58 protein-coding genes, 1 pseudogene and 1 riboswitch (1 of these 60 running past the window's edge) are annotated in these 57,671 nt (G+C 27.4%); of the genes and pseudogenes, 9 read left to right on the top strand and 50 right to left on the bottom strand.

What is annotated here, in order from left to right; genetic code table 11:
• From I2A75_RS13580 to I2A75_RS13570, 3 genes are all read right to left on the bottom strand, one after another.
• Position 1: a 1-nt sliver of a DUF3867 domain-containing protein gene (locus I2A75_RS13580; RefSeq protein ID WP_195265422.1), read on the bottom strand. 560 nt of this gene lie to the left of the window's left edge; just 1 of its 561 coding nucleotides falls inside the window; the start codon is cut by the window's left edge — 1 of its three bases falls inside, at position 1; its stop codon lies beyond the left edge, outside the window.
• Between the two features lie 166 nt (positions 2–167).
• Entirely contained in the window at positions 168–1,220 is a 1,053-nt protein-coding gene (locus I2A75_RS13575; RefSeq protein WP_195265389.1) for a spermidine/putrescine ABC transporter substrate-binding protein, read from the bottom strand.
• A 201-nt stretch (positions 1,221–1,421) separates the two neighbouring features.
• Positions 1,422–1,670: a hypothetical protein gene (locus tag I2A75_RS13570; protein ID WP_195265388.1), complete on the bottom strand. Its 249-nt coding sequence runs from the start codon at positions 1,668–1,670 to the stop codon at positions 1,422–1,424.
• Between the two features lie 149 nt (positions 1,671–1,819).
• On the opposite strand from I2A75_RS13570, the gene I2A75_RS13565 reads away from it, so the two are divergent.
• Complete coding sequence (locus I2A75_RS13565) at positions 1,820–3,169, top strand: putative DNA modification/repair radical SAM protein (RefSeq protein WP_195265387.1); 1,350 nt, start codon at positions 1,820–1,822, stop codon at positions 3,167–3,169.
• A 14-nt stretch (positions 3,170–3,183) separates the two neighbouring features.
• A complete protein-coding gene (locus I2A75_RS13560) occupies positions 3,184–3,921 on the top strand; it encodes a TIGR03915 family putative DNA repair protein (RefSeq protein WP_195265386.1) in 738 nt (245 codons plus the stop codon).
• A gap of 374 nt (positions 3,922–4,295) precedes the next feature.
• Here the strand turns inward: I2A75_RS13560 and I2A75_RS13555 are convergent, their stop codons facing one another.
• Positions 4,296–4,673, bottom strand: a complete 378-nt coding sequence (locus I2A75_RS13555; protein ID WP_195265385.1) for a RidA family protein — start codon at positions 4,671–4,673, stop codon at positions 4,296–4,298.
• Positions 4,674–4,944: 271 nt separating this feature from the next.
• Here I2A75_RS13555 and I2A75_RS13550 point away from each other — a divergent pair, with 271 nt between their 5' ends.
• Complete coding sequence (locus I2A75_RS13550) at positions 4,945–5,967, top strand: branched-chain amino acid aminotransferase (RefSeq protein ID WP_195265384.1); 1,023 nt, start codon at positions 4,945–4,947, stop codon at positions 5,965–5,967.
• Between the two features lie 59 nt (positions 5,968–6,026).
• Here the strand turns inward: I2A75_RS13550 and I2A75_RS13545 are convergent, their stop codons facing one another.
• The 20 genes from I2A75_RS13545 to metA form a co-directional block, all read right to left on the bottom strand.
• The gene (locus tag I2A75_RS13545; protein WP_195265383.1) at positions 6,027–7,457 is read right to left on the bottom strand and encodes a HAMP domain-containing sensor histidine kinase; all 1,431 of its coding nucleotides are present in this window, start codon (positions 7,455–7,457) and stop codon (positions 6,027–6,029) included.
• On the bottom strand, positions 7,448–8,533 hold the full coding sequence (locus I2A75_RS13540) for a sensor histidine kinase (protein ID WP_195265382.1): 1,086 nt from the start codon (positions 8,531–8,533) through the stop codon (positions 7,448–7,450). The genes I2A75_RS13545 and I2A75_RS13540 overlap by 10 nt, the downstream gene beginning before the upstream one ends.
• On the bottom strand, positions 8,523–9,218 hold the full coding sequence (locus I2A75_RS13535) for a response regulator transcription factor (protein ID WP_195265381.1): 696 nt from the start codon (positions 9,216–9,218) through the stop codon (positions 8,523–8,525). The genes I2A75_RS13540 and I2A75_RS13535 overlap by 11 nt, the downstream gene beginning before the upstream one ends.
• 1,170 nt (positions 9,219–10,388) lie before the next feature.
• On the bottom strand, positions 10,389–10,544 hold the full coding sequence (locus tag I2A75_RS18015) for a helix-turn-helix transcriptional regulator (RefSeq protein ID WP_243242175.1): 156 nt from the start codon (positions 10,542–10,544) through the stop codon (positions 10,389–10,391).
• A gap of 481 nt (positions 10,545–11,025) precedes the next feature.
• Positions 11,026–11,811 carry a formate/nitrite transporter family protein gene (locus I2A75_RS13525; RefSeq protein ID WP_195265379.1) on the bottom strand — a complete coding sequence of 262 codons (786 nt, stop codon included), beginning with the start codon at positions 11,809–11,811 and terminating at the stop codon, positions 11,026–11,028.
• Between the two features lie 134 nt (positions 11,812–11,945).
• The gene (locus I2A75_RS13520) at positions 11,946–12,725 is read right to left on the bottom strand and encodes a sirohydrochlorin cobaltochelatase (protein ID WP_195265377.1); all 780 of its coding nucleotides are present in this window, start codon (positions 12,723–12,725) and stop codon (positions 11,946–11,948) included.
• Positions 12,726–12,735: 10 nt separating this feature from the next.
• Positions 12,736–14,016, bottom strand: coding sequence for a glutamate-1-semialdehyde 2,1-aminomutase (gene hemL, locus I2A75_RS13515; protein ID WP_195265375.1), 1,281 nt, complete (start codon positions 14,014–14,016; stop codon positions 12,736–12,738).
• A 4-nt stretch (positions 14,017–14,020) separates the two neighbouring features.
• Positions 14,021–14,989 carry a porphobilinogen synthase gene (gene hemB / locus I2A75_RS13510; protein WP_195265373.1) on the bottom strand — a complete coding sequence of 323 codons (969 nt, stop codon included), beginning with the start codon at positions 14,987–14,989 and terminating at the stop codon, positions 14,021–14,023.
• A 1-nt stretch (position 14,990) separates the two neighbouring features.
• Positions 14,991–16,478, bottom strand: a complete 1,488-nt coding sequence (gene cobA, locus I2A75_RS13505) for a uroporphyrinogen-III C-methyltransferase (protein WP_195265371.1) — start codon at positions 16,476–16,478, stop codon at positions 14,991–14,993.
• A gap of 5 nt (positions 16,479–16,483) precedes the next feature.
• On the bottom strand, positions 16,484–17,356 hold the full coding sequence (gene hemC / locus I2A75_RS13500) for a hydroxymethylbilane synthase (protein WP_195265369.1): 873 nt from the start codon (positions 17,354–17,356) through the stop codon (positions 16,484–16,486).
• A 10-nt stretch (positions 17,357–17,366) separates the two neighbouring features.
• Positions 17,367–18,035 carry an NAD(P)-dependent oxidoreductase gene (locus I2A75_RS13495; RefSeq protein ID WP_195265367.1) on the bottom strand — a complete coding sequence of 223 codons (669 nt, stop codon included), beginning with the start codon at positions 18,033–18,035 and terminating at the stop codon, positions 17,367–17,369.
• On the bottom strand, positions 17,993–19,198 hold the full coding sequence (hemA, locus tag I2A75_RS13490) for a glutamyl-tRNA reductase (RefSeq protein ID WP_195265365.1): 1,206 nt from the start codon (positions 19,196–19,198) through the stop codon (positions 17,993–17,995). The genes I2A75_RS13495 and hemA overlap by 43 nt, the downstream gene beginning before the upstream one ends.
• A 225-nt stretch (positions 19,199–19,423) precedes the next feature.
• Positions 19,424–20,386 carry a sulfite reductase subunit C gene (asrC, locus tag I2A75_RS13485; protein WP_195265364.1) on the bottom strand — a complete coding sequence of 321 codons (963 nt, stop codon included), beginning with the start codon at positions 20,384–20,386 and terminating at the stop codon, positions 19,424–19,426.
• 11 nt (positions 20,387–20,397) lie between these two features.
• Positions 20,398–21,192, bottom strand: coding sequence for an anaerobic sulfite reductase subunit AsrB (gene asrB / locus I2A75_RS13480; RefSeq protein WP_195265362.1), 795 nt, complete (start codon positions 21,190–21,192; stop codon positions 20,398–20,400).
• A gap of 1 nt (position 21,193) precedes the next feature.
• Entirely contained in the window at positions 21,194–22,201 is a 1,008-nt protein-coding gene (asrA, locus tag I2A75_RS13475) for an anaerobic sulfite reductase subunit AsrA (protein WP_195265361.1), read from the bottom strand.
• A gap of 12 nt (positions 22,202–22,213) precedes the next feature.
• Positions 22,214–22,990: a formate/nitrite transporter family protein gene (locus I2A75_RS13470; RefSeq protein ID WP_195265420.1), complete on the bottom strand. Its 777-nt coding sequence runs from the start codon at positions 22,988–22,990 to the stop codon at positions 22,214–22,216.
• Between the two features lie 109 nt (positions 22,991–23,099).
• Positions 23,100–23,789, bottom strand: coding sequence for a Crp/Fnr family transcriptional regulator (locus I2A75_RS13465; RefSeq protein ID WP_195265360.1), 690 nt, complete (start codon positions 23,787–23,789; stop codon positions 23,100–23,102).
• A gap of 133 nt (positions 23,790–23,922) precedes the next feature.
• The gene (locus I2A75_RS13460; RefSeq protein ID WP_195265359.1) at positions 23,923–24,321 is read right to left on the bottom strand and encodes a DUF2871 domain-containing protein; all 399 of its coding nucleotides are present in this window, start codon (positions 24,319–24,321) and stop codon (positions 23,923–23,925) included.
• A gap of 141 nt (positions 24,322–24,462) precedes the next feature.
• Entirely contained in the window at positions 24,463–24,984 is a 522-nt protein-coding gene (locus tag I2A75_RS13455) for an NAD-dependent dehydratase (protein ID WP_195265358.1), read from the bottom strand.
• A 121-nt stretch (positions 24,985–25,105) separates the two neighbouring features.
• Positions 25,106–26,023 (bottom strand): homoserine O-succinyltransferase, encoded by a 918-nt coding sequence (metA, locus tag I2A75_RS13450; RefSeq protein ID WP_195265357.1) that lies wholly within the window; start codon positions 26,021–26,023, stop codon positions 25,106–25,108.
• A gap of 131 nt (positions 26,024–26,154) precedes the next feature.
• Positions 26,155–26,256, top strand: a riboswitch (purine riboswitch).
• Positions 26,257–26,298: 42 nt separating this feature from the next.
• On the opposite strand from metA, the gene ade reads away from it, so the two are divergent.
• Positions 26,299–28,035, top strand: a complete 1,737-nt coding sequence (gene ade, locus I2A75_RS13445) for an adenine deaminase (RefSeq protein WP_195265355.1) — start codon at positions 26,299–26,301, stop codon at positions 28,033–28,035.
• An 80-nt stretch (positions 28,036–28,115) separates the two neighbouring features.
• Here ade and I2A75_RS13440 read toward each other — a convergent pair whose 3' ends face one another.
• Together I2A75_RS13440 and I2A75_RS13435 are read right to left on the bottom strand one after the other, a co-directional pair.
• A complete protein-coding gene (locus I2A75_RS13440; protein ID WP_195265353.1) occupies positions 28,116–28,460 on the bottom strand; it encodes a DUF4362 domain-containing protein in 345 nt (114 codons plus the stop codon).
• A 92-nt stretch (positions 28,461–28,552) separates the two neighbouring features.
• Positions 28,553–29,428, bottom strand: coding sequence for a LysR family transcriptional regulator (locus I2A75_RS13435; RefSeq protein ID WP_195265351.1), 876 nt, complete (start codon positions 29,426–29,428; stop codon positions 28,553–28,555).
• Between the two features lie 119 nt (positions 29,429–29,547).
• Here I2A75_RS13435 and I2A75_RS13430 point away from each other — a divergent pair, with 119 nt between their 5' ends.
• Both I2A75_RS13430 and I2A75_RS13425 read left to right on the top strand, forming a co-directional pair.
• On the top strand, positions 29,548–30,129 hold the full coding sequence (locus tag I2A75_RS13430; protein WP_195265349.1) for a chromate transporter: 582 nt from the start codon (positions 29,548–29,550) through the stop codon (positions 30,127–30,129).
• Positions 30,122–30,685 carry a chromate transporter gene (locus tag I2A75_RS13425; RefSeq protein WP_195265347.1) on the top strand — a complete coding sequence of 188 codons (564 nt, stop codon included), beginning with the start codon at positions 30,122–30,124 and terminating at the stop codon, positions 30,683–30,685. Before I2A75_RS13430 ends, I2A75_RS13425 begins: the two co-directional genes overlap by 8 nt.
• A 115-nt stretch (positions 30,686–30,800) precedes the next feature.
• On the opposite strand, the gene I2A75_RS13420 is transcribed toward I2A75_RS13425, so the two are convergent.
• From I2A75_RS13420 to I2A75_RS13375, 10 genes are all read right to left on the bottom strand, one after another.
• The gene (locus tag I2A75_RS13420; protein ID WP_195265346.1) at positions 30,801–31,709 is read right to left on the bottom strand and encodes a helix-turn-helix domain-containing protein; all 909 of its coding nucleotides are present in this window, start codon (positions 31,707–31,709) and stop codon (positions 30,801–30,803) included.
• Positions 31,710–31,943: 234 nt separating this feature from the next.
• Positions 31,944–33,179: an NAD(P)-dependent oxidoreductase gene (locus tag I2A75_RS13415; protein ID WP_195265344.1), complete on the bottom strand. Its 1,236-nt coding sequence runs from the start codon at positions 33,177–33,179 to the stop codon at positions 31,944–31,946.
• Positions 33,180–33,217: 38 nt separating this feature from the next.
• Positions 33,218–34,426, bottom strand: a complete 1,209-nt coding sequence (gene hydF, locus I2A75_RS13410) for a [FeFe] hydrogenase H-cluster maturation GTPase HydF (RefSeq protein WP_195265342.1) — start codon at positions 34,424–34,426, stop codon at positions 33,218–33,220.
• Between the two features lie 12 nt (positions 34,427–34,438).
• Positions 34,439–35,815 (bottom strand): [FeFe] hydrogenase H-cluster radical SAM maturase HydG, encoded by a 1,377-nt coding sequence (gene hydG / locus I2A75_RS13405; RefSeq protein ID WP_195265340.1) that lies wholly within the window; start codon positions 35,813–35,815, stop codon positions 34,439–34,441.
• A gap of 25 nt (positions 35,816–35,840) precedes the next feature.
• Positions 35,841–36,968 (bottom strand): [FeFe] hydrogenase H-cluster radical SAM maturase HydE, encoded by a 1,128-nt coding sequence (gene hydE / locus I2A75_RS13400; protein ID WP_195265338.1) that lies wholly within the window; start codon positions 36,966–36,968, stop codon positions 35,841–35,843.
• Between the two features lie 80 nt (positions 36,969–37,048).
• Positions 37,049–37,294 carry a TM1266 family iron-only hydrogenase system putative regulator gene (locus I2A75_RS13395; RefSeq protein WP_195265336.1) on the bottom strand — a complete coding sequence of 82 codons (246 nt, stop codon included), beginning with the start codon at positions 37,292–37,294 and terminating at the stop codon, positions 37,049–37,051.
• Positions 37,295–37,855: 561 nt separating this feature from the next.
• The gene (locus tag I2A75_RS13390; RefSeq protein ID WP_195265334.1) at positions 37,856–38,239 is read right to left on the bottom strand and encodes an NUDIX domain-containing protein; all 384 of its coding nucleotides are present in this window, start codon (positions 38,237–38,239) and stop codon (positions 37,856–37,858) included.
• A 147-nt stretch (positions 38,240–38,386) separates the two neighbouring features.
• Positions 38,387–39,160: a YdcF family protein gene (locus I2A75_RS13385; RefSeq protein ID WP_195265332.1), complete on the bottom strand. Its 774-nt coding sequence runs from the start codon at positions 39,158–39,160 to the stop codon at positions 38,387–38,389.
• A gap of 282 nt (positions 39,161–39,442) precedes the next feature.
• A complete protein-coding gene (locus I2A75_RS13380) occupies positions 39,443–39,580 on the bottom strand; it encodes a clostri-philic family protein (protein WP_195265330.1) in 138 nt (45 codons plus the stop codon).
• Positions 39,581–39,653: 73 nt separating this feature from the next.
• A complete protein-coding gene (locus I2A75_RS13375) occupies positions 39,654–40,070 on the bottom strand; it encodes a DUF3785 family protein (protein ID WP_195265328.1) in 417 nt (138 codons plus the stop codon).
• Between the two features lie 163 nt (positions 40,071–40,233).
• On the opposite strand from I2A75_RS13375, the gene I2A75_RS13370 reads away from it, so the two are divergent.
• Complete coding sequence (locus I2A75_RS13370; protein WP_195265326.1) at positions 40,234–41,550, top strand: MATE family efflux transporter; 1,317 nt, start codon at positions 40,234–40,236, stop codon at positions 41,548–41,550.
• An 84-nt stretch (positions 41,551–41,634) separates the two neighbouring features.
• On the opposite strand, the gene I2A75_RS13365 is transcribed toward I2A75_RS13370, so the two are convergent.
• Entirely contained in the window at positions 41,635–43,392 is a 1,758-nt protein-coding gene (locus I2A75_RS13365) for a DEAD/DEAH box helicase (RefSeq protein WP_195265324.1), read from the bottom strand.
• Between the two features lie 338 nt (positions 43,393–43,730).
• Between I2A75_RS13365 and I2A75_RS13360 the strand changes: the two genes are divergently transcribed.
• Complete coding sequence (locus tag I2A75_RS13360) at positions 43,731–44,285, top strand: hypothetical protein (protein WP_195265322.1); 555 nt, start codon at positions 43,731–43,733, stop codon at positions 44,283–44,285.
• Positions 44,286–44,319: 34 nt separating this feature from the next.
• Here I2A75_RS13360 and I2A75_RS13355 read toward each other — a convergent pair whose 3' ends face one another.
• The 7 genes from I2A75_RS13355 to I2A75_RS13325 all read right to left on the bottom strand — a co-directional run bounded on the left by I2A75_RS13355 (position 44,320) and on the right by I2A75_RS13325 (position 50,232).
• Positions 44,320–45,246 (bottom strand): patatin-like phospholipase family protein, encoded by a 927-nt coding sequence (locus I2A75_RS13355; protein WP_195265320.1) that lies wholly within the window; start codon positions 45,244–45,246, stop codon positions 44,320–44,322.
• 220 nt (positions 45,247–45,466) lie between these two features.
• Positions 45,467–45,823 carry a 50S ribosomal protein L20 gene (rplT, locus tag I2A75_RS13350; RefSeq protein ID WP_195265319.1) on the bottom strand — a complete coding sequence of 119 codons (357 nt, stop codon included), beginning with the start codon at positions 45,821–45,823 and terminating at the stop codon, positions 45,467–45,469.
• Positions 45,824–45,849: 26 nt separating this feature from the next.
• Positions 45,850–46,047, bottom strand: a complete 198-nt coding sequence (gene rpmI, locus I2A75_RS13345; protein ID WP_195265317.1) for a 50S ribosomal protein L35 — start codon at positions 46,045–46,047, stop codon at positions 45,850–45,852.
• A gap of 20 nt (positions 46,048–46,067) precedes the next feature.
• Positions 46,068–46,580: a translation initiation factor IF-3 gene (gene infC / locus I2A75_RS13340; protein WP_195265418.1), complete on the bottom strand. Its 513-nt coding sequence runs from the start codon at positions 46,578–46,580 to the stop codon at positions 46,068–46,070.
• Between the two features lie 364 nt (positions 46,581–46,944).
• Positions 46,945–47,259, bottom strand: coding sequence for a rhodanese-like domain-containing protein (locus I2A75_RS13335; RefSeq protein ID WP_195265315.1), 315 nt, complete (start codon positions 47,257–47,259; stop codon positions 46,945–46,947).
• 163 nt (positions 47,260–47,422) lie between these two features.
• A complete protein-coding gene (locus I2A75_RS13330; protein WP_195265313.1) occupies positions 47,423–48,724 on the bottom strand; it encodes a homoserine dehydrogenase in 1,302 nt (433 codons plus the stop codon).
• A 146-nt stretch (positions 48,725–48,870) separates the two neighbouring features.
• Positions 48,871–50,232 carry a PTS transporter subunit EIIC gene (locus I2A75_RS13325; RefSeq protein ID WP_195265311.1) on the bottom strand — a complete coding sequence of 454 codons (1,362 nt, stop codon included), beginning with the start codon at positions 50,230–50,232 and terminating at the stop codon, positions 48,871–48,873.
• 338 nt (positions 50,233–50,570) lie between these two features.
• Between I2A75_RS13325 and I2A75_RS13320 the strand changes: the two genes are divergently transcribed.
• Positions 50,571–51,257, top strand: a complete 687-nt coding sequence (locus tag I2A75_RS13320; protein ID WP_195265308.1) for a GntR family transcriptional regulator — start codon at positions 50,571–50,573, stop codon at positions 51,255–51,257.
• Positions 51,258–51,341: 84 nt separating this feature from the next.
• On the opposite strand, the gene uxaC is transcribed toward I2A75_RS13320, so the two are convergent.
• The 6 genes and pseudogenes from uxaC to I2A75_RS18010 form a co-directional block, all read right to left on the bottom strand.
• Positions 51,342–52,757, bottom strand: coding sequence for a glucuronate isomerase (gene uxaC / locus I2A75_RS13315; protein WP_195265306.1), 1,416 nt, complete (start codon positions 52,755–52,757; stop codon positions 51,342–51,344).
• A 96-nt stretch (positions 52,758–52,853) separates the two neighbouring features.
• Positions 52,854–54,467 carry a mannitol dehydrogenase family protein gene (locus tag I2A75_RS13310; protein WP_195265304.1) on the bottom strand — a complete coding sequence of 538 codons (1,614 nt, stop codon included), beginning with the start codon at positions 54,465–54,467 and terminating at the stop codon, positions 52,854–52,856.
• Positions 54,468–54,578: 111 nt separating this feature from the next.
• Positions 54,579–55,229 carry a bifunctional 4-hydroxy-2-oxoglutarate aldolase/2-dehydro-3-deoxy-phosphogluconate aldolase gene (gene eda / locus I2A75_RS13305; protein WP_195265302.1) on the bottom strand — a complete coding sequence of 217 codons (651 nt, stop codon included), beginning with the start codon at positions 55,227–55,229 and terminating at the stop codon, positions 54,579–54,581.
• A gap of 30 nt (positions 55,230–55,259) precedes the next feature.
• Positions 55,260–56,318, bottom strand: coding sequence for a sugar kinase (locus I2A75_RS13300; protein ID WP_207733827.1), 1,059 nt, complete (start codon positions 56,316–56,318; stop codon positions 55,260–55,262).
• Positions 56,279–57,355 (bottom strand): mannonate dehydratase, encoded by a 1,077-nt coding sequence (gene uxuA / locus I2A75_RS13295; protein WP_195265300.1) that lies wholly within the window; start codon positions 57,353–57,355, stop codon positions 56,279–56,281. The genes I2A75_RS13300 and uxuA overlap by 40 nt, the downstream gene beginning before the upstream one ends.
• Positions 57,356–57,557: 202 nt before the next feature.
• Positions 57,558–57,671: pseudogene (locus I2A75_RS18010) on the bottom strand (ABC transporter permease); the annotation flags it as partial.

Genomic DNA, 57,671 nt, shown 5'->3' with positions numbered 1-57,671 from the left:
TATACTCAACTCCTACAACTTTAATAGATGTTACTAATATTATACTATTACTATAAACTTTATTCTATTGACTTAATACAATATTAATATTTTTTTAAGAACACTTTTTTAACATTACATTTCTATTGCTTTAATTAAATTTGATTTATTAAATCGGTAAAATCTACTTACTTTGCAGCTTTAACTGCATTCCAAACATCTTCATATAGTCTTAACTTTTCTTGTGGTAAATATTTATAAACTTCGCATCTTTCCATAACTTCTTTAGTCATATATGCACCTTCGTTGTTTTTAACTTCTTCTGGTTGCTCTTCCATAGCTAATTTATTTGGAGTAGTGTATCCTATTTCTTCTGCTATTTTATATGCACTATCCTTGCCACTTACAAAGTTTATGAATTCTTCTGCAGTTTCCTTATCATTTGCATTTGCTGGAATTGCCCATGAATCCAACCAGTAGTTTGCTCCTTCCTTAGGTATTACATATTCTAAGTTCTCATTTTCATCAGCTAAAGTTAATCCTTCCCCTGACCATATCATCGCAATTGAAGCTTCTCCTGAAGTCATTAAATCTTTAACTTCATCAGCGCCATATTTTAACACTAATGGCTTTTGTTCTATTAATAAATTCTTAGCTTCTTCAAGTTCTTTTTCATTTGTTGTATTTAATGAATAACCAAGCTTTTTAAGAGCCATTCCTATAGCATCTCTTTGAGCATCTAAAACAAATATTTGCTTTTTATATTTTTCATTCCACATTATATCCCAGCTATCAACTGTTTCATTAACTAAATCTTTGTTATATATTATTCCAATTGTTCCATTCATATAAGGCACTGTATAATCATTATTAGGATCATAAGGCTGTCCCATATCACTTTCATTCATTTCTTTTAAATTTGGAATCTTATCTTTATCAATTTTTTGAAGTAATCCTTCTTGTATCATTCTATCTGCCATATAATCTGCTACTAAAATAGCATCCCACTTTGTTTTTCCTGAAGATACTTCTATATACATAGTTTCCATGTCATCAAAAGTCTTGTAATTAACCTTTACATTATATTTTTCTTCAAATTCTTCTATTATTCCTTCCGCTATATTTTCACCATAATTTAATACGTTTATAGTCTTTTTATCACTTTTTTTACATCCAGTAAATAAAGCAAAAATAAAAATCATACTGCATATTAATGCAGAAATTTTTATAGATTTTTTCATTTAATTTCATCCTTCCATTATGTAATAGTTATTATTTTGCAATAATAATTATAAAGGTAATTTTATTAATTGCAAGTTAAAAATATCCAAGTATTGTTTATATTATTATAATATTAGTATTGATACAATAATAATACTTTTATTTCAATATTTAAGCAAAAAAGTATTAACTACTTATAAGTAGCTAATACTTTAGCAGAATTATATTTCAATTAATTTTGCTGTTACACCCTGTATTCCATTTAATTCTTCTTTTAAATTATTTATTTCTTCTTTTTCATCATGAATTAAATTTAAAATTACAAGTCCTGAATTTGCGCAAGAAGTTTTACTTGCTTCATGTAAACCTAATCTAGTTTGGATAATACATCCATATTTTGTTAACACTTCTTGAACTGTTGGTGCAATAGATACCCTAGGTTCTATTTTTATTGCCATAATAGTAAACATATTTATCCCTCCGTTGAATTCATCATTTTCTATATTATCCCACTTTAGCTTTGCTTATTCATAATAAATGAAATTTTTATTATATATTGAAATAAGAACATTTGTTCGATATAATTATTAAAAATACTTTTTTAAGAAGGGTGATATTTATGAATATAGATGAAAAACTTAATATTCTTTCAGCAGCTGCAAAATATGACGTATCTTGTTCTTCTTCTGGTTCAAAAAGAAAAAACTTAAATAATGGGATAGGAAATGCTGAAAGTAGTGGGATTTGTCATAGCTTTGCTCCTGATGGCAGATGTATTTCTCTTTTAAAAATACTTTTAACAAATTACTGTATATATAATTGCAAGTATTGTGTAAATGCATCTACAAAGGATGTTCCTAGAGCTATGTTTACTCCTGATGAAGTTGTATCCCTTACAATTAACTTTTATAAAAGAAATTATATTGAAGGATTATTCTTAAGCTCAGCAATTTTTAAAACACCAAATTACACAATGGAATTATTATTAAGTGTTGTAAAGAAATTAAGAGTTGAAGAAAAGTTTAATGGCTATATTCATTTAAAAGCTATTCCTGGTGCTGATGAAGCCTTAATAAAAGAAGCTGGAAAATATGTAGATAGAATGAGTGTTAATATAGAACTTCCTTCGGCATCTAGTTTAAAACTACTTGCTCCACAAAAAAGCAAAAAAAATATATTATCTCCTATGACTACTATAAAAAATTCTATTTTAGAAAATAAAGATTTAACTAAAAATATAAAATCAACACCACTTTTTGTTCCAGGTGGTCAAAGCACTCAACTTATAGTTGGAGCAACCCCTGAAAGTGATTATAAGATATTAAACTTATCTGAGAATTTGTATAATCGTTTTAACTTAAAAAGAGTTTATTATTCTGCTTATGTTCCAGTAATAAAAAATGATAAATTACTTCCTGATATTATCCATCCCCCATTAGTTAGAGAACATAGATTATATCAAGCAGATTGGCTATTAAGATTTTATGGCTTTAAAGCTAAAGAACTTTTAAAAGATGAAAATGATAACTTTGACTTAAATTTTGATCCTAAAACTTCTTGGGCATTATCTAATATAGATAATTTTCCTGTAGAAATAAATAAAGCTTCCTATGACACCCTTCTTAGAATACCAGGAATAGGAGTTCGTTCTGCAAGAAGGATATTAATTACAAGAAAAGTTCATTCCTTAACATTCGAGGATTTAAAAAAGCTTGGAATAGTTCTAAAAAGAGCAAAGTATTTTATTACTTGCAAAGGTAAGTACTATGGAGATGTTTCTTTTGATGAAGAAAAAATAAGAACTAGGTTGCTTTATATGGATAAACCTAAATTAGAAAATGAAAATGCAGAACAACTTAATTTCTTTGATAATATTTATCCTAAAAGTTCAAGTGGAATTTTATTGCCTGAACCAAAGAAAATAATTATACCTACAGATAAAGTAACTTCTATAACTGGAGAATTTTAAGGGTGGTGGTTTTTTTGTTGAAAATAGTATATGAAGATTCTTTTGAAGGATTTTTAACTGCAATTTATGATAGCTTTTATTGTAAAACTCAAATAGCATCAATTTGTACAAAATATGAAATAGAAATAGATCTCCTTTCAGAAGTTAAATACATAAATACAAACTTAAATAAATATTCTAAAGTAAAAAATGCTATTGTATCAAAGATTGATCATTTGGCATTAAATAAAATTTATAAATTATATTTATCTAATTATAAAAACAAAGGACTTTTATGTTTTAAATATTTGAAAATTGCATTTAAAATTGGAAGTGATATTCATAAGTACTTACATTTTGATGAAGTAAGAGAACTAGATTTAATTGATAGACGAGTCACTTTAGAAGGTCATAGATTTACTGGATTTGTACGCTTTATTTCTGTAAAAAATAAATTTTTATATTCTTCAATTGAACCTGATAGCAACATTTTAGAAATTATTTCTCCACACTTTCAAGAACGATTTAGTAATGAATATTGGATAATACACGACATAAAAAGAAATATTGCTTCAGTTTATGATAAAATTTCCTGGGAAATAAAAGAAATGGATATAGAAATTTATAATAATCTTAAAAACTATAATGATAATTTTCAAGATCTTTGGAAAATCTACTTTAAATCCACTACAATAAATGAACGAATCAATCCAAAATTACAAAAAAGAATGATGCCAAAACGCTATTGGAACAATCTCACTGAAATAGAGTGAAGAGTTAATAGTTAAAAATTAAAGATGTTTTGCTCTGCAAAACTAAATTTAAATTAGTTCAAAGCACCTTATATTCAAAATACCTAAAAGATTTTTGCCTCAAATCTTTTACTTTTTTCCTTTTACCATTATTATAAATGATAAATATAAGTTGGCGAAGATAAATAGAATATGTGGAATAAGCATATAGCGAGCAATTAGAAGTAGTTGGCGTGGGAAGAACTACTAGGCCTTAGTGTTGTTGGTTTGTTTGAGCGTAGCGAGTTTAACCAAAACTCTTGGTCTAGTAGTTCTTACAAGCCTAGTACTTCTTTGCTAAGCTATTTAGCTTATGGAACATATCTAGTTATCGCAGCCTTTATGTTTACAATTTATTATACAGTTGCTACTGCTTCTATTTCTATTACACAATCTTTTGGTAATCTTGCTACTTCAACACAACTTCTAGCAGGAGGATTCTCTTTAAAATACTCTGCATAAACTTCATTTACTTGTCCAAAGTCATTCATATCTTTTATGAAAACTACAACCTTAACTACTTTTTCTAAGCTACTTCCAGCTTCCTCTAAAACTGCCTTTACATTTTCTAAAGATTGTTTAGTTGCAGCTTTTATTTCCGTTACAACTTCACCTGTTACTGGATTAACTGGAATTTGTCCTGATGTAAATACCATCTCCCCTATTTTAATACCTTGTGAGTAAGGTCCAATAGCTGAAGGTGCCTTACTAGTTGAAATAATTTCTTTTTGCATTTTACTACACGTCCTTTCTTACTATTTTGTATATAATTTTTTTAAAAACTAATAATAAATATGAGCTTATCAAATTTACATAGGATATCTAAAACAAATTTCAGCATCTCCATAAAGTTTTAGATATCCTACAATCTAAATATACCTTTTTTTTCCTACAATTTCAATATGTAATCCTTTTAATATATTTTATTAATTAATAGACATTTATTAATTTCTTAAGTAATGGTACAATTAGAATAATATAGAAACCATGAGGGAGGTAATAGATATGAGTAAAGATGTTAATATCGATTGGAGCAATCTTGGCTTTAACTATATTAAAACTGATTATAGATATGTATCAGTTTGGAAAGATGGAAAATGGGACGAAGGTAAATTAACAGAAGATAATATGTTAAACATAAGTGAGGCATCTACAGCTCTTCATTATGGGCAACAGTGCTTCGAAGGCCTAAAAGCTTACAGAAGAAAAGATGGTAAAATTCAATTATTTAGAGTCGATAGAAATGCATATAGAATGAATGAAAGCACTTCTAAATTACTTATGCCTGAAATACCAGTTGAAAAGTTCATAGATGCTTGTAAGCAAGTAGTTAAAGCTAATGAGCATTATGTTCCACCATATGGTACTGGCGCTACATTATATTTAAGACCATTTATGATAGGCGTTGGAGATAATATAGGGGTTAAGCCTGCTCCTGAATATATTTTCTGCGTATTTGCAGTACCTGTAGGTCCTTACTTTAAGGAAGGCTTAACACCATGTAACTTTATGATAGCAGATTACGATAGAGCTGCTCCTTATGGAACTGGCGGACAAAAAGTTGGTGGAAACTATGCTGCTTCATTACATCCTCATAAAATAGCTGCTGATAGAGGCTTTGCAGATTGTATTTATTTAGACCCTGCAACTCACACAAAAATTGAAGAAGTTGGTGCTGCTAATTTCTTTGGAATAACAAAAAACAATGAATTTATTACTCCAAAATCACCATCAATCCTTCCAAGCATAACTAAATATTCCCTTATGGATATAGCTAGAGAGTATTTAAAAATGCCTGTATTTGAAAGAGATGTTTATATCGATAATATTGATGAATTTAAAGAAGCTGGTGCTTGTGGTACCGCTGCTGTTATAACTCCAATAGGTGGAATAGAATACAAAGATAAACTTCATGTATTCCATAGTGAAACTGATGTTGGGCCTGTTACAAAAGAGCTTTATAGAATTCTTTGTGGAATTCAATTTGGAGATATTGAAGGACCTGAAGGATGGGTATTTGAAGTTTAATTTATAAAAAATAGCTAAGTTTCTTTGCTTAGCTATTTTTCAGTTTTATGAAAAACTCTCTATATCGATACATTTACAATAAATTTATTATCTCTTATCTCTATTTTAAACTTTCCATTTTGAGCTTCTGTTAAGCTTCTAGCTATATCTAACCCCAGCCCTGACCCCTCCGTACTTCTAGAAGCATCTCCCCTTTTAAATCTTTGAATAAGCTCCTTTTCATTAAGTTCTATTTTCTCAACATACTCATTAATAAATATTGTATTATTAATCTTATCAATTTTGTTATCATGATATTCAAATACTATAAATACTTCAGACTCTTTTGCTGAATATTTAATTATATTTGATATAACATTTTGATATATTCTAAGAGTCTTATCATAATCTGCATAAACAATAATTTTTATATATTTATTTTCCTCTACTTCTTTATCATTTAAAAATATCTTTATATTAAATTTAAGCTTAGCTTCCTTTATCTTATCTTCTAATTCAAATAGTGCATGATTTAAAACTTCTCTAAGATCAATTTCTCTAATATCTAAAACAATATTATTAGAATTAGCAATTACAGACTCTTTAAGATCATTAATTAAAATTTTGATCCTTTTAGCCTTTCTTTCTAATATGTCTATATACTCCTTCTTATCATCCTCAGTTAACTTTCTCTTACTTAAAAAATCAACATAATTTATTATAGAAGTTAATGGTGTTCTCAAATCATGAGACACATTAGTTATTAATTCAACTTTTTCAATATTTGATACTGCCTTATTATTTTCAACATATTTTGAAATAGTAACAAGCTCATCTATAGCCCTATTCATTATATTAAATTCTATACTATTAAGTAACCCATAATTGTCTTGATTTACTTTAAAGGAATGATATACCTTATCAAAGTTTCCATTTTCTAAACTTTTAATTACTTCATCTAAAGTTAAATTCAGATTTTCTACTATTAAGTAATTTTTTAATATACTTATTCCAAAATAAAATAATACTAGAATATTTAATACTATTATCCACCATAGTATTGTTGACTTTATATCTACTTCTTTCATAGTTAGCTGAAATATTATCTGATATAGAGTTATATAAAATATTATTGATATTGTTAGTTTTATAAATTTATCAAAAAGCTTTCCTCTATAAAAACTTCTTTCATAACCTTCAATGTCTTGATTTTTATATATTTTACTTTTCAATATTATTTGCAGCAATGATATTGCAACTATTACAGAAAAAACTATCCATGTTAATAAAACAATATATTTTGGTCCTTCTGTATTATAATTAGGTAAAAATTCTTCACCTGTAGTATTAACTAACTTTCTTACAACAAAATAATTTATAATAACTAATATCTTGCCAATAAAGGTTTCTATAAATACCTTCTCAGTTATCTCTTTTAATTTTATTATTTCCTCGTCCTTAATCCATCTAATTTTATAGTCCTTACTCCATAAAACTTTCTCTAACAACATTGAGTCACTCTCTTTTCTAAAGGTGCTTCCTGAATAGAATTAATACAAAAAGCTATTTCTACTTTAAACAAATCACCATCTATACTAATATTAAAATCACCCTTTTGTAATAAGATTAAGTTTTTAGCAATTTCTATACCTAACCCAGATACATCCTCTTCATTATTACTATTTATTATATATATTAAATCTTTTGGTTCTATATTTAGCTCTTTTTTTGAAGTATTTTTTATACATATATAGACCTTATCATTTTTACAATTTACATCTATATATACTCTACTATTTTCTAGAGAATGTTTTATAGCATTTTCAAGTAATATATCAAAAACTCTCCATAACTTTTCGCTACTACAAGAAATATATATAGTTTCACTTGGAAAGTTCTTTCTAAATATTAATGTGCTATTATGTATTTTATCCTCAAATTCAATTATAGCTTGTTTTAGAAATTCAATTATTTCTATTTCATTAACTTCTAAAAGCATATCTCCCGTTGCTGCTTTTGATGCTTCGAATAATTCTTCAATTAACTTATTTAGATTACTTGACTTATTCTTTAATAAGTCTACTATCTCCTTATTGTTCAAATCAATTTTTAACTTATTAATATTATCTAATATATCTTCTAATGGCTTGTTTAATTTGTTTGCTAAGTTATTTACAAGGTCTATGTTTACCATTTCATTCTTTTTAATATTATTTACTGATTTTTTCAAAGCTCTAGCTATTTCATTTATCTTTATTGTTAAATCAAAATACCTATTGTTTAAAAAATCTCCTAAGTTTTTTATATCAAAGACTTCTTTATTATTAATATCACTAGATATATTTCCTTTATCAAATTCATTTAGCCAATCTTCTATTCTTCTCCAAATCATGGCTATCCTTAGATTATTATTTATTAATTTACCAAGCATTAATGCATTTAATAATAATAATATTAAAATTATTGATATTATTATTTTATTATTAGGAACTCTATAAACAATAAAAAAGATAAACAAACTTATTAATAAAATAACTAAATACTTAAAATTTCTTTTATTTTTTAATGTAAATTTTCTACTTCTCAAACTTATATCCAACTCCCCATATTACCTTTAAATATCTTGGTTTTTTAGGATCTATTTCTATTTTTTCTCTTATTCTTCTGATATGTACCATTACTGTATCCGTGCTAAAACATGGCTCTTCCCAAACTCTCTCATATATTTCTGCCGAAGAAAAAACTCTTCCTGGATTACTTAGAAGAAGGTCTAATATTTTATACTCAGTTTTAGTTATCTTTATTTCTTTTCCATCTACTTCAATAGATTTTCTATTCTTATCTAACTTTATAATGCCATAAGTTAATATATCGTTATTTCTTTCTTTTACATAGTTACCCAAATCAACATACCTTCTAAGTTGAGATTTTACTCTTGCAATAAGCTCTAATGGATTAAATGGCTTTGTTATATAATCATCTGCTCCAATATTTAATCCTAATATTTTATCAGTATCTTGTGATTTCGCCGATAAAATTATTATCGGTATATTTTTATCCTCTCTTATATTCATAGTTGCTCTCATTCCATCCATTTTAGGCATCATTAAATCCATAATTACAAGATGAATCTCTTTATTGTTAATTATATTGAGTGCGTCTAAGCCATCATAAGCTTTAATAACATTTATATCTTTATTTTTTAAATATATTTCTATTGCATCAGTTATTTCTTTTTCATCATCTACAACTAAAACATTATATTTTCCCATAAAGTTTTTCCTTTCTTATATAAAGTACTATCTTATATTATTAATGTTAAATTTACACAAAAAAAGTTTATTAATTTTTATTCATAGGTAAATTATAACATTTATTGCTACTTTTTATAATAATAGATAAATATAAAATTATCCTATCTTATTTCTAAAAAATTTCTAACAATTTGAATATAAAGATTAGGACTATCTATATATCCAATAATTAAATAATTTTGCCTCTCTAGATTTTACTTCTAACAGCCATTTTTTGTTCATTGCTTACGATCATTTAAGTGTTTATATTTGCACATAGCTCTAATGGCCTTTTAGAGCTATGTTGCTGCCTATGCTTGTCACACAAAAAGAAAAGCGTAACTAATAATAACTAGTACGCTTTTTACTTAATTTAATTCTTATATTTTTTTAACTTCCTATATAATTTAAAAACATATTCTTAATTCAAAATTAAATACTAGATTAATCCAAAAATCTTTCTACAAAACAAGCTTAATAAGCTCTAAAGAAGATTCATGATATGAATATATCACATAGAACTATTGCTAATTAAATTACTTACTATACTTATCTATAATCTCCAAAAATTCCTTATTACCTTTTAAAAATTCCAGTTCATTATCCTTATCATTTTTAAGAGCATTTAAAAATATTGAAAGAAAAACCTCATTACTTTCACTTTTAGATTCTTTAGGTTTAATATGCTTATATAATCTAGATTTTGATATATCCCAAGGCTTTTTCAGTTCAGGTATCATTTTCTTTAAAGTAGAGATTAAGTTAGCTTCATCTTTTTGAACTGAATATAACTGAAAATATGCAGAATAAGAATTATAATCCCAAAAATCGTATAAACTTGTTGTCTTTTCTATAATCTCAGCAAAATATTTAGCATCCTCATTATTATTTTCCTTTAAGGCAATCTCTATCATATATGTTAGTGTCTTAAAGATATCAGTTGTCTTAGAAATTAATTTTTGTTCAAAAAGTTCAGATGCTTTTTCATACTCTCCTGATTTTATATAAAGATTACCTTGAAGCTGATTTTTATCATAAGTAATATTAGGAAGCTTATCAATACAATATTGAGCCTTATCATACTCTTCTCTTACTAAGTATTTGTTAATTAACCTAGAAGTTGCTTGATTAGCTATCTCTATATCATTACTATTTGAAATTTTTACATATAGTAATATCAGGATAGCTAATCCCCTTCTCCCACTTATTAACTGCAGGTGTTGATACCCCAAGAACTTCAGCAACTTGCTCCTGAGTTAATCCTTGACCTATTCTTCTTTCTTTTATAATTTCATTTATCTTCATATTAGCATATGCTCCTTTATAAATAGTAAATCAAAAGCTTTTGTTACTATTATTTTATCAAGTAAGACATATTACCACAATTGAGTTGTTGTTAATTTACTTACTAAGTAAATTAACTAACAGTTAATTTGATTGTGATATTTTTTAATTATAAAAAATAATTTATATTATATAAAGCATCATTATGAGTAAGCTGTAGGCTTATTTATCTTTAATACTATTCTTGTCATTTTTATTTTCATTAGCTAAGTCAAGTAAATTCCTCCGATTGTAAATTCCTAATATCATCACTAAGCTTTTCGTTAATATTTTCCGTCAAGTTGTTACTTATTCTTGACACAATTAAAATAAGGGTGAATATTCATCCACCCCTTACTTCTCATTATTAAATCCATTAATATTAAATATTTATAAGTAATTCTGATTTTTTTACAATAATATTAAACTGAAAAAATTAGTTTATAAAATCTAGTTTAAAATATTATTTTTCTTCTTTATTTCCACTAGTAATATAATAGTATGGCAATGCTAAAAATAACACCCCACCTATAAAGTTTCCTAGTGATACTAAAATTATGTTATATGAATATCCCGCTAAAGTTATTGTAGCTGGATCAATTAAATATCCCATAGCTAAAAATCCCATGTTAGCTACACTATGTTCAAATCCAGCTGTTATAAAGGTAAATAAGCACCAGAATATCATTAATATTTTAGCTGTTTCTTCTTTTAACTTATAACACATCCAAACTGCTAAGCAAACTAATATGTTACATAAAATACCTTTTAATATAAGCTGTCCTGCTGGTGCATTTATTTTAGTATAAGCATTATTTACAATAAACTCTCCTATGTATTCGCTTTTTCCATTAGTTAAACCAGCCTGTACAAATAATATTGCACCAAGCACCCCACCTAAAATATTTCCAATCCAACTTGCAAACCATACTTTTATGGCATCAACCCAAGTTACTGTTTTTTCTAAGGCACCCATAGTCATTATCATAGCATTACTTGTAAATAAATCTCCACCTGCCATTAATACTAAACTAAGTGCTACACCAAAAGATGCTCCCATTAGTATTTTATATGTTTCTATACCATTATGATGCATAATACCGCCAATAGTATAAATAAGCATAATTCCTAAGCTTACAAATAAGCTTCCAAGCATTGCACTAACTAAGTATCTCCCCTTACTTCTTCTTAGTAATGCACTTTTAACCTCTGCTGAATGGGCTAAATTATGAATTTCTTTACTGTACATGATACACCCCACAATATTGTTATTTTTTTAACAAGTATTAACACAATACAATACATTTTTTACTAAGATATTTTACAACGAAAAACAAAGTTTTGCAACGAAAACTTTGTTTTTCTATTACTATATTGAAGCTTTTATTTAATTTCTTTTTTAATTTTATTTATGTAATATTCTCTTATTTCTTCATACTCTAATAACGCTTTCTTACTACTGGTAACATTTATATTGTTTTCTTTTATTGAAGCTTTCCACGAGTTAATTTCTCCGAAAATGTCCTTTTTTATATGATTACCAGGTAACATAAGTATTGGAGCTAATATTACATTTTTTGTATTATCATTTAATAATTTTTTGATAACATCTTCTTTTTTTATTTCACCTTCTAATGTACCTATATATACATTTTTATATCCATTCTCTATAAAAACATCTTTCAAAGTATTATATGCATTTGTATTTATAGTTTTAGAACCATGTCCTACTAGCACTATATTATCTGTCTTTAATAAATTCTCCTCTATTGCATTAACTATTAAATTGCATGATTCTTTTAACTGCTCATCTTTGTTACTCATAAGAACATTTCCTAAAGTAATTTTAGAAAAAGAATAATGATATTCTTTAATTATTTTTTCTATATTAGAATACTCACTACCTTCAATAACATGTAACGGCTGAATATATACTTCTTTATATCTATCATTGCTTAAGTTAAATAATACTTCTTCTAGTCTTGGAACTACCTTCCCATATTTATTAAATAATATATTTGATAACACACTTGAAGTAAAAGCCTTGCAAACATGGTATTTTCCATTTACACTTTCTTTTATTTCTGCTTCAAATTCTTCTAACTCTTGCAATCCTTCTAAGTTAGCTGTTCCAAAAGAAACGATAATAATTGCTTTTGACATATGCACCTCTCTATTCTATATTAAACTCTCTAAAAACATTTAAAAATTTATTTATATGCTCTTCTGTGTGAGCAACACTTAAAAATAAAGCTTCATATTGTGATGGTGGTATATTAATTCCATTTGATATCATATGGTTAAAATACTTTTTAAACATATTTTCATTGCATGTTTTTACGTCATCATATTTTTTAACTTCTTTTAAATCTGTAAAAAATATAGTAAACATTCCGCCCTGTCTGTTAATTGTCATTGGAATACGTTTTTCTTTAGCAATTTCTAATAAACCTTTTTCTAGCATTGACCCTAGATGATTTATTTTTTCATAATACTCTTCTTTATGTTTTTTTAATTTCTTTAAAGTTGCAATTCCTGCTGCCATTACAATAGGATTTCCAGACATAGTTCCAGCTTGATATACTTCACCTACTGGAGATAAACATTCCATTATTTCCTTTTTACCTCCATATGCTCCACAAGGAAGTCCCCCTCCCATTATTTTTGCATATGTTACTAAATCAGGTTTTGCTTTAAATAATTTTTGAGCTCCTTCAAAAGATACTCTAAATCCACTCATAACTTCATCAAATATTAATAGTGCTTTATATTTATCACAAAGTTCTCTTAAAAGATTCATAAAATCTTCTTCTGCTTTTATTACTCCCATATTTCCTGCTACTGGTTCTATAATTACCCCTGCAATATCATCTCCATATTTATCGAATAGAGATTTAATACTTTCTTTATCATTATATACTGCTATAAGGGTATTTTTTATACTATCAGTAGGTACTCCTAGTGATCCTGGTATTCCATTTGTTAATACTCCTGATCCCGCCTCAACTAAAAATCCATCAAAATGTCCATGATAGCATCCAGCAAATTTTATTATCTTATTCTTTTTAGTATATCCTCTTGCTAATTTTATTGCACTCATAGTAGCTTCAGTACCTGAATTAACCATTCTTATCATATCTATGTTTTCTAAATTTTTGCATAAGAATTTAGACATTATTAGTTCTAATTCAGTTGGAGCTCCAAATGCAATTGCACTTTCTGAAGTTTCTTTTATAGCATTTACAACATCTTTATCAGAATGTCCTAATATCATAGGTCCCCATGCAAGAACAAAATCTATATATTCCTTACCTTCTTCATCTATTATTATTGCCCCTTTTCCACCTTTTATAATTGGAGGCTCCATTCCAGTATTTCTATATGATCTAACTGGAGAATTAACTCCACCTGGCATATACTTTTTTGATTCATGAAAAATAACTTGATTTCTCATAAAATTAATCCTCCTTTAACCATTTTGCTACTTCTAATGCATAATAAGTTATTATCATATCTGAACCTGCTCTTTTCATTGAAAGAAGCATTTCTAAAACTACTCCTTTTTCATTAATAAGTCCTGCTTCAGCTGCAGATTTTACCATCGCAAATTCTCCACTAACATTATAAGCACAAATTGGTACATTTATTTTATCCTTTGCTCTTCTTATTATATCTAAGTATGACATTGCTGGTTTGACAATGACTATATCTGCACCTTCGTTTATGTCCCACTCTATTTCCCTTATTGCTTCATCTGAATTTGCAGGGTCCATTTGATACGTTTTTCTATCTCCAAACTGCGGTGCAGAATGAGCAGCTTCTCTAAATGGTCCATAGAAAAATGATGAATATTTAGCAGCATAACTCATTATAGCTACATTTTCATATCCATTTTCATCTAATACTTTTCTTATATGCGCAATTCTTCCATCCATCATATCTGATGGTGCAACCATGTGAGCTCCAGCCTTTGCATGGGATAAAGCTATTTTACCTAGTACTTCTAATGTTTTATCATTATCTACTTCACTTCCATTTAATATTCCACAATGTCCATGACTTGTATATTGACACATACAAACATCTGTAATTACATATAAGTTTTTTGAAAGTTCTCTTACTTTTCTTACAGCTTGTTGTACTATTCCATTGTCATTAAAGCTCTCTGATCCACATTCATCTTTTTCATTTGGTAATCCAAATATAATTACACCTTTTATGTTAAGGCTTTCTACTTCATCTATTACTTCATGTAATCTATCTATTGACCAATGATAGTTACCTTTCATTGACGAAATTTCTTCTTTTTTATTTTCTCCTTCAACAACAAAAATAGGGAGAATTAAATCATTCGTACTTAATGTATTTTCTCTTACTAAATCTCTTATTGCTGCATTTGCTCTTAATCTTCTTCCCCTGTTTATCATTTTATTCACCTTTACTTTCTCTATATTTACTATATATTTCTACTATTTCATCTATAAATCCATCTTCAGAATGCTTTTTACACATATGTCCTTCTATAGAATTTGATTTTAAAGTCTTATATGTTTGAGGCCCTATAGCTATATTAAACTTACATTTAATTTCTTCTATACTAAACATATTTATCATATTATTTACAGTACTAGGACTAGTGTATAATATAAAATCTACTTCTTCAAATGCTCTTTTATTTCTTACGTCACCACAAACTGTGTCATATGTATGTACCCTATCGACATATAAACCTAACTTTTCAATTTCTTCTTTTAAATATTCTCTACTACTAGAGGAACAAGGGATTAATACCTTTTCTCCTTTAATTAAATGTGGCTCTAAAGCCTTAAATAAACCTTCACCAACAAATTCTCTTCCCATTATAAAGGCTTGAACTCCTCTTGCTTCCAAAGCTTTTCTCGTTGCTTTGCCGACTACTGAAAATTTTGCTTTAATATTTCTTATATCTACTTTCTTTTCTATAATATAATCAAAAAGCATATTAACACCATTTACTGAAGTTAAGATTATATGATCATAATTGCTCAATTTATCTTTAACTAAATCTAAATTATCTTTAGTTTCTTGTATTTTTATAGAGTTTATTTCTGTTATCTCTGCACCTAAATTTCTAAGCTTCTTCTTCAAGTTAGATGATTGCTCTCTTGATCTCGTTACACATATATTAAGACCAAAAAGAGGTTTCTTCTCATACCAATTTAGCTTATCATTAAGTTCAACAACATCCCCCATAACAATTATACAAGGTGATTTTAATTTAGCTTCTATTACTTTTTTCTCAATATCTTCTAGTGTTCCAACTACCTTCTTTTGCTTTGAAGAAGTTCCTCTCATTACTACAGCTACTTTAGTATTTACATCTTTACCATTATTTATTAATCTTTCAATGATATCCCTTAAATTATTTAGCCCCATCATGAAGACTAAAGTACCTTTTTCTTTAGCTATCGCTTCCCAATTTATATTTAATGTTCCTGCAGTCATACCTGTAACTATATGAAAGCTTTGTGCCATTTCCCTTTGTGTTATAGGAATACCTGCATAATTTAATACTGATATTGGTGAAGTCACTCCTGGAACTACTTCAAACTCTATATCCTCTTCAATTAAAGAAAGTACTTCTTCTCCACCTCTTCCAAAAACATAAGGGTCTCCCCCTTTTATTCTTCCTACAATATGCCCCTCTTTAGCAAGTTTTACTAATGTTTCATTTATTTCTTCTTGTGTTTTATAATGACATCCTGGTTCTTTACCACAATAATATATTTCACAATCTTCTTTTAAATAGTTAAGTATATTATTTGAAACTAATCTATCATATAAAACGGCAGTACAATCTTTTAAAACTTCTACTGCCTTTAATGTTAATAATTCTTCATCTCCTGGTCCAGTACCAATTATATAAACTTCGCTCATTTTAATTATCCTTTCAAAATCTTTTCTGCTAATTTAAATCCTAGTTCTATATTTTCACTTTTATTACCTAAGATATCTTTTTTAACAATTTTTCCTCCTACATCAAAGGTACCTATCATATATAAATCATTATTTTTTATTTCTGAGTAGACACCAATTACGCTATGGCACCCTCCATTTAGTTTTTTCATAAAGCTTCTTTCTGCTTCTACTGAAACTCTAACTTCTTTATTATCTAATCTTCTTAAATAATTGTTGAATTCACCATTTTTTAATGCTTCTATTCCTAAAGCACCTTGGCCTATTGCTGGTAAAAATTGTTTAGGATCAAAATAATCTGTTATTATATCTTCTAAACCTAATCGCTTTACTCCTGCTGCTGCTAAAATTATTCCATCCATATTTTCGTTTTTCATCTTTTCTAATCTTGTTTGGACATTTCCTCTTATTGGAACAATATTTAAATCACTTCTTAACTCTTTTAGCATTGAAGCTCTTCTTATACTACTTGTTCCAATAACAGCACCAGCTTTTAAATCCTTAAAATGAATACCATTGCTTGATACAAATATATCTCTAATATCATCTCTTTCAGGAATAGCTACTAGCTCAAAACCTTCTGGTAATTCAAAAGGCACATCTTTCATACTATGCACGGCTGCATGTGCTTTTCTATTTAAAAGTGAATATTCTATTTCTTTAACAAAAAGACCTTTTCCGCCTATTTTATCTAATGTTACATCAAGTCTTCTATCACCTTCTGTAACTACCAATAATTTTTTAGCACTTATATTATTTTTTTCTTTAATAAGTTCAATTACTTTATCTGCTTGAACTTGTGCTAATTTACTTTTTCTAGTTGCAATAATTAGTTCCATAAAATATCTCCTATAAATTTTTATATATTTTATTAGATACTTCTTTTCCAAAAAACATATCTATTACTATTTTGTCTTTTCCTTTTTCATATATGTATTTGAAATCTTCACTACATATAAATTTAATTATATCATTTTTGTTTTCTCTTAAAGATTTTGCTTGTTCCCTAATAAGAGATGAGTAACCAATAAAGTCATCATAATTCTTTAGTAAATCCAATATTTTTTCTGCTATCATTAATGAACCCTTTGGATTTCCATTCTTGGTATTTACTGAAAAGCTTATATTTTTCAACTCTCTTTGAACTGGTGCTACTGCCATTCCATTTGAATATTCAGAAGCAAATATGTATATTTTATACTCATCATCACAATCTTTTTTTATTTCTAAATTCTTATTGTAATCATCTGTTGCTATTATTATTAAATGCTTATCTCTAATAAAGTCCTTATTATATTCTCCTTTAATTAAATTAATATCTTTTAAATTTGAAAATTTATCAATAAAATTTAAAGATAAAACATCAACAATGCATCCCTTATGTAAAAAGTTTTTTCCTTTTATATAGCCAACATTTCCTCCACCAACTATACCAACTCTTAATTTCTTAGACATTATAGAAATATAAGTATAATTTAAAGATTCTTTAGGAATATCTTTTCTAGTATCTTTATACATTCTTCTCCTTGCCCCTTTAATTGTTCTTCTTTTAATACTTCTATTGCCCTATTAACATAGTAATCTGACGTACTCTTTATAAGTTTTTCTGCAATTTCTATATCTTTTTTATCATTACATTTATTCTTTAATGTAGTTTGCCTTTCTTTTATAACTCTAGAACTATTTTTTTTCATATCTTTGATAACATACGCTACATCTCTTATGTTCTTCCAATTAAAATAGCCTTCTATATATTCATTTATAATATTTTTAAACTGTAGCATTCTTTCTTTTCTAAGTTTTTTATTTTCATCATCCATTGAACTTATATCATCAATATCATAAAGATCTATCCTTGTATATTCTTTAACTTTTTCATCAACATCTCTTGGCAAAGCTAAATCAAATATTATTAGCTTATTTCCACTCTCTTTTATATGTTTTTTCTCTATAATTAAGTGTGGAGCAGAAGTGCAAGAAACCACACATTCCATATCATTTATTATATTTCTTCCATCTTCATAAGTCATTATGTTAACTCTTTTATCATCAATATCATTAACACTTTCAACTCTTCTAACTACAATATTCAATTCTTCTATATCATTAGAAAGAGCATATTTAACTACTAGTTTTCCTACTTCTCCATATCCTATAACCATAATTTTCTTTGCATTATTTTTTATTGCTTCATTAATAGCTATTGATGCAGAAGAAACTGGAATTTCATATAATTTCCCTTCAGTTCTAAATTTTTTGCCGCAAGTTATTGCTTCTTGAAATAATCTTTGCAAATCATGTTTAACTGATTTTAGTTCATCTGCCAAATGATATGCATCTTTTATTTGTCCAAGTATTTGATCTTCTCCTAATATCTTTGAGTGGAATCCACAAACCACTTCCATCAAATGTTTTACTGTTTCCTTTTCATCTAAGTAGAAACAATAATCTCTTAAATTAATATTCCAATTTAGCACTTCAAAAATCTTTTTTAATCCTTCTTCTCCATTTAAAGAACCATTAAAATAAATTTCTGTTCTATTACAAGTGCTCAGAATAACAACCTCATCGAAATATTGAAGTAGCTCTTTTGTATATCCTTCTCTCTTTTTTTGAGACAAAGCTAACTTTTCTCTTATTTCTACTCCTGTATTCTTTTTAATCCCTAAAAGCTGAATCATAATTTTACTCCTAAATTATCTTTATTACTTCGTTTATTTTTATAATAACCCTATTATACTCTTATTACAAATTTTTTTGCACATTTCATATGTATTTTACTTAAATTAAAGTTTAAGACCGCTAAAAATAGCGGTCTTAGAAGTTTTACCATATTAATTTTACATATTTAACTAGTATTTTGTCTAATACTTTATACTAATTTTATTTATAAGTATTTACCTATATTAGTATCTTATTCCACTCCAATAGATATTATCTTTTAGAATAGCTTTATCTGAAAGTTCTACTCCTTCAAGAGCCCACTTTTTAAATTCCATAAATCCTGTTCTATCTACAATATATCCAATATGCTCTTTTCCACCTAGAGCATCTTTAGCAATATATTGTTCAACATACTTATAAGTATTTAATATTATTTTTATTATGCTTTCTTCATCTACCCATACAATAAAGTCTTCAGCTAATCTTGGATTTTTCTTTCCTGTTCTACCCATTATAGCTAATCTATAATATTTTTCTTTACTTCTTGTCCATGCTCCTGTTGGACAGTTTATAACACATTCTCCACAACCTATACATTTACTATGATCTCTTACTGGTCTATAGTTTTCTGGATGTAATGCTCCTGTTGATTTTTTCTTACATGCTCTAACACATGCACCACATGATATACACTTATCTCTATCAAATTGTGGCTCTGTCATTCCTATTATTCCAAAGTCGTGCATTCTAGCTTTGATACAGTCATTCGGACATCCTGTTAATGCTATTTTAAAATGTAAATCATTAGGGAATATAGCTTTTTCTATCTTCTTAGCAAAATTAGTAGTATTATAATTTGCGTATGGACAGACTTTATTACCTATACATGCTGATACGTTTCTTGTTCCAGCTGCTGTATATCCCTTTCCTGGGATTTCTTGATTTATTTCTAATCCTTCTATTATAGGTTGAAGGAGAATGTTAACCTCATCTATGTCGTTCATATCTATGCCTGGGATTTCAAATCCTTGTCTTGTTGTTAAATGAACTGTTCCATCACCATATTTATCCGCAATTTCTTGAATTAATCCTAAGTATTCAGCCTTTAAGAATCCACCTGGAACTCTTATTCTTGAAGCTGTTATTCCTCTTCTTTTTGTAACTCTAAAGGCATTTTTTTTCAGCTTTTTAGTATTGATATCCATAGTGTCTCCTCCTAATCTATTAACTCTTTTCCTTTTGAATAATTAAATACAGGTCCATCTAAACAAATATATGTATCGTCTATTCTACAGTGTCCACATTTTCCTATTCCACAACACATTTTTCTTTCTTGAGAAATCCATATGTTTTCTTCCTTAATGCCAAGTTTTAAGAACTCTAATACAGTAAATTTCATCATCATAGGTGGTCCAACAACAACTACTTGTACATTTTCTTTATCTTTTATATCAAGCTCTGGAACATATTTTGTTACAAGTCCAACTTTTCCTTCGTAACCTTCTTTTGCTCCATCTACTGTTATTATAAGATTCATATTCTTTTCCCAAGCCTTTATATCTTCTTTGAAAAGAATATCTTCTGGAGATTTAAATCCCGAAATAAGTGTGAATCCTTTTGAGTCATCTTTATTTTCTGAGAAGTAATCTACAATTCCCTTAACTGGTGATAATCCTGTTCCTCCAGCAACAACAACTACTTCTTTACCTTTATAGTTGTTAATATCAAATCCATTTCCGTATGGACCTCTTAAGAATAGCTTGTCTCCAACATAATTATTGAATATTTCATCTGTTACTTTACCTACTCTTCTTATAGTTAAATCAACATAATTTTCACCTATTCCACTTACTGATATAGGAGCTTCCCCATACTTTGGAAGTGATACTTCAAAGAATTGTCCTGGTTTTACATCTCCCTTAAAAGCCATTCTAAAAGTATATTCTATTTCTGTATGCTTAATAACTTCTAATATTTCTGATATAAATGGTATATACTCGTTTGTATTCATATTACTTCACCTCTTCCATAGCCTTTTCTAATTTATTAACACAACTTGAGAATGATATATATTCTGGACATGCATCGTCACATCTTCCGCAACCTACACACATATGATATCCCCATCTCTTTTTGTAATCATAAACCTTATGAAGAACTTTAAATCTCATTCTTTGTCCTTTTTCTTTTCTAAAGCTATGTCCTCCAGCCATATCTGTATATCCATCTACTTGGCATGAAGCCCAAACTCTTCTTCTTTCCCCTGCTTTTCCATTATCTTTGTAGAATATATCTTGCATTGTAAAACATGTACAAGTCGGACAGACGAAATTACATCTACCACAAGCTATACATCTTTCTGAATATTCATCCCATACCTTTGAATTCATAACTTTTAATTCTAAATTATTTGGTATATTAACTTTAACATCATTACTTTCAACAAAATCTGGACTTACATCTATTGATTCATTATTTAATTTAGTGAATATACCTTCTAATTCTTCATCTTTTATATCTAAAAATACTTCTTCACCAGATTGTTTAACATATGCATTATATTCATTAGTTTTATTTGTTTCCATACTTACACAGAAGCAGTTTTCAAAGCTTTTTTCGCAGCCCATTAAAACAAACTTAGCTTTTTCTCTTAGTTTCTTATAATATGGATCTTCAAATTTATTTCTTAAATAAATATCATCAATTCTTTTTAATGAATGCATATCACAACTTCTTAGGAATATTAGTATTGACTTTTCATCAACGTTTGGTTCTTTTATTTCATCTTCTGTAAAGAAAAATACTGTTTGTGTTATTGGTAGTAAAACTTCTTTATATGAAAACTGTGATTTTTTATCGAATTCTATTTCCTCAATTTTTGATATTTCACCATATCTAACTATATCAGTATCCGAAAAAGTTCCCTTTCCTTCGAAAACTTTTGGTGCATATATCTTATATTTTTTTGATAGCTCTTTTAATCCATTATTAAATTCTTCTACTTTAAGCTTATATCCCATCTTAAACACCTCTTAGTTTACTTTTTTCTTTCTAGATATTATGTAATAAGGTATTGCCATAAATACAATTCCTCCAACCATATTACCTAATGTTACCATTATAATGTTATAGGCATATCCACCTATACTTACAGCAGCTCCAGCTGGTGATAGCAATCCTATAGTTAATAGAGTCATATTTGCAACGCTATGTTCAAAACCTGCTGTTATAAAAACAAATAAACACCAGAATATCATTATTAGCTTGGATACTTCTTCTTTGCATTTAAAGCTACACCATACAGCTAAACAAACTAACATATTACATAATATTCCTCTAAAAAATAAATCACTTGCTGGCAAAGACATTTTAGTAGCACTAGTTTTTGCTATAAATTCCCCAACTGGTCCATTTGCTAAACCAGCCATAAAAAACAATGATCCTGCAAGTATTGAACCTGTTAAGTTTCCAATAAAACTTACTATCCAAACCTTAATGGTATCTAGCCAAGAAACAGTCTTATTTAATGATCCAACTGCCATTATGAAATTATTTCCTGTAAATAATTCAGAGCCTGCAAATATCACTAGACTTAAGGCAACCCCAAATGATAATCCCATAACAATTTTTGTTACAGGCGAATTTGCCGAACTAAGCAACCCTCCAATTGTGAAAATTAACATAATACCTAATCCAACATAGATACCTGCTAACATTGAGCTAATAAAATATCCAAGTTTATTATTTTTTAAAAGTTCAACCTTAGATTTAGCAGCAGACGCAACCTTATTAAATTCTTCATTAAACATCATTTTTCTCCCCTTATGATTGTTATTATTATCACAATCTCTATGCTTAAATTATAAATGCTAATAAAAATAAAAACCGTGACTTTCATCACAGTTTTTATTTTTATTATCATATTCCTTTAAAAAATTTAGATAATTTATCTTTATCTTTTACTTTTATCTTTTTCTTTTCATATATTATTAAATCATTTTCTTGAAGTATTTTTAAAGCTCTAGAAATTGTTTCTCGTGGTGCTCCAAACATATCTGCTAAATAAGTTACACTTATATTTAAGTCTATAATAGTTCCATCTTGAACTTCTATTCCATAATCCTTAGATAACTTCCATAGCTTTGCCGCAACTCTTTTTTCAACCTTTATAGGAGTAGAATTTTTTAGCTGTCTATATAACCTTCTTACTTTTATACTTAAGGATGATATTACTATCTTTGTTAGTTCAAAGTCGCTCATCATAATTTCTTGGAACCTCATTCTATCAAATGATAAAACCTCAGCTTTTTCAAATACTTCACAGTTTATAGAAGCTGGTAAATCATCTAAAACTACTGCATTTAGTATAGACTCCTTACCTAATATAAATATTATCTTTTTTTGGGCTGACTCGTTTAATTTATAAAGAGCAACTTTTCCACTATATACTATATAAACTTTATTAATTTCATCTTTATCTCTAAATATATGACTGCCTTTTAAATAGCACTTACTTTCTCCTAATTCAGATAATGCATTTATTGTAGCCTTATCTAATTTATTGAATATCTCCATTTTGCCTAATTGATATTTTATTAACTCTTTCATATGTACGCACCATTCCTATAATTAAAATAATTATATTTAAACTATATATCAAATTTTATAAAAGTGCAAAAAATAAAGGAGTAATTATTCCCCCTTTATTTTTATCAAGTTTTATTATATTTATTATAAAATATTATTCTTTTATTGATTTATTAACTGTAACTACGAACCAGATCATTGCAATCCCAATCATAGCATGTCCAAGACCAGCTATATGGCTTAATCCAGCAAAATCAGTTCCTAATACTTGCATTATTCCTCTAGCTGTGAAAGTTCCTAAAACATATATTAATGATACATTATAAAATATCATCCATTTACTAAAATGTTTTATCTTTGATAATCCAAAATTTTTTTCTAAAAGTAACACTAAAATAAAGAAAATAAATCCTAATACTATTGCATGAGTATGTACAACTGATAATACAGTTCTTCCTTCAAATCCATTAAGCTTTGTAAACTCCCTGTAGAATACTCCCATGGCTAACCCCAAGACTAAATAAAAAATTGCAAAATTAAAATACTTTTTCATATTACACCTCCAAATAGCAATATAAATTATTAATTAATATTAATTATATAATATATTCTATCATTAATAATTTCAACCATAATTAAATTAATAAAAATGATAAAGCTAATAATACTTTTAAGCATTATTAGCTTTATCATTTTAAAAACTATATAATTTCTCTAAATCTAATTTTACATCTCCAGTTTTATATACTATGGAAGTATTTATATTATATATATTTTTATAATAAAGAATAATACTTTCTAAAGATTTCTGAACTGCTGAATATAAATTTAGTGGATTTCCTTCTTCATTAACCTTACTTTTACTTACTAAATTAATAAGCTTTGTATCTGTTGATGTTGTAAGTGCTTCTAAAATTAGAATAATATTTAAGTAATTACTACTTATAATATCTTTTATTTCATATTTATCTTCTAAGCTTAGATCATATAAATTATATATTACCTTAGGTTCTATAGATTTTAAAAGTAATTTTAAATGCTCTATGTTTCCATCAAATCTTATTATCGTAACTTCCTTTTCTATATCTTTTATTATATCTATTTCTTCATTCTTCATAAGTACTAGGTAAGTTTCAATATTCTTTAAAATAACATATTTAATAAAGTATATTAGAAAGTTATCTGAAGATCCAAATATAATTGCCCTATCTTTCATAAAATCCTCCATACATGCCTTTCTAATTTATTATATTACTATATATAACAAAAAGTGCCCTTATGAATTAATAGAAATTTAAATCATAAAGGCAAAGTAATTTTATATTTTGTATAAATAATCACTTTATATTTTCAAGTTTAAATGGAGTGTTTTGATATATGCAATAGTTTAACCAATTAGCAAAAACTATATTAGCACTTCCTCTCCATCTTACTATAGGAGTTTCTTTTATATTATCTTTAGGAAAATAATTTTTAGGGATATCTATTTTTATTCCTTTATTACAATCTCTTAAATACTCATTTTTTAGTGTATCTCTATCGTATTCTAAATGACCAGTAATAAATATTTGTCTTTTATCTCTTGTTGCAATAATAAATGCTCCAGCTTCTTCTGACTCTGATAATATTTCTAGCTCCTTAACTCTATTTATATCTTCCTTTGATGTAGTAGTATGCCTTGAATGAGGTGCATAAAAAATATCATCTAACCCTCGTGTTAAATCCTCACTGATTTTATTAATCTTGTGAGGAAATACTCCAAATATTTTCTTTTCTAAAGGCTTTTTATTTATATTGTAATGGTAATATAATGCAGCTTGAGCTCCCCAACATATGTGTAATGTAGAAAAAACATTCATTTTACTCCACTCCATTATTTCTCTTAGTTCATCCCAATATGATACATCTTCAAATTCCATAGTTTCAACAGGTGCCCCAGTTATTATTAACCCATCAAACTTATCATTTTTTACTTCATCAAAATAATTATAAAACTTTTTTAAATGCTCAATAGGAGTATTTTGAGACATATATGTTTTGGTTTGTATCAATGTTATTTCTACTTGTATTGGAGTATTAGATAGATATCTAAGCAATTGATTTTCAGCCTGAATCTTTATTGGCATTAAATTTAAAATTGCTATTTTTAAAGGTCTTACATCTTGTGTTTCTGCTCTTTCAATATTCATTACAAATATATTTTCATTAGATAAAACATTATATGCTGGAAGATCTCTTGGAATTTTGATTGGCAAATATACCCCCTCCTTATAAAAATATTAAATCATAAATTATAAAAGTTTAAAAGTTCTTTAGTTCTTTATTTAACTATAAATAATATTATATTAATATAACTTTTCCTTTGACAGCTTGTCTGGTATTTCATATAATAGATAAAAATAACCTTCCTATAAGCCTGATAATATGGTTTGGGCGTCTCTACTATACTACCGTAAATAGTATAACTAAGAAGTTTTAATCCAGGTGAGGTTGTTTATTATTATATTTAAATATACTCAGAGGTGGATTTATGAATAAAAAAGATTTTATATCTCAAATTAAGGCTTCAAGTAAAGCAGAAATATGTGACTTAGTTATTAATAATATAACTATTGTTGATGTATTTCAAAACAGTTCTTTTATAAATAATGTAGCTATAAAAAATGGAGTTATTGTTGGCTTTGGTGATTATAAGGGCACAGTTGAAATTGATGGTACTGGCAAATTTATTTGCCCTGGTCTTATAGATGCCCATGCTCATATCGAATCGTCACTAGTAACTCCACAAGAATACTATAAAGCTGCATTATTGCATGGAATCACATCTATAGTTATTGACCCTCATGAAATTGCTAATGTACTAGGAGACAAAGGTATAAAACTGATTATGGATCTTTCTAAAGCTACTCCATTTGATTATTACTTTATGCTTCCTTCATGCGTTCCAGCTACTTCTTTTGAAACTTCTGGAGCAATATTAGGAAGTGACGATTTGCATCAATTATATAATGAATCTAATGTATTAGGACTTGCCGAAGTTATGAATTTCCCTGAAGTTATAAATTGTTCTGATGATATGATTAATAAACTTTGGGATGCAAAATCAAATGGTTTAATAATTGATGGTCATTGTGCTGGATTTACAAATGATATGCTTAACGTTTATTCAACTGCAAATATAGTTACAGATCATGAATCGCATTTAGCTGAAGAAGTTGTTGAAAGATTAAGAAGAGGCATGTATGTTCACATTAGAGAAGGATCTGTCGCAAAGAACCTAAAAGAATTAATAAAGGCTGTTTCTATTTCTAATAGTAGGAGAATTTGTTTTTGCACAGATGATAAGCATATAGATGATTTAATAGAAAATGGAAGTATTGATAACTCTATCAAAATGGCTATTTCTTATGGTCTAGCCCCTGAAACAGCTATTCAAATGTGTACATTAAATCCTTCAGAATGCTATAACCTTAAATACAAAGGAGCAATTGCACCAGGGTATGTAGCGGACTTTTTAATATTAGATGATTTATCTAATTTTAAGATTAACTCAGTTTATAAAAACGGAACATTAGTAGTAAAAGAAAATAAATTAGTATGTAATACATCTGATAAACAATTTGAATTTCCTAAATTAAATAATATTAATACAAAAAAGATTACTTCTCAAGATTTAGAAATAGATATAGAAGGAAAAACCAAACTTAATGTAATTAAAATTAATCCAAATAAGCTTGAAAGTAATCATGTAAAAGTTGATATAAGTACCTTAAAAGATACAAAATCATTTCAATCAGATGTAAATTTAGATTTGTTAAAAATAGCTGTGATTGAAAGACATAAAAATACAGGCAATATTGGCCTTGGAGTAATAAAAGGATTAAACCTAAAATATGGAGCAATTGCTACAACTGTTGCTCATGATTCTCATAATTTAATAACATGTGGAACATCTGATGAAGATATATTATTTGCAGTTGAAGAACTAAAAAAAATAAATGGTGGAATTATAGTTGTTAAAGATAAAAAGGTATTAGCATCAATTCAACTAGAAATCGCTGGGTTAATAACTTCAAGAACATCTCAAGAAGTTGTTGATGATTTAGCCAAACTACATTTAGCTATAAAGCAAGTTGCTCCAGATATAAATTTCAATCCATTTTTAACTTTATCTTTCTTATCATTACCAGTTATCCCAGAACTAAAAATAACTGATAAAGGATTATTTGATGTAAGTAAGTTTGAATTTATAGACAATGCTTATTAATGCTTTTCTTAGACATATAATTAAGAAATAAATTATAAAAATAGTCTATAGGATTATTAAAAATAAACCTATAGACTATTTTAATTTCTATAAGAAAACATTCTTCTTATAAACTCTTCATCTTGGTATAAACTATAAGTAATCATTTCTCCTTGAGCTTCTTTTAAATATTTATTCCCAGTATACTCATTATAATGTTTTGAATTAGTCTTAGTTGAATCATCAATTAATTTTATAAAATTTCCATTATAAATTATAGTTATAAATATAGGTTCTCCTTCTATTGTAAAAATAATAAGTTTAATAGCATCAGGTCTTTTTAACGTAACATTATCAAAAAAATCACATATTCGCACTTTATTATCAATTTTTCCTATAGAGTCTATTATTACATCAATGCTATATTTTTCATCTCTCCATAACATATTAAATATATAAATCACCCCAAACTCAAATACCTTCTTAATATATACTTATAATATGAAAAAAGATTTATTATGCACCTATATTAAGTTTACTAAACTATATTTTTTATTATATTAACCAATTCCTTAAAACTATTAGTTTGTACTTTTCCTTTATAAAAAACAATATTATTTACATTAGATAAGTTAAGTTCATTAACATTGACTTCAATAAGATTTCCTAGATCAATTTCATTTTCAACTAATACTTTAGGTAATACTGTTATTCCCAAATTTTTCTTTGCAGCCTCTATTAAAACTTGAGAGTTTACACTTGTCCAACTAGGATTAACTCTTATATCATGTAATAGTAAAGCACTATCAAAAATATCTCTAATAGAACTTCCCTTTTCTCTTAATAATAACTTTTCCTTTACTAATTCATTTAACATTATAGAGTTTTCTTTTACAAATTTATGTTTATTAGAACAAACCACTACTAATTCATAAGAAGAAAATGGAATTCTTTCAAGTTCTTCGTTATAAACAACACCCTCTATTAAACCCAAATCAATTTCATTCTTACATAACATATTTTCGATACTTCTTGCATTATCAACTATAATTTTAGTTGGAGTAGATTTACATACACCTTGAAATTTTTCTATTATAGTAGGTAAAATAAAATTTGCAATAGTCATACATGAACCTATCTTAATAACAGCATTATCTTCTAATTCTTTAATATTTTTATCTAAATCATCGTATAAGTCTAATAGCTTTGTAACTTTGGTAAGAAATAGTTTACCCGTCTCATTTAAATAAACTTTTCTTGAAATTCTATCAAATAGGGATACTCCTAAATAATCCTCTAACTCACTTATAGCATGGGAAACTGCTGGCTGTGTCATAAACAATTTTTCAGATGCTTTAGTGACACTTTCCTCTTCACATACTGCTTTAAAAATACGTAAATGCCTAATCTTCATTTTCCCTCCTAATTCATTACTAAATGTTTATATATTATATAAAATTATACTATTATACTTATCCTGTGTCTATGCTATATACTTATATGCATAAGAGTAAATTATAAGGAGTGCATGACATGAAAATTAAAGAGTTTAAGCTATATTTTTCACTTTTTAAAGTGACATTTTTAGTGAGTTGTTTTAGTTTTGGTGGAGGATACGTAATTATTCCTTTATTAAGAAAATATTTAGTCGAAGATATGAAATTAATAAATAACGAAGAATTGCTTGATATGGCAGCAATAGCTCAATCAAATCCTGGAGCCATTGCTGTTAATTTATCTTCATTAATAGGTTACAATCTTTTAGGAATAAAAGGAACTATCATAACATGTATAGGTACAGTTTTACCTCCATTGTTAATATTATCCGTTATTTCTTTCTTCTACGAAGCTTTTAGAAGTAATATAGTTATTTCTGCAATTCTTAAAGGAATGGAAGCTGGTGTTGCGGCTACAATTGTAGACCTAGTTATTGATATGAGCCATGATGTGTTTAAAGAAAAAAATTTATTATTATCTTTTCTAGTACCGTTTTCATTTATAGCTAGCTTCTTCTTTAATATAAATGTACTAGCTATTATTATTTTTGGAGTAATAGTTAGCCTTACTCAAGTATATGTTAGGAAGAAAAAATTAGGAGGACTTAGAAATGATTAACATCCTTATCACCTTATTTTTAAGCTTTTGGCAAATAGGTTCCTTTAGTATTGGCGGAGGCTATGCTATAATGCCTCTAATTCAAGACCAAATGGTAAATAAATATGGTTGGCTTACTATTCAAGAATTTACTGATATTATTACTATATCTCAAATGACCCCTGGCCCACTATCAATTAATGCTTCAACTTTTGTTGGTCTAAGAATAGCAGGAATTTTTGGTGCAATATTAGCTACCTTTGCTTGCGTAATTACTGGTGTGATTATTTCCATTTTCTTATTTAACTTTTTTAAAAAGCATAAGGATATTGAAGAAATTGCAAATGTTTTAAAAGGTCTTCGTTCAACTTCAATTGGTCTTATTGCATCATCTGCTTCCTCTATAATTTTAATTGCATTTTTAGGAAGAACTACTTTAAGCGGAAATTTAAATAACATTAACTTAGTTGCTATCATAATTTTTTCTATTTCACTTTTTTTACTTAGAAAATACAAGTTTAATCCATTAACGATTATAACATTAACAGGACTCTTAGGTTTATTTATTTACATGTAACTATTGTATATCAATATAAACAATTATAAAAATAAGCCATAATAATGTATTTAATTTTAATTATTATGGCTCATTTTTAAATTTTAAACTCAAATTATTAATAGAATATTTTTATTTAAATTCTTTTACTATTCATATATAAAATATAAAGAAAAGTAGCTTCCTTAAAGTTACGTACATCAAACCCGGTTTCTTTCTTAATTTTTTCAATTCTATACATCAGTGTATTTCTATGAATATATAAATTTTTAGCTGCTTTTGTTAATGATAAATCACATTTTAATATTTCCTCTAAAGTTTGTGTTAATTCATGATTAAAGCCTTTAAATATATCTTTATACTCTTCTTTTAAATCATTTGAATATTCACTTGATAAATTAAATATAGCTTTCTCCAAATACATATCTTTAAGGCAATATATTTCAGGCTTAATTTTAAATTTTCTACCTATCTCAAGAGCTTGTACAGCTCCACTATATGCCCTTTTAAATCCATGAAAAGTATAATCTAAATCACTTATACTTATTTTTGCATTTACTCCTAAAGTTTGTATTATCGTTTCTTTTAATGAAAAGGCATGATCTTTTTCGTCCTCTAAATTTCCTATAACTATTATTCTGTCATATATCTCTCCAACATAAATATCATTTCCTACATATGTATCTCTTACTATTTCTAATGCTTCATCTTCTTTATTAGTCTCAATTAATAACATTTTATTTGATTTAGTTATTACAGATTCATTTAAAACATCCCATTGTTTTCTTGCTTCTAATAATTCCTTTATTATATTTTCTTTTTTAATACATTTATTTAATATATATTCAACCATAGGTATTATCTTTATATCATCTTGTTCTAATATAATTTTATATGCTTTATTATTAACAGATATTTTTCTCATCACCTTAGATTCCGTTGTAGGTAAATTACCATATATCTCATTATTATTGGCATCTAATAACCTCATTTTCACATTAGTTTCTTTACATACTTCATTTAATAATTCCACCATCGCTCCCATAAAATCCTCCGCCTAACTTGTAAATCCTTTTCATACTTATATTATATATGAAAATTCAGAGAATTAAATATTTTCTTTTCTTTTTATAATAATAATTTAACTAATAGTTATTAATACAATAGTATATATATGTAAAAATATCATATAATATATTTTTCATAACAAACAACTTTTTCTAAAATCTCACAAAAATTAGAGACTATAAATCTATAGCCTCTAATTTAAAATATTTTATTATTTATTTTTCAATATATATTTTTCTATTTCTTCTGCAACTATCTTAGCATGTGATGCTGCCCTAACTACAGTTTTAGCTCCAGTAACTACATCTCCTGATGCAAAAACTCCATCTCTTGTTGTATGTCCAACTTCATCAGTTAATAGAAGTCCCCATTTATTTGTTTCAAGCCCTGTTGTATTGGAAACGATATTGTTTTTAGGTGATTGACTAACAGCTATTATTATTGAATCACATTCAAATAATCCTTCTTTACCTTCAACCGTTACAGTACTTATCCTTCCATCTTCACCTACAACATTTTCTGTTTCTATATATTTTACTCCATCTTCTGTTAATTCTAAAGGAGACTTAAATAATTCAAATTTAATACCATCTGAAATTGCTCCTTCTAATTCAGCTTTTGTAGCAGGTACATTTTCCATACCTTTTCTATATAGTATATATACTTCATTAGCTCCATTTCTCTTTGCTGTTCTTGCTGCATCCATCGCAACATCTCCAGCTCCTATTATGCATACTTTCTTTCCTAAGTTATATACTTCAGGTGATTTTAAATAGTCAATTGCATAATGTACATTCCCTAAGCTTTCGCCCTTTATATCTAGAGTTTTTGGGTTCCATACACCAGTACCAATAAATATTGCTTTATATCCATCATAAAAAAGTTTATCTAAAGTTAATACAGGTCCAACTAATGTATTTGGCCTTATTTTAACTCCGAGTTCAATTAATCTTTCTTCATAATGATCTATAATACTCTTTGGCAATCTAAATTCTGGAATACCATATCTTAATACTCCACCAATCTTGTCATGTGAGTCAAATATAGTAACTTTATATCCTTTTTGTGCCAATATAAATGCAATTGTTATTCCTGCAGGACCTCCCCCAATTATTGCCACTCTTTCATCTAGTTCATTTTCTTTTTCAAGCCTTATATTTTCTAAATAATATTTAGATATGTGTCTTTCAATATCACAAAAGCTTACTGGTTCATCCTTAATTCCTCTAATGCAGTTTCCTTTACATTGATCCTCGTGAGGACAAACTATAGAACATACTAAAGATAAGGGGTTATTCTTAAATAGTATTTCACCTGCTTTTGCTATTTGTCCCTCTTTAAATAACCCTATTATTTCTGGTACAGGAGTATTAATTGGACAATTTGCTTGGCATTTTGGATTTTTACACATATAACATCTATTTGATTCTACAACTAATTCTTTCATGATTATATCCCCCTTTTTTCCTTTGTTAATTTAAGCTTCTACATTATATCATCATTTTTAATATTAAACAAAGACAGGCTTCTTTCTAATATTCCATTTAAATATGCTAATACAATACCATAATTAGTTATTGGAACATTTTTTTCCTTACATTGCTTTACTCTATTAATTACAGTTTTTCTATTTATCATACATGCTCCGCAATGAATTATCAAATCATATTTATCTATATCTTCAGGGAAGTCATGGAAAATACTATAATCATATGTTAAATCAGCACCAACATATTTGTTTAATAGCTTAGGAATTTTAACTCTTCCAATATCTTCATGTGAAACATTATGAGTACAGCTTTCTGCAAATAAAATTCTTGAGTTCTTATTTAAATCTTTGATTTTTAAAGCACCTTTTATAAACTCTTCGAAATCTCCCTTTTGTCTTGCAAATAGCATTGAAAAACTTGTAAGCTTAATATTTTTAGGAACAATTTTATCAACTTCTTTAAATGCTTGAGAATCTGTTATTACTAAATCTACATCCTTTAATTCTTCAAGTGCACTTTCAAGCTCTGTATCTCTTACAACGTAGCTCTTTATACCGTGATCTAAGCAATCTCTTATACATTGTACTTGAGGTAAAATTATTCTTCCTTTAGGAGCTTCTGAATCTATCGGTACAACCAATATAACTTTACTATTATAAGGAAGTAAATCTCCTACTATCGGTAGTTCTTCCTCTTCTTCTTTTAAAATTTCTATAAGTTTCTCCTTTAGTAATTCAATTCCTTCACCTGTATTTGAGGATAAAAATATCGAATCTTTAAATTTAGTTTGTAATTCTTCTAAGATATTTTCATTAACACTATCAGATTTATTTATAACAACTACATAAGGTATATTATATTTTTTAAAATTTCTTTTAGCTTCTTTAAATTCTTCTAAATCAATATCATTAATATCAAAAAGATAAATTGCTACATCAGTTCTTTTAAGTATATCTAGAGTTCTTTTAACTCTTACTTCTCCAAGTTCACTTTTGTCTCCAAATCCAGCTGTATCTATAATTAAAACTGGTCCAACTGGTATAAGCTCCATAGCTTTTTGTACTGGATCTGTAGTTGTTCCTTCTTTTTCAGATACAAGCGAAACTTCTTGTCCTAAAAATCTATTTATCAAAGATGACTTTCCTGCATTTGTCTTTCCAAAAACAGCTATATGTTTTCTATTAGCATTTGGTGTTGAATTCATACAGTTATCCTCCTATAGATATAAATCTCTTTCTCCATCTCTAAGTCTTTCTAAGTTTTTATCTAAAAGCTCTTTTATGTCATCTCTCTTTATTCTTTCTCTCTCAGTTTTTATAACAGCTTCAGCTTTTTCTAATATTTCCTTATCACCATAATCTATAGCAAATTCTAAAAGAGTTGTCATTGCATTAGGCTCACACACATTTTGAATTTCACCACTCTTTGCAAGCTTCATAAACCTTTCACCAGTTCTTCCTCTTCTATAGCATGCTGTACAATAGCTTGGTATATATCCATCATCTAAAACAGATTTTATTACTTCTAATGGAGTTCTATCATCTGATGTCTTAAATTGAAGAGTTTCTGTACCCTCTTCCCTTTCCTTATATCCCCCAACTCCAGTACTTGAACCTGCACTGATTTGAGATACACCACATCTTAATAGCTCTCTTCTCATTTCTGCTGTTTCTCTTGTTGACATTATAATTCCTGTAAATGGTACAGCTATTCTTATAATTGCAACTAACTTTTTAAACATTTCATCATCTACTAAATTAGGGAACTCTTGTAGTGTTACCCCTGAAGCTGGCTTTAATCTTGGCATTGAAATTGTATGGAATCCAACTCCATATTTTTCTTCTAAGTGTCTATTATGCATCATAAGTCCTATTACTTCAAATTTAGGATCAGCTAGTCCAAATAATACTCCTGCTCCTACATCATCTATTCCTGCTTCCATTGCTCTATCAAATGCAGTTAAATGGTAATTATAATCTCCTTTTAATGATTTTGGATGCATTTTATCATAAGTTGGTTTATGGTATGTCTCTTGGAATAATATATAAGTACCTATTTTAGCTTCTTTTAGTCTTTTATATTCTTCTACAGTTGTTGCAGCTATATTAACATTAACTCTTCTAATTTCTCCATTATCATTTTGAGTTTTATAAATAGTATCTAAGCATTCTAATACGTAGTCTATTGGTGCATTAACTGGATCTTCCCCAAGTTCTAATGCTAATCTCTTATGTCCCATTTTTTCTAATATTTTAACTTCTTCAGCTACTTCTTCCATAGTTAATTTTCTTCTTCCAAAGTCATTACTTCTTTTATATCCACAATAAACACAATTATTTACGCAATAATCGCTAACATATAACGGTGCAAAAATTACTACTCTTTTACCATAAATTGAATCCTTAATTTCCCCTGCTAATTTGTATATTTCTTTTAAATCTTCTTTATCCTCTACTTGAAGAAGAACTGCTATATCTTCATAAGATAATCCCGCTCTTTTTTTAGCCTTTTCTAAAACAGCCTTTATATCCTTACTTGTTGCTCCCTTTGCTTCTTCTAAAATTCTTTCAATATACTCATGATCAATAAACATATAAAACACCCCTATAATCTATAAATTATTTATTCAATTTAATTATTTGTATATTTTCGCATTGGATTCTATTATCGATAACTTCAGTAAATTTATTAGCATTTTCTTTTCTCCATGCTACATTATCTCCTCTTGTTACCTCAACCTTAAATCCAGCTTTATTTATCCTCCCCTCTATGCATTTTCTGCATTCTGCTGCCTCATCTCCAGTACATATTTTGCCATCATAAAGTGAATACTTTTCTCTGACACTTGTTGGCGAGAGATTTGGCATAACCACATTTCCTCCTGCTTTAATTCCCTTTTCTCTACCTGTTGGATCAATACTTCCAAGAGCTGTAGTAGAAGGTAATAAAACATTTGGTAATAAAAGTCTTACTAAAGCTAGCATTGTAGTAGTTTTCTCAACAGTTCCTGCCTTTTCATCCTTTAGTGGAGTATCCTTATGAGGTATAAACGGCCCAATTCCACACATGTGTGGTTCTAGCTCTTTAACAAATAATAAATCGTTAACTAAATCTTTATTTGTTTGTTCTGGAAGCTCAACCATAAAGCCTGCTCCTATTTGATATCCTATTTCTTTTAAATTTCTTAAGCACTGTCTTCTTTCTTCAAAGCTAGCTCCTGGATGTAATTTTTCATAAAGTTCTTTAGTAGCTGTTTCATGTCTTAATAAATATCTATCAGCTCCTGCTTCATACATTTTTTTATATGAATCATAGCTTCTTTCCCCTAACGATAAGGTTATAGCATTGTTTGGATATTTATTTTTTATCATCTTTATTATTTCTACCATTCTTTCATCAGTAAAGTAGTCATCTTCTCCACCTTGAAGTACATAAGTTTTATATCCAAGTCTATCTCCAATATCCACGCATTCCATAATATCTTCCATTGTAAGTCTATATCTATCAGCATCTTTATTACTTCTTCTTATGCCGCAATATACACAGTTTTTTTTACAAAAGTTTGTAAATTCAATAAGTCCCCTCATATAGACTTTATCTCCATAAGTTTTCATTCTAGTTTCATGTGCTTTCTGTACTAGATAAACCTTATCATCTTCACTTAAATTATCTAATAAAAATAATAACTCCTCTCCACTAGCATTGTTAAAGTTATAAAGCTTGTCTATAATACTTTTAACTTGCATATACACTCCTCCAAATGATATTTATATCACTATTTGCAATAAATTTATGTTTAGCTATGTACTTATAATTATTTTTCTTATTACATCTCTTTTTTACTAATTGCTGTTTTAACTGTAACTCCTTCAATGTTTCCAAGCTTTCCTGTTAAACTATTAATTTCATTTAAATCACCTGTAACAACTATAGATATAATTGATATGCCATCTTCTAATGGTATTCCCATCCTTCCCCTAATGTTTCCTCTAAAACTTGCAACAACTTCATTAAATTCAGCATTACACTTACTTGGTTCTTCTAATATTGCACTTATTACACCTATCTTCATATCTTATCCCCCTATTTTTTATTGCTACTTTAACATTATCATGCTAGATTAACAATAATTCATTTTACATACAGATCTTTACATAATAAATTAATATATTTCCTCAAGATTGGTATACTAAAACATTGTATAATTACATTCTTTAAAGTTTAAGTTTCATATTTTCTTATATATTAAAAAGAGCCTATTTTCTTAAATACAAAGAAAATAGGCTTATTATATTAATAATAAAAATTACAGTAGTTTAGAGCAAAACAAAATAAACTAAGCTTGCAACTTAATTTTATAATTTTTATTATTAATATACTATTTACTATTCTCTTTCAAATCAGATTTCTCTTTTTTGTTAGATAATAACTACTTATTTTAAATGAATATTTCAACATATGAATAAAGATCTTCTCTAAACAAATGAACCAATATTCACCTTTCTATTTATATGATAATTATTTAACTTTATGATGTCAATAGCTCTAATTTTATGCAATACTAAAGTTATACTTTCTTTACATTAAAAATAAGAGCTATATTAATCAACATAGCTCAATTTTTCATCAAATTTTATATATTAATATACATTAAAATTTTTTCTTTTTCTCCTGGTGCTAAATCACAGTCATCGACTTCATTTATGCTTAACCATTTACCATCAACTATATCATTTCCATATGTTACTCTCTCTTTAAGTTCTCCTTTGTAAACTGCACACAACTCATCTCTCTCTTTATTTAAAACTTCCCCTATTCTTTCTAAATTAAATATTATAGATTTTAAATCTTCTTTTACAGCTCTTGAAACACATTTTTCTTCTGATTCTTTTCCTCTTACTTTTTTACCAACACTATACCAAAGTTTTGGTTCATTTTTTTTAGTCTTTCTTTGAACAACAAATACGTTGTTAAAATCATCTTTAATTATTATTGAGCACTCTGTAACTTTAGCCATTAACGTTTCCCCCTTAAGCCTAACTCTTTATGTTTGTATTAATATTTTATTAAAGGTGATATAAAAATTACTCTAAGAATCATATTAATATTCTACCTCTATTATTCTACAAAAACCGAGATTTACCTTTAGATATTTTTACAAAATTTATTTTTTTATATCTATCAAATATGACTTTATTATAGCTAAAAATTCTCTAGAATACATAACAGGAATTAGGACTGGAAGCGTGCTATTTGTATAAAAGCTGATATTACTATATCCTAACTTTTTAGCTATCATGTTACTTCTAAATGCATGAAAATCTGATGTTATTATCTTTACATTTATATCTACTATATTCTTCTTTGTACAATCTTCCAATACTTCTTTTGAAAATATTAAATTTTCGTTTGTACTTGTAGATTTATCTTCCATTATTATTGATTCTTCTTTTATCCCATTATCCACCAAATACTTTTTCATTGCTTGTGCTTCTGATATATCTTCCCCTCTTCCTTGTCCTCCAGAAACTATTATTTGAACTTCTTTATCTTGATTATTAACATACTCAATAGTTTTATCTAACCTTTGCATTAATGTAAGACTAGGCTTTTCTCCTTTAATACCAGCTCCGAGAACTATAACATAATCTGAATAGATTTTATTATTTTTAGGGAATATAACTATTGCACTTTCTATTATTATAAAAATTAATAATATTATTGCTATAAAGTACCTTATAATATTAAACATTCCTTTAATACTTTTTCTTCTATTAATAAATTGTTTCATTTTTTCTTTTGTATAGTGATAAATAATTAGAATAATTCCAATTCCTAAAAATACTTCACTGAAACTAATCTTCCCAAAGATTAAATTAATACTTATAGAATATATAACTATGAATATTCCAATTATTAAATCTATTTTCTTAATCATTACCTACTCCTTTCAATTTAGAAATTATTTTATAATGATACTTTAATTTATATATTTATTTATGAATTATACCTTTATATGAATATCTAACTTTATAGTATCACATTTATCGCCCTTCATGCCCAATTAATCCCAATTTTAATTTATTTTTAAGTATTAAATAAAATTTTTCATTCATCAGAAAATAATAACTTTATGTAATATTTTTAGAAGATTAACTTTGTATGATTTTCGAACATAAAAAAGATAGGTAAGATTAATCTTACCCATCTTAAAGTTAAACTATTTTATTGGATTGCCATCAAAATCTGTGTATTCAGCTCTATTTTCATCATTGCCTACATTATCTTGATTCTTATGTAACTTTTGTCTTCTTGTACCTTTTTGCAAAGGATTTATATCTTTCTCATTCTTTGGCATATAAAACACATCCTTTCAAAAGTATTTTATACCCTAAATAAAATTTAATACATCAAATATTTTACTTTATATATTAAAGCTCAAATTCTTCGATTTCCACAGAATATGTCCCACAATTTTTACAAACTATAACTGTAACTAAATAACTTTTATCAACTATTCCTTCTCTATTTAATCTAGTGAAAGATTTTTTTCCGTACTCATTATCGATACTACTTGTCACAAATTTATTATCTTTTCCATATGCATAAAAATAGAACTCTAAAAAGTCAAAAACCTTCTTTTTTTCTTCCTTTCCAGCTTTGCAATTACTGCAACAACTTTCATAATATGCATTTTGAAAATCTACTTCATCACTATTTGAAAGTAGTTCCAATACCTTTTCTGCATCAATTTCCTCTAGTTCTTCATTTTCATCATTTGCAAAGTACTCTAAATTATCTTCTCCTAAAGTATATTCTTTTTCATCAAATTTGAATTTATATACCATTTATATCTTCCTTTCAACATTAAAAGTTTTATTTTACTTCCTTAAGCTATTCTAAGACTAATCTTAATTAAATGCTAGCAATTTGTAATATTATTTAATTAAAGATATAATCTTTATGTTAGTTTATATATTATATCATAATTAGACAGTAAAGGAGAGTCAAATGGATAGCAATCTATCTTTAAAAAGACAATTTTTTAAGTACTTAGTTCCATCAGTTACTGCAATGTGGATATTTTCATTATATACAATGGTAGATGGTATTTTTGTTAGTAGAGGTGTTGGAGAAACTGCCCTTGCAGCAGTGAATATAGCAATGCCTTTTATAAACTTTATATTTGCAATTTCTATGTTATTTTCAACTGGAGTTTCCACCATAATTTCTATTTATATTGGAAAAAATAATATTAAAAAGGCCAATGAGTTTTTTTCTTTTAATTTATTTTGTATGCTTACTGTATCACTACTTATAACTTTAATATGCTTATTAAATTTAGATAAGATATCTTTATTCCTAGGCGCTACTGAAAATACTCTCAATCTAGTAAAAGATTATTTAAAAATAATTATAAGCTTCAATGGATTTTTCATAATTTCTTATTGTTTAGAAGTATTAACAAAAGCTGATGGCTATCCTTATCTTGCAATAATAGGTATGATTATTTCTGCGTTTACTAATATAATATTGGACTTTTTATTTGTTATTGTCTTAGATTTTGGTATTAAGGGTGCTGCATATGCGACTATTATTTCTCAAGGAGTATCTTTTATATTCTTTTTATCACATTTTATGAGTAAAAAATCTAAACTAAGTTTAACTAAATTCAAGTTTAAAGTAAAATACCTAAAAAGAATATTATCTATTGGATTTCCAGATGCAATAACAGAACTTACTTCTGGTATTGTTATACTTCTTTTTAATCAAACTATATTGAAATATATAGGAGAAAATGGAATCGTTACATATAGTATAATTTGTTACGTAAATACTTTAGTAATAATGACTATGATAGCAATAACACAAGGAATACAACCATTGTGTAGTTATTATTATGGAAAAGAAGAATTTAAAACAATAAAAAAATTAATAAAAATGAGCATAAAAGCTATTTCTATATCATCTGCTGCAATATTTATAATTTGCATGGTTTTTGCTAAAGAAATTGTTTATATATTTATAAAGAATTCTTCATCATCTTTATTTACATATTCAATTTCAGCATTTCGTTTATTTTCTTGCGCATTTTTAGTTCTTGGCTTTAATGTATTAATTTCTGGATATTTTGCTTCTATAGAGGAAGCATTTAAAGCAACTATGATATCTATATCTAGAGGACTTATTTTTATTTCCTTATCTTTATTTTCCTTATCATTTTATTTTGGTGATACTGGAATATGGATTGCAACTTTAATTTCAGAATTGATTTGTCTTTTATTATCTTTATATTTATTATTAAGAAGAAATAAGATAGCAACTTAATTTAAACATAAAAATAAGATAGCAACTTAATTTAAACATAAAAAGAAGATAGTTGAAATTTTTTCTCATCTATCTTCTTAGTACTTAAATTCTTATCAATATTTCATTAATATCTTCACTTACCTTAAGTCTTTCCTCATGAATCCATTTGAAATCAAATTCTAAATTAAATACCTTGCAAAATGAATAGTACATATTTATCCTTTGATAATAGCATTCAAGCTCATCTAAATTTCCCCTAAAACATTGAGGTCTACTTATTACTTTATTTTTCAACACAAATAATTCCTCAACATAATCTAAAAATGAATTCATAAGCTCATCTTTTGATATATCGAATGGTATTTTTAATAATTCCCATTGTATTTCTTCCTTCAATTTATATTTTTTAATACTATCTAATATAATTAAATATTCATTTATATCCATTTTTCTATAATAATCTATTGATTCTTCTCTTGTTGCCCATAAAGCTAGTTTTTCATTTAGTGGAAGATTTTTAATGTTTAAAATAGCTTCTGATGGTCCTAAAACAGCTGCATTTATTATTTTATCATTTTCTTCAAGCTTTTCTTTTATAAACTTTTGATTATCTCTTACTGTAGCAACATAGCCAACTTCATAAATTCCTTTTCTTCCTGCTCTGCCTGCAACTTGTTTTACTTCTTGTGAAGTAAGATACCTAATTTCCTCTCCATCAAATTTTTGTATATCTAAAAATATTATTCTTTTTATAGGTAAATTAACTCCCATTCCTATAGCATCTGTTGTTATAAGAACTTTATTTTCCTTATTAATAAACATATCATATTGTTTTCTTCTTACCTCTGGTGGTAAATCTCCATATATTATACTAGCTTTTATTCCCATATCTGAATATTGCTCTGCTATTTGTAATACTTTTTTCTTAGAAAATACAACTATTGCATCTCCTTCTTCTGCATGATTGTAATTAAAATTACTTTCTTGAATTTCTAATGGAATACTTCTTTTATATTCTTTAAATTCATAATCATCATTACAATCTTTGATTATCTTTTCAACTATTCTCTTTGCATTCAATGCACCACAAATATGAATTTCATTACATCTAAGTCCAAGTAAGGCTCTTGTCCAAGCAGCTCCTCTTTGCGAATCATCTATCATTTGAATTTCATCTATAATAGCTATATCATATTCTTTTTTTAAATCTACTTTTTCTATTGTACAAGATGTATGAGTAGCTCCTTCTTTTAATATTTCTTCCTCTCCTGTTAACAAGTTACAAATAACTCCACTATTATTTAATTTTTCATAGTTTTCTAATGCAAGAATTCTAAGAGGAGATAAATAAACTCCATTTTTTGCTACTTTTAATCTTTCCATCGCCGTATAAGTTTTACCAGTATTGGTTTCACCTAGGTGTATATATATCTTTCTCTTAATATTTCTTGCTAACCTATATTCATCTTTGGGATTGTCTGGGAAGTTTTCTTCAAACTCCTTAGAAATTAACTTAGGAATATGCTGTCTTGTTAATACAGACATAAACCCTGAATTTATAAAGCTATTATAATTTCCCCTTATTACTTGGTAGAAATCAAAATCTGTATTATTCTTTTTATTATAATCATCTAATAATCGCTTAGATATATACTCTAAAAGCTCCTCATATCTTTCATTTATACTTGAAAAATCCTTAAATCCTTCACTTTCCATATCTTTAAGAAGTCTTATCTTTTTCCTTAAAGAAGATTCTTGTTCAATTAAAGCACCTACTTTCGAGTTATGAGCTATTTCCTCTATTTGATTAATCTGCGATTTTAACTTTTTAAACTCTCTTTGCATTGCATTCTTTTTCACATAATCACCTCTCGCCTTAAAATCCTGTTGTAAAAATCCCATTTATAAATTATAATAACTTGCTCTTTGATATATTTCTAGTTTATATTATTTTAGCAAATATTATTATATTTATTGTATCATATTTACTTTCTAACAAGTTTTATTAGCAATTTTTAAACCTTAGCTTATTATTTATTAATAATTACAATAAACTTTATATATTTTTATATTTTCTTAAGGATAAATTAAGCTTTATACTATATAATTTATATATATTTATTTAACCAACTTATTTTACGCTTTTATTTTGCTTATTATTTATTATTTAATATTTATTCGGGGGATGATTTTACAAAATGAAAAATAGAGATATTTATTTAGTCTTTTCAAATACTGGAACACTACTTTCAAAATGTATTAATTATTATACAAAAGATCCATATGTACATGTTTCCTTAAGCTTTGATAATTCATTCAAAAAAATGTATTCATTTGGACGAGTTTTCCCTCAAATTCCTTTTATAGGAGGATTAGTTGAAGAAGACTTAAAAGATGGTGTTTATAAAAGATTTGAAAATAGTAAATGTGTTATTTATAAGATTAGCATAGATGATGAACAATATAAATTATTAAATGAAGAATTAGAAAGCTTTTTAAAAGAACAAAAAAAATATAAGTATAGCTTATTAGGATTAATAGGTGTTGCTATTCAAAAACCAATTAAAAGAAATAATCACTATTTTTGTTCTGAGTTTATATCACATCTTTTAATAAAAAGTAATATTTATGACTCTGATAAAATTCCTGGGTTAACAAAACCAAGTGATTTACTTAATATAACTCATAAAGAGTTCATATATGAAGGATTAGCTTATGAATATAATAGCAAATATTCTAATTTGATGTATTGAAAAAAACTGAGAGTAATAATCTCAGTTTTTTAGTTTATGAACTTATGCTTATATCATCTTCTTTATTAGATTTAAATAGATCTTTTAAAAAATTATATATTTTAAATAACTTTGGAAAAGCTCTTTCTTCTTCTATCCTATTCTTAAATTCAGTCATCTTCATTATAGGCTCTAAAAGTGATATTGTATCTTCATATCCTTCTTTTATCCTATTCTTCTTTGCTGAATCATCTAAATTCAAAGTGCCATTTATCACACTTTCATTTAAATTCCTTGGATATATTTCTATAATCTTTGTATTTGGATATAATGATCTATCAATCCTTGCTTCTTTTGACAACATTACTACAATTATTATATCGCAACCTTCGCCATAAACAGGCTGGATAGGTGTATTATCCGAAATACCTCCATCTATATATTTACATCCAAACAATTCGGTTGGTTCATATATTAAAGGTAAAGATGCTGATGCTATAACAATTTCTTTTCCTATATCTTCTGTAAAATCATTTATTTTAAAATATTTCACTTTAAAGTCTGGTAATTCAGTACAAGCCGCATAGCAAATCTTGTTATTACTTTTCATTAAGCTTATATCTAAATACTTATTTATTATCTCTTTTGCTCCATCTTTTGAAACTGCGCCTTCTTCTATCTTTTGACTCATATATTTTTTGGCTATATTTAGATTTTTCCCACCAAGTATGAGTCCAACTCCTTTTTTAAGTAATTCAAATTTACTAATAGGAATAAGCTTATCTATAGTTACTTCCTCCCATAGTGCTTCTGCATCTTTTATATTATTTTGTGCAAATAATACTGCATTAAAAGCTCCAATTGATGTTCCAGAAAATACTTCTATGTATTTATCAATCCTAAGTTCATTTAATGCCTTCCAAACCCCAAGCTCATATGCTCCTTTTCCTCCCCCTCCAGACAATACCAATCCTATTTTCATGTTGATCCCCTCTTTTTTAAAAGTTTGCAAATCTTATATCTATTATATAATTAATATTTAAATTTTGTTAATTATACTTTTTATTTAATTTTATGATGCAAATTTACTTTTATATTCTTCCCAAATTTTCCATTTTGATTCATTAAATTAATAACTATCATGATTATAATAAAAAAACACCTTAAAATTTTTATTTTAAGGTGTTTTTTAATAGTATAAACTATTTAATTGAGCTTTTTGCTAATTCAACTAAATCTGCAAAAGCTTTTGGATCGTTTATAGCTATTTCTGATAACATTTTTCTGTTCATATCAATTCCAGCTAATTTAATTCCGTTCATGAATTTTGAATATGAAAGTCCATTCATTCTTGAAGCAGCATTAATTCTTGCTATCCAAAGTCTTCTAAAATCTCTTTTCTTTAATCTTCTTCCAACATAAGCATTTCTTAAAGCTCTTATTACTGATTCATTAGCAGTTTTAAATAATCTGCTTTTTCCACCGTAGTAACCTTTTGCAAGCTTTAATACTTTTTTATGATTCTTACGAGCATTTACCGCTCTTTTAACTCTAGCCATGTTTAATCCTCCTAAAAACCTCTATATTATAGGTATGGTAATAATTTCTTCATTGCTTTTTCTTGAGTAGTTGAAACATAAGCACTTTTTCTTAAGTTTCTCTTTCTCTTAGAACTTTTCTTTGTTAATATATGACTCTTAAAAGCCTTAGCTCTTTTTAATTTTCCAGTTCCAGTTTTCTTAAATCTCTTTGCTGCACCTCTGTGGGTTTTCATTTTTGGCATGATACTTATCTCCTCTCAAGTTACGCTTTTTTAGGGCCTAAAACCATTGTCATATTTCTACCTTCATGCTTAGCAGGCTTTTCAACAACACAAACGTCTTCTAATTTAGAAACAAAGTTATCTAATATTTTTTGTCCAATATGTCCTAATTGTGCTTCTCTTCCTTTAAATCTAACAGTGATTTTAACTTTATCCCCGTCTAATAAAAACTTTCTAGCATTCTTTGCTTTTATTGCAATATCATTTTCTTCAATTGTAAGACTACATCTTATTTCTTTAAGAGTAGTTACTTTTTGCTTTTTCTTAGCTTCTTTTTCTTTCTTTGATTGCTCATAAATATACTTACCTAAATCCATTATTTTACATACTGGTGGATTAGCATTTGGAGAAATCATAACTAAATCTAATTCTTTCTCATCAGCAATTCTTTGAGCTTCCTTTGTTTGAAGTACACCTAATTGATTTCCTTCTGAATCAATCACTCTAACTTCCTTAACTCTTATATTTTCATTACAAGTAAAATCCTTACTTATACCAAGTCACCTCCAAAATTTTAAATACAAACACAACAAAAATAGAGGACATATTATGCCGCCCTCTAGTACTTATAAAAAACTAGTTAAAATAACTAGAAATTATTACAAACTACATTACCCTACTAAGCATTGCCGTAAGGTGAGAAACGGCAGTTTCTTCTTAAATCCATTACTTATTCTATCATTCTTTTTTTATCGTGTCAATCTTTTTACATTATTTATTATTTACAATTATATCATATATTATACTATATAACTTTTTATTTTTATATAGCACTTTATGTATTTATTTTTCCGTATAAATTTACATAACATCTGATAATAACCATATTATCTTCTTTTAATGCAATTATAATCTATACTACTCGATTTCTCCTGTATAATCTAAAATCCCTCCTCTTAAATTATATAAATTACTAAATCCTTCTTCCTCTAATATAGAGCAAGCAACACTACTTCTCATTCCTACCTTGCAATAAACTAAAATAGGCTTATCTTTATATCCTTCTATCTCATCTAGTTCCCACTCTAGTTCATCTACAGGTATATTTATAGAATTTATTATCTTTGATTCCTTAAATTCATTTGGTCTTCTTACATCTAATATTAATAAATCTTTTTTATCTTTAATTAACTTTTGAGCTTGCTCATTATTAATTGATTTTATATTACTCATATGTTTACCTCTTGTTTTTATTATTTTCTACTATTATAATCCTTAAATAATATCAGTACAACTTATTATATACAAGTAATTATTATCTATTTATAAATAAAAAAATAAAGGAGATTATAAAATATATTAACTAATATATTTTCTCTCCTAAATTCTATAATTATTAATTAAATTCTTCTATTCTTATTAAATTATTAATCTTATACACAGAGTTCAATTTGCATATACTATCTATAGATTCAATTATATTTTCTTCCTTAGTATAATGTGTAACTAAAACTAAAGTAACCTTATTTTCATTATCATTATCTATTCCTTTTTGTATAACTGAAAGTAAGCTGACATTCATCCCACCAAATACTGAAGTTATTTCACCTAAAACACCTGGTCTATCTTCTACTGTTAGCCTTATATAATATTTACTTGTTATCTCTCTTATACTCCCGATTTCTTTATCCCACAAATTATTTTTCACTACTGGATTTAGGTTGTCTATATCGATATTACTTCTTAATATTGATACAATATCAGATACTACTGCACTTCCTGTTGGTAAGTCTCCAGCACCTCTACCATAAAACATTAAGTCTCCTACAGCATTTCCTTTTATAAAAATTGCATTAAAAGAATCGTAAACATTTGCTAAGGGATGATTTTGTGGTATCATCGTTGGATGCACTCTTAGTTCAAGCCTTCCATCATTATCTTTAACTATAGCCAATAATTTTATTACCTTTTTGAATTCCCTAGCATACTGTATATCTATTGATTCAATATTTGTTATTCCTTCTCTATATACATTTTCAACTTCTATTTTAGTTCCAAATGCAAGAGAGGATAATATGGCTAATTTATATTGAGAATCAAATCCTTCAATATCTGATGTTGGATCTGCTTCAGCATATCCCATTTCTTGAGCCTGATGTAAAGCTTCATCAAAACTTAAATTATCAAATTCCATTTTTGTTAATATATAATTAGTTGTTCCATTTACTACTCCATATAGCCTTTCTACTTTATTAGCTGTTAAGCTCTCATTTATTCCATTTATTATTGGAATTCCACCTGCAACGCTAGCTTCATAGTTAAACATAACACCTTCACTATCAGCTTTTTCAAAAAGCTCATCCCCACCAGTAGCTAAAAGCATTTTATTTGCCGTAACAATATGTTTTTTTCTTTTCATAGATTCTATCATATATTCTCTAGCTGGTTCAATTCCACCCATTACTTCTACTACAATTTTAATTGAATCATCATTAATAATTTCATTAAAATCTGTTGTTAGAAGTTCTTTAGGTATATCTATAGATCTATCTTTTTCTAAATCTCTAACTAATATTTTTGCTACCTCTACCTCGTAACCTGATCTTTTCATAATTTCTTCTTTGTTTGAATTTAATATCATCCAGACGCCGCGTCCAACATTGCCTAGCCCCATTAAAGCAATTTTGACCTTTTTCATCTTAATTCCCCCTTATTTAGTTTGCTTATTGCTAATATATCTATTATACTAATTTATCCATATTTTTACTATTACTAGTTCTAATTTAAAAGAAAAAACTCATTCTGCATATATATGTAGAATGAGTTTAAAACTAAAGTTATTTATTAATCTATTGGATCATCAAAACCTAGTAACGCAGTAAAGAAATATCCCGCTACATAAGAGACTAATACACCTATTAAGAAAACTAGCATTTTACCATCTGCTATTAGTAAAGCTAAAGGTAAACCTGAAACCCCTATAGCTACAGATCCAACTTTTAAAAAGGCCATTACAGCCCCACCAACTCCGGCACCTAAACATGCTCCTAAAAATGGCTTACCTAATGGTAATGTAACACCATAAATTAATGGCTCTCCTATTCCTAAAAAACCTGGAATCAATCCATTTTGAGCGGTTTTCTTTAATCTTTGATTTTTAGTTTTAACTACTACAGCAATAGTGGCACCAACCTGTGCCATACCTGCTGTTGCAAGTATAGGTAGCAGTACTGTATATCCTGCATTTGCTATTAAGTCAGCATGTATAGGTGTTAACGCTTGATGCATTCCTGTCATAACTAATGGTAAGAATAATGCCCCTGAAACTGCTCCTGAAAGAACAGAAACTATAGTATTATCAGAAGATATTGTTTGAGCTACTATAAACCCAATTCCATCCGAAATAAATCCACCAACTGGTTGTAAAATAAATAATGCTGCTAAAACTGATAATGATAATGTTATTAAAGGAGTTATAAATAAATCTAATACATCTGGAACAAATCTTCTACAAGCCTTTTCAATAAATACAGATAATAATACAACTAGTATAACAGAAATAATTCCACCTCTACCTGGAGTTAAAACTTTTCCAAATAAAGTTATATTCGCTAATGCTGAAGATGATAGTATTCCTCCTAAAACTCCACCCATCATTGGCATTTGTGAACCAAACTCTTTAGCTGCATTTACACCAACTAAGATAGACAATATTGAAAATACTCCATTTCCTATTAATCCTATAATTTGACCTGCTGATGTTGTCTTATATGAATCTCCAAATTGAACATTACATATATTGTTTACAGCTAGAACAAGCCCGCATGCTACAAATAGAGGAATTAAAGGAATAAATATATTTCCTAATTTTCTTAAAGCATTTTTTACTGGCGTATTATTTTTACTTTTCAAATTAGCTTTTGTAGCTTTTACAGCCTCATCACCAATTAACATTGATATTCCTGTTATTTTTCTTACTTCTTCTGCTACTTTAGCTGCCTTTCCAGGTCCATATATAACCTGAACTTGTCCATTTGACATAACAGCTCCTAAGGCACCATCAGTTTTTTTTATTTTTGCAATATCAACCATTTCAATATTCTCAAGTTCTAATCTGCATCGTGTCATACAATTATTAACTGATTTTATATTGTCTTTTCCACCAACTAGTTCTATTAGTTGCTTTGCAATTTCTTGATTTGTCATAAAAAATCACCCCTTATAAATAATAATATAATTCCTAGATTACCATGAAACTTTATTATTCTTCGTTCATATACCCCTCCTCTAAATTATCGATATTTAAAATTCCATCTTATGTTTTAAACCCACTATATTTATATGACCTTTATATTTGATATATAATAAATATTTAATATACTATTAGCTTTAAAAAATCATAAATCTAAACTTAATATACTAAACCCAATCAAAAATAATAAACACTTTTTATTTTGCAAATTAAATATGTTAATATTATAATGTTAACATTAATTATTTTAAGTAATTTTATAATACTAGTTAACAATTGGAGGACCATTTATATGCATATATCAGAAAAGCTACCTCAAGAAACTTCTAGAGAGTATGCTTATAGAGTCATATTAAATAACATTATTTCTTTAGATTTAAAACCTGGAACAATGGTTAGTGAAAATGAATTATCTTCACAGCTAGGTCTCTCAAGAACCCCTGTAAGAGAAGCAATGATTGAACTTTTCAGAATCAAATTAGTAGAAATTCTACCTCAAAGAGGAAGTAAAGTATCATTAGTTGATTATAATCTTGTTGAAGAAGCTAACTTCATGCGTCTAGCCTTAGAAACAGCTATTGTTGAGTATGCTTGTAACAATTGCAAATCAATAAACTTTGAGAAATTAGATGAAAATCTTAATTTACAAAAATTCTATATGAATCAAAATAATCCTGAAAAACTTTTAGAATTAGATAATTCTTTTCATAAAGAATTATTTAATCTATGTAATAAATCTCAATGCTATAATCTTATGAAAAGTATGAGCGCGCATTTTGACCGTGTTAGAAATATGAGTGCATATATGTTAAAGGATACTAATACTTATGAAGAACATGTACAACTACTTAATGCTATAAAAAATTCAAATAAAGATAAGGCTTTAGAAATTATTAAATCTCATTTAGAAAAATTTAGAATCCACGAAATTGAACTAAAAAAACTTCATCCTGAATATTTCGTAAATACGCCTATATAAAATACGTTATATAAAAAAGACAATCTTACCATTTAGTAAAATTGTCTTTTTAATAATAAGTTAAAAATTATAGATAAATGCTAATTATTTATTCTCTAATTTAAAATTAAAATATTCTATAGCATTTCTATAGGAAATATCTTTTGCAATATTAGCAATTCTATTTATATCATTAGGATACTCACCTTTTACAACCCAGTCTCCCAATAAATTACACAAAATTCTTCTAAAATATTCATGCCGTGTATATGAAAGAAAACTTCTTGAATCAGTTAACATCCCCACGAAGTTAGCTAATAGTCCGAAATTTGCTAAAGATATCATTTGCTGTTCTATACCTATTTTATGATCATTAAACCACCATGCTGCACCATGCTGCACCTTACTTTTTATACCTTCTTCTTGAAAACATCCAGCCAAAGAATCAATTATTGCATTATCATTGGGATTTAAGCTATATAAAATTGTTTTTGGTAATTCATTTGCACAATTTAATTCATCTAAAAATTTTATTAATTCATCTGCTGGAAAAACATTATCAATACAATCAAAGCCTGTATTGGGTCCCAAATTTTTATATGATATCTCATTATTATCTCGTCTTACTCCAAAATGCAGTTGCATTACCCAATTTAATTTATGATACTCCTTACCAGAAAACAATAAAAATGCTGTTTTAAATTGATGTTGCTCTTCCTTAGATATCTTTTCTCCTGATAATCTCCTTTGAAATATATTTTCAGCAGTTTTATAATCTACTTTTTTAAACATTACATAACTTAATCCATGATCACTAGTTTTACACCCCATACTATTAAAATATTCCATTTGCTTTTTTAAAGCAACCTTTAAATCATCAAAGGATTTAATTGCAATTTTAGTAACATTAGATAGTTTATCAATATAATCTAAATAATCATCTTTCTCTATATCCATTGCTTTATCTGGACGCCATGCTGGTATAACTTGAACGCCAAAGCCCTCATCTTCTAAAATCCTTTTATGCCAAATTAGGCTGTCAATCGGGTCATCAGTTGTGCATATAATTCTAACATTACTATTTTTAATTATGCTTTTTACACTCATTGAACTTTCTTGTAATTTTTTATTACATAAAGTCCAAACCTCCTCAGCAGTTTCTTTATTTAAACATCCATCATAGTCAAAATATCTTTTCAATTCTAAATGACTCCAATGATATAATGGATTACCAATTGCCTTTTCAAGAGTTTCTGCCCACTTTTGAAATTTCTCTCTATCACTTGCATTTCCAGTTATATATTTTTCTTCTACACCATTAGCACGCATTAATCGCCATTTATAATGATCTCCACCTAACCAAAGCTCTGTTATATTTTGAAATCTTTTATCTTCTGCTATTTCTTTTGAGTCTAAATGGCAATGATAATCAACAATTGGCATATCTTCTATATAATTATGATATAATTTTTTTGCCACATCAGAATTTAATAAAAAATCTTCATTCATAAATTGATCCATACACTTCCCCCCATATTGATATCTCATTAAATCTAAGCTTTATAGTAATCACCTTCAAAAAACTTGAGCAATATTTCTAAAAACAACTACTCGTATTTATACCAAATATCTTTCTAATGTTGTTTGAACAGCACCAGTATCACTTATCATTTCTTTAAAATATCTTTCAACTAAATCTCCTAACCCAACTTCGTATAAATCTACTCCAAAAATTAATTTATTCTCTAATATAGGCTTAATTTTTCCATGAATATCTAATTCATCTTCACTAATAGTTATCCCTGAGATATGCGGATAAAGCACATCTAACAGCGGATCTGGACTTAAGGTAAATGAATTTCCGTTATCATCAATTCCCATTAAGTATCTTAGCCATCCTGCAAATACTAGAGGTATATATAACAAATTATTAATTGGCATCCCCTTCCCTTTATATGCTTTTATTGTTTCACCAAATCTTATAGCTAATTTCTGTGATGTATCAGTTGCTATACGTTGAGGTGTATCAGGTAAAAAAGGATTAGAAATTCGTACATTTAAGACTTCATTAATAAAGTCCTTAGGGTTTATAATTTCTGGATCTACAACAACTGGAAGTCCTTCAATATACCCAATATTTTCAACTAATTTTCTAAGTATAGGGTTTTTCATTTCATCAGAAATCAAATTATAACCTAATAAACATCCGAAAATTGCAAGTGTTGTATGCAAAGGATTCAGGCATGTACAAACTTTCATTTTTTCCACCTTATCTACGGTACAACGATCAGTATATATAACTCCACCTTGCTCTAAATTTATTTTCCCATTTGGGAAATTATCTTCAATTACAAGATATTCAGATTCTTCAGCATTAACAAATGGAGCAACATATGTTTTTTTAGAAGTTATTATTTGTTCAATATCTTCAATTGAATCTCTTTTAAGAATTTCATGCACTAATTCATTTGGCCTAGGTGTAATTTTATCAATCATTGTCCATGGAAAAGAAACCTTATTTTTATCATTAACATATTTAACAAACTCTTTTTCAACAACTTTATTCTCTGTCCATGCAATTGCAAAGGCTGATATAGCTTGATACAATTTGTCTCCATTGTGAGAACAGTTATCCATACTTACCATCGCTATTGGAAGTTGTCCACTTTTAAAACGCTCATATAATAATGCAGTAACTTTTCCAATATAACTTTTAGGATTTGTAGGACCATTAATCATATCTTCTTGAACTAAAGGTAAAAGCATATTTTTTGCATCAACCAATAAATATCCCTTTTCCGTTATTGTAAAACTCACCATCTTTAAAGAAGGGTTAGAAAAAATTTCTTTTAATCTTTTGAAATCTTCTTTATTCTCAGTATCTAACTCAAGTGCTTCAGTAACACTACCTATAACTGTTTTTTCCAAAGTTCCATCTGATTTTAGAGTCATTAAAATACTATAATTATCGTGGGATTTATACATTTTGCTAATAATCTCGTAATCATAGCCTTCTGCAACAATTAACCCTTTATCTAAAATATTTTTGTTTAGTAGATTTTGAACAACATTTGCTTGGAAAGCTCTAAATATATTTCCTGCTCCAAAATGAATCCATTCAGGTGATTCTTTTGTTTTTTTAATAACCTTCTCCCTGTCATATTCAGGAAGCTTATAATTTTTATCCACCCATAATCGTTTATTTTTCAAACCTTCTTCATTTAATTTCATAAATTCCTCCGCTTATATAAAAGTTTAATTAAAAAGATTCCATGATAAACTTCTTAAGTCTAATAATATATTTCAAAACAGTCGCTTATTGTTTTTTCTAAATAAAATCTTTTAAAATAATAATTCTTTAATTCCAAAGATTGATGCTTTCATCATTGCCTTATGTGATAAACTTTCAATTTCCTCAAACTTTTTATATTTTAACAAATTCTCATTAACCATCCACGACCCACCACAAGCAATTACTTTATCATAATCCAAGTATTCTAATAAATTATCTTCAGTTATTCCACCTGTTGGCATGAACATCATTTCATAAAATGGAGCTGATAGAGCTTTAATTGCCTTTAGTCCACCAGAGGCTTCAGCTGGAAAAAATTTAATCACTTTTATCCCTAGGTTAGTTGCTCTCTGTATATCTGTTGCATTTGAACACCCTGGTATTGTAATTATTCCATTATCTTGACAAAATCTAATAACGTTTTCATCAAATCCAGGTGAAACAATAAACTTTGCCCCTGATTCAATAGCTTTTTTTGCTTGCTTAACATTAATAATTGTTCCAGCTCCAACAATCATATCCGGAAACTTTTTAAGCATTTTAATCATACACTCACATGCGGCTTCTGTTCTAAAAGTAATTTCTGCAATAGGTAAACCTGCATTACATAAAGCTTTTGCTAAGGGGATTGCATCTTCGACATTATCAAGTCTTACAACTGGAACTATTCTATATTCTTGTATTTTTTTTAAAATATCCATAATATCTCCTCTATTTATATAGCTTTTTACTCATCTTATAAGATACTCTTGACTATCTAACAGCGCTTTCACATCGCAAATTTTTTCATACATATTATCTCCCCTAATACAACACTTATATGTAGCGCTTGCCACACCTAAATTTATTGTATCATTAGGATTCATCTCATTTATTAGACCATATAGAGCACCTGCTACAAAAGCATCTCCACTCCCAACTCTGTCTAAGATTGGCGTTGTTAACAATTTAGATTCATAAAAATCATCAATCAAACAATATGCCTTATAACTATTTAATTGATTTATATCAATCTTACGATCTGTATGGAAAATACCTTTTAACTTAAATTTTTCTTTCAATATTTCCATTCTTCTTTTTATATCATAAACAGTTGCATTTTCTTTGTTAAACATTTCAAAATCTTCATTATACGTAAGTAAAGGCTCAATGCCAAAACAATAATCAACATCTTCAACAAATTCTGAAAACTTAATTTTAGCATCTTTAATGGATATCATTTTTCTTCTTAAATTAAGATCCATGCTTATAACTATATTTCTTTTTTTTGCTTCCATAATTAAAAATTCTAAAATTACTCTAACCTGCTGTGAAATAGATGCTGTAATTCCACTAAAGTGAAAATGAGTGATATTTTCGAATAGGCTATTTACATCAATTTGTTCCAACTGAATATCGTTTATACTGGTATTTTTTCTATCATAATAAATATTATTATTTTTCAAGCCATATCCTTCTTCTAAATAATAAAGTCCTATACGATTACCAACCCTGAAAATATTTCTTGTATCAATATTAAACATATTTAAATACTCGATTAACCCATCTCCCAAAGCGTCATTGGGTAATCCAGTTAAAATTTTAGTTTCAATACCAAATCCCTGCAAAGCTTTGGCTACATTAACCTCTGACCCACCATAATTTAAAGTTGCCATAACATTATCTCCTAGTTTACCATAATCCACAGGAGTTATTCTTATAAGTGGTTCCCCAAAGAATAATATTTTTTTCATATCAATATCCTTCTTTTCTATTGATCTTGTAATTTTTCTTTTTGAATTGCTTCCCACAAACCATTTAAGTAACAAGCACCCATAGCCCTATCATATAATCCGTAACCAGGCATAGATACTTCCCCCCAAACTGCTCTACCATGATCTGGACGAATAACACCATTAAAATTTATATCATCCAATGCTTTCATAATCTTATACATATCCATAGATCCATCACTTGAAAGGTGTGCAGCCTCCTCAAAATTTCTATAGCTGTTATATTTTAAATTTCTTACATGTGCAAACGGAATTCTTCCCTCTAGAGAATGTATAATATCGATAATATCATTTTCTGGGTTCGATCCTAAAGATCCTGTACATAGAGTTACTCCATTATATTTTGTATCTACCGCATTCATTAATTTCATTATTTTTTCTTTACTAGAAATAATTCTAGATAATCCAAAAACTGGCCAAGCAGGGTCATCGGGATGTATAGCCATATAAATATTATATTTCTCACAAGTAGGCATTATCCTTTTTAAAAAATAAACTAAATTATCAAACAATTTTGTTTCATCAACATCCTTATAAGCATCAAATAATTCTTTTATCTTATTCATACGTTCTGGTTCCCATCCTGGTAACATATATCCATTAGATTTACCTGTCAAAGAATCGAACATTTCAGTTGGATTTATCTTATCAATTACCTCCTGATCATATGCTAATACTGTTGAGCCGTCTGGTCTTTTTTTAGCTAAATCACTTCTTGTCCAATCAAATACAGGCATAAAATTATAACATACAATATGAATATCTTCTTTAGCAATATTCTCAAGACTTTTAATGTAATTATCAATATATATTTCTCTATCATCTCTTCCTATTTTAATTGAGTCATGAATATTTACACTTTCTATAGCACTAATTTTTAATCCTGCCTTTTCAACAAGATATTTCATATCTTTAATTTCATCTTGACTCCAAACTTCACCAGGTAACTTATTATATAATGAAGTAACAACACCTGTAACCCCTGGAATTTGCCTAATTTGTTCTAGTTGAACACTGTCTTGATTTGGTCCAAACCAACGCAATGTCATTTCCATATATACCCCTCCTAAAATTTACTTTCTAAATAAATAATATAACTTGCATACTAGTATGTCAATAAATCTTTAACTGTTTAGTATTATATTCACGGAATAAAAATTATAAATCCTTAATAAGTATAAAGAATAAAATACACATAATTAGTACTTCTTGAGATAATAAAAAAGGTAAAGAGTTAATCACTCTTTACCTTTTTTATTATCTCTTACCAGCGTCAAATGGTTCTCCAGATGCCTTTGGTGCTTGTGATGATTTAGAGAATAAAACTAACGCTATTAAAGTTACCACATATGGGAATATCTTTAATAATAC

Source organism: Clostridium sp. 1001275B_160808_H3 (assembly GCF_015550425.1).
GTDB lineage: Bacteria > Bacillota > Clostridia > Clostridiales > Clostridiaceae > Clostridium.
The sequence above is the reverse complement of the archived record's forward strand: the minus strand, read 5'-3'. Positions and strand labels throughout refer to the sequence as shown.

What these genes read in the sequence shown, in the direction of transcription:
- I2A75_RS13575 (WP_195265389.1), bottom strand. Translation starts at nt 1,220, where the DNA reads ATGAAAAAATCTATAAAAATTTCTGCATTAATATGCAGTATGATTTTT.
- I2A75_RS13570 (WP_195265388.1), bottom strand. Translation starts at nt 1,670, where the DNA reads ATGTTTACTATTATGGCAATAAAAATAGAACCTAGGGTATCTATTGCA.
- I2A75_RS13565 (WP_195265387.1), top strand. Translation starts at nt 1,820, where the DNA reads ATGAATATAGATGAAAAACTTAATATTCTTTCAGCAGCTGCAAAATAT.
- I2A75_RS13555 (WP_195265385.1), bottom strand. Translation starts at nt 4,673, where the DNA reads ATGCAAAAAGAAATTATTTCAACTAGTAAGGCACCTTCAGCTATTGGA.
- I2A75_RS13550 (WP_195265384.1), top strand. Translation starts at nt 4,945, where the DNA reads ATGAGTAAAGATGTTAATATCGATTGGAGCAATCTTGGCTTTAACTAT.
- I2A75_RS13545 (WP_195265383.1), bottom strand. Translation starts at nt 7,457, where the DNA reads ATGTTGTTAGAGAAAGTTTTATGGAGTAAGGACTATAAAATTAGATGG.
- I2A75_RS13535 (WP_195265381.1), bottom strand. Translation starts at nt 9,218, where the DNA reads ATGGGAAAATATAATGTTTTAGTTGTAGATGATGAAAAAGAAATAACT.
- I2A75_RS18015 (WP_243242175.1), bottom strand. Translation starts at nt 10,544, where the DNA reads ATGAAGATAAATGAAATTATAAAAGAAAGAAGAATAGGTCAAGGATTA.
- I2A75_RS13525 (WP_195265379.1), bottom strand. Translation starts at nt 11,811, where the DNA reads ATGTACAGTAAAGAAATTCATAATTTAGCCCATTCAGCAGAGGTTAAA.
- I2A75_RS13520 (WP_195265377.1), bottom strand. Translation starts at nt 12,725, where the DNA reads ATGTCAAAAGCAATTATTATCGTTTCTTTTGGAACAGCTAACTTAGAA.
- hemL (WP_195265375.1), bottom strand. Translation starts at nt 14,016, where the DNA reads ATGAGAAATCAAGTTATTTTTCATGAATCAAAAAAGTATATGCCAGGT.
- hemB (WP_195265373.1), bottom strand. Translation starts at nt 14,989, where the DNA reads ATGATAAACAGGGGAAGAAGATTAAGAGCAAATGCAGCAATAAGAGAT.
- cobA (WP_195265371.1), bottom strand. Translation starts at nt 16,478, where the DNA reads ATGAGCGAAGTTTATATAATTGGTACTGGACCAGGAGATGAAGAATTA.
- hemC (WP_195265369.1), bottom strand. Translation starts at nt 17,356, where the DNA reads ATGGAACTAATTATTGCAACTAGAAAAAGTAAATTAGCACAAGTTCAA.
- I2A75_RS13495 (WP_195265367.1), bottom strand. Translation starts at nt 18,035, where the DNA reads ATGTATAAAGATACTAGAAAAGATATTCCTAAAGAATCTTTAAATTAT.
- hemA (WP_195265365.1), bottom strand. Translation starts at nt 19,198, where the DNA reads ATGATTCAGCTTTTAGGGATTAAAAAGAATACAGGAGTAGAAATAAGA.
- asrC (WP_195265364.1), bottom strand. Translation starts at nt 20,386, where the DNA reads ATGGATATCAATACTAAAAAGCTGAAAAAAAATGCCTTTAGAGTTACA.
- asrB (WP_195265362.1), bottom strand. Translation starts at nt 21,192, where the DNA reads ATGAATACAAACGAGTATATACCATTTATATCAGAAATATTAGAAGTT.
- asrA (WP_195265361.1), bottom strand. Translation starts at nt 22,201, where the DNA reads ATGGGATATAAGCTTAAAGTAGAAGAATTTAATAATGGATTAAAAGAG.
- I2A75_RS13470 (WP_195265420.1), bottom strand. Translation starts at nt 22,990, where the DNA reads ATGTTTAATGAAGAATTTAATAAGGTTGCGTCTGCTGCTAAATCTAAG.
- I2A75_RS13465 (WP_195265360.1), bottom strand. Translation starts at nt 23,789, where the DNA reads ATGAAAGAGTTAATAAAATATCAATTAGGCAAAATGGAGATATTCAAT.
- I2A75_RS13460 (WP_195265359.1), bottom strand. Translation starts at nt 24,321, where the DNA reads ATGAAAAAGTATTTTAATTTTGCAATTTTTTATTTAGTCTTGGGGTTA.
- I2A75_RS13455 (WP_195265358.1), bottom strand. Translation starts at nt 24,984, where the DNA reads ATGAAAGATAGGGCAATTATATTTGGATCTTCAGATAACTTTCTAATA.
- ade (WP_195265355.1), top strand. Translation starts at nt 26,299, where the DNA reads ATGAATAAAAAAGATTTTATATCTCAAATTAAGGCTTCAAGTAAAGCA.
- I2A75_RS13440 (WP_195265353.1), bottom strand. Translation starts at nt 28,460, where the DNA reads ATGTTATGGAGAGATGAAAAATATAGCATTGATGTAATAATAGACTCT.
- I2A75_RS13435 (WP_195265351.1), bottom strand. Translation starts at nt 29,428, where the DNA reads ATGAAGATTAGGCATTTACGTATTTTTAAAGCAGTATGTGAAGAGGAA.
- I2A75_RS13430 (WP_195265349.1), top strand. Translation starts at nt 29,548, where the DNA reads ATGAAAATTAAAGAGTTTAAGCTATATTTTTCACTTTTTAAAGTGACA.
- I2A75_RS13425 (WP_195265347.1), top strand. Translation starts at nt 30,122, where the DNA reads ATGATTAACATCCTTATCACCTTATTTTTAAGCTTTTGGCAAATAGGT.
- I2A75_RS13420 (WP_195265346.1), bottom strand. Translation starts at nt 31,709, where the DNA reads ATGGGAGCGATGGTGGAATTATTAAATGAAGTATGTAAAGAAACTAAT.
- I2A75_RS13415 (WP_195265344.1), bottom strand. Translation starts at nt 33,179, where the DNA reads ATGAAAGAATTAGTTGTAGAATCAAATAGATGTTATATGTGTAAAAAT.
- hydF (WP_195265342.1), bottom strand. Translation starts at nt 34,426, where the DNA reads ATGAATTCAACACCAAATGCTAATAGAAAACATATAGCTGTTTTTGGA.
- hydG (WP_195265340.1), bottom strand. Translation starts at nt 35,815, where the DNA reads ATGTTTATTGATCATGAGTATATTGAAAGAATTTTAGAAGAAGCAAAG.
- hydE (WP_195265338.1), bottom strand. Translation starts at nt 36,968, where the DNA reads ATGCAAGTTAAAAGTATTATAGACAAGCTTTATAACTTTAACAATGCT.
- I2A75_RS13395 (WP_195265336.1), bottom strand. Translation starts at nt 37,294, where the DNA reads ATGAAGATAGGTGTAATAAGTGCAATATTAGAAGAACCAAGTAAGTGT.
- I2A75_RS13390 (WP_195265334.1), bottom strand. Translation starts at nt 38,239, where the DNA reads ATGGCTAAAGTTACAGAGTGCTCAATAATAATTAAAGATGATTTTAAC.
- I2A75_RS13385 (WP_195265332.1), bottom strand. Translation starts at nt 39,160, where the DNA reads ATGATTAAGAAAATAGATTTAATAATTGGAATATTCATAGTTATATAT.
- I2A75_RS13380 (WP_195265330.1), bottom strand. Translation starts at nt 39,580, where the DNA reads ATGCCAAAGAATGAGAAAGATATAAATCCTTTGCAAAAAGGTACAAGA.
- I2A75_RS13375 (WP_195265328.1), bottom strand. Translation starts at nt 40,070, where the DNA reads ATGGTATATAAATTCAAATTTGATGAAAAAGAATATACTTTAGGAGAA.
- I2A75_RS13370 (WP_195265326.1), top strand. Translation starts at nt 40,234, where the DNA reads ATGGATAGCAATCTATCTTTAAAAAGACAATTTTTTAAGTACTTAGTT.
- I2A75_RS13360 (WP_195265322.1), top strand. Translation starts at nt 43,731, where the DNA reads ATGAAAAATAGAGATATTTATTTAGTCTTTTCAAATACTGGAACACTA.
- I2A75_RS13355 (WP_195265320.1), bottom strand. Translation starts at nt 45,246, where the DNA reads ATGAAAATAGGATTGGTATTGTCTGGAGGGGGAGGAAAAGGAGCATAT.
- rplT (WP_195265319.1), bottom strand. Translation starts at nt 45,823, where the DNA reads ATGGCTAGAGTTAAAAGAGCGGTAAATGCTCGTAAGAATCATAAAAAA.
- rpmI (WP_195265317.1), bottom strand. Translation starts at nt 46,047, where the DNA reads ATGCCAAAAATGAAAACCCACAGAGGTGCAGCAAAGAGATTTAAGAAA.
- I2A75_RS13335 (WP_195265315.1), bottom strand. Translation starts at nt 47,259, where the DNA reads ATGAGTAATATAAAATCAATTAATAATGAGCAAGCTCAAAAGTTAATT.
- I2A75_RS13330 (WP_195265313.1), bottom strand. Translation starts at nt 48,724, where the DNA reads ATGAAAAAGGTCAAAATTGCTTTAATGGGGCTAGGCAATGTTGGACGC.
- I2A75_RS13325 (WP_195265311.1), bottom strand. Translation starts at nt 50,232, where the DNA reads ATGACAAATCAAGAAATTGCAAAGCAACTAATAGAACTAGTTGGTGGA.
- I2A75_RS13320 (WP_195265308.1), top strand. Translation starts at nt 50,571, where the DNA reads ATGCATATATCAGAAAAGCTACCTCAAGAAACTTCTAGAGAGTATGCT.
- uxaC (WP_195265306.1), bottom strand. Translation starts at nt 52,757, where the DNA reads ATGGATCAATTTATGAATGAAGATTTTTTATTAAATTCTGATGTGGCA.
- I2A75_RS13310 (WP_195265304.1), bottom strand. Translation starts at nt 54,467, where the DNA reads ATGAAATTAAATGAAGAAGGTTTGAAAAATAAACGATTATGGGTGGAT.
- eda (WP_195265302.1), bottom strand. Translation starts at nt 55,229, where the DNA reads ATGGATATTTTAAAAAAAATACAAGAATATAGAATAGTTCCAGTTGTA.
- uxuA (WP_195265300.1), bottom strand. Translation starts at nt 57,355, where the DNA reads ATGGAAATGACATTGCGTTGGTTTGGACCAAATCAAGACAGTGTTCAA.